The organism is Methanoregula sp., assembly GCF_049686655.1.
In the GTDB taxonomy this organism is placed as follows: domain Archaea; phylum Halobacteriota; class Methanomicrobia; order Methanomicrobiales; family Methanospirillaceae; genus Methanoregula.
In genome coordinates, this window is record NZ_JBAVIG010000060.1 from 1 (window position 1) to 41,362 (window position 41,362).

Annotated in this window: 48 protein-coding genes and 2 tRNA genes; 27 read left to right on the forward strand and 23 right to left on the reverse strand. The window is 57.7% G+C overall.

The annotated features are described in order from the left end of the window. Positions 1-215: 215 nt before the first annotated feature. Complete coding sequence (locus WBL42_RS07960) at positions 216-1,004, forward strand: MBL fold metallo-hydrolase (RefSeq protein ID WP_424720747.1); 789 nt, start codon at positions 216-218, stop codon at positions 1,002-1,004. Positions 1,005-1,164: 160 nt separating this feature from the next. Here the strand turns inward: WBL42_RS07960 and WBL42_RS07965 are convergent, their stop codons facing one another. Both WBL42_RS07965 and WBL42_RS07970 read right to left on the reverse strand, forming a co-directional pair. Then, a complete protein-coding gene (locus tag WBL42_RS07965) occupies positions 1,165-1,887 on the reverse strand; it encodes a 4Fe-4S double cluster binding domain-containing protein (protein ID WP_424720748.1) in 723 nt (240 codons plus the stop codon). A gap of 214 nt (positions 1,888-2,101) precedes the next feature. Beyond that, entirely contained in the window at positions 2,102-2,827 is a 726-nt protein-coding gene (locus WBL42_RS07970) for a DUF4013 domain-containing protein (protein ID WP_424720749.1), read from the reverse strand. Between the two features lie 184 nt (positions 2,828-3,011). Between WBL42_RS07970 and WBL42_RS07975 the strand changes: the two genes are divergently transcribed. Then, complete coding sequence (locus WBL42_RS07975) at positions 3,012-3,263, forward strand: ferredoxin (RefSeq protein ID WP_424720750.1); 252 nt, start codon at positions 3,012-3,014, stop codon at positions 3,261-3,263. Between the two features lie 318 nt (positions 3,264-3,581). Beyond that, entirely contained in the window at positions 3,582-4,301 is a 720-nt protein-coding gene (locus tag WBL42_RS07980) for a DUF169 domain-containing protein (RefSeq protein WP_424720751.1), read from the forward strand. 104 nt (positions 4,302-4,405) lie between these two features. Here the strand turns inward: WBL42_RS07980 and WBL42_RS07985 are convergent, their stop codons facing one another. Further along, the gene (locus WBL42_RS07985) at positions 4,406-4,810 is read right to left on the reverse strand and encodes a pyridoxamine 5'-phosphate oxidase family protein (protein WP_424720752.1); all 405 of its coding nucleotides are present in this window, start codon (positions 4,808-4,810) and stop codon (positions 4,406-4,408) included. Positions 4,811-5,086: 276 nt separating this feature from the next. Between WBL42_RS07985 and WBL42_RS07990 the strand changes: the two genes are divergently transcribed. From WBL42_RS07990 to WBL42_RS08005, 4 genes are all read left to right on the forward strand, one after another. After that, positions 5,087-7,747, forward strand: a complete 2,661-nt coding sequence (locus WBL42_RS07990) for an aminotransferase class V-fold PLP-dependent enzyme (RefSeq protein WP_424720791.1) — start codon at positions 5,087-5,089, stop codon at positions 7,745-7,747. 141 nt (positions 7,748-7,888) lie between these two features. Further along, positions 7,889-8,689: a hydroxyethylthiazole kinase gene (gene thiM / locus WBL42_RS07995; RefSeq protein WP_424720753.1), complete on the forward strand. Its 801-nt coding sequence runs from the start codon at positions 7,889-7,891 to the stop codon at positions 8,687-8,689. A 14-nt stretch (positions 8,690-8,703) separates the two neighbouring features. Next, entirely contained in the window at positions 8,704-9,360 is a 657-nt protein-coding gene (thiE, locus tag WBL42_RS08000; protein ID WP_424720754.1) for a thiamine phosphate synthase, read from the forward strand. Between the two features lie 122 nt (positions 9,361-9,482). After that, the gene (locus tag WBL42_RS08005) at positions 9,483-10,517 is read left to right on the forward strand and encodes a PAS domain-containing protein (protein WP_424720755.1); all 1,035 of its coding nucleotides are present in this window, start codon (positions 9,483-9,485) and stop codon (positions 10,515-10,517) included. A gap of 76 nt (positions 10,518-10,593) precedes the next feature. Here the strand turns inward: WBL42_RS08005 and WBL42_RS08010 are convergent. From WBL42_RS08010 to WBL42_RS08020, 3 genes are all read right to left on the reverse strand, one after another. Next, positions 10,594-10,665: transfer RNA gene (locus tag WBL42_RS08010), tRNA-Thr, on the reverse strand. A gap of 52 nt (positions 10,666-10,717) precedes the next feature. Beyond that, positions 10,718-11,206 (reverse strand): hypothetical protein, encoded by a 489-nt coding sequence (locus WBL42_RS08015; RefSeq protein WP_424720756.1) that lies wholly within the window; start codon positions 11,204-11,206, stop codon positions 10,718-10,720. Positions 11,207-11,268: 62 nt separating this feature from the next. Further along, positions 11,269-11,562: a DUF3467 domain-containing protein gene (locus WBL42_RS08020; RefSeq protein ID WP_424720757.1), complete on the reverse strand. Its 294-nt coding sequence runs from the start codon at positions 11,560-11,562 to the stop codon at positions 11,269-11,271. Positions 11,563-11,969: 407 nt separating this feature from the next. Between WBL42_RS08020 and WBL42_RS08025 the strand changes: the two genes are divergently transcribed. Both WBL42_RS08025 and WBL42_RS08030 read left to right on the forward strand, forming a co-directional pair. Continuing rightward, complete coding sequence (locus WBL42_RS08025; RefSeq protein WP_424720758.1) at positions 11,970-12,605, forward strand: CRISPR-associated protein Cas4; 636 nt, start codon at positions 11,970-11,972, stop codon at positions 12,603-12,605. Positions 12,606-13,077: 472 nt separating this feature from the next. After that, entirely contained in the window at positions 13,078-13,446 is a 369-nt protein-coding gene (locus WBL42_RS08030; protein ID WP_424720759.1) for a hypothetical protein, read from the forward strand. A gap of 41 nt (positions 13,447-13,487) precedes the next feature. Here the strand turns inward: WBL42_RS08030 and WBL42_RS08035 are convergent, their stop codons facing one another. The 4 genes from WBL42_RS08035 to WBL42_RS08050 all read right to left on the reverse strand — a co-directional run bounded on the left by WBL42_RS08035 (position 13,488) and on the right by WBL42_RS08050 (position 15,756). Further along, the gene (locus WBL42_RS08035; protein ID WP_424720760.1) at positions 13,488-14,411 is read right to left on the reverse strand and encodes a DNA polymerase subunit beta; all 924 of its coding nucleotides are present in this window, start codon (positions 14,409-14,411) and stop codon (positions 13,488-13,490) included. A 10-nt stretch (positions 14,412-14,421) separates the two neighbouring features. Continuing rightward, a complete protein-coding gene (locus WBL42_RS08040; RefSeq protein ID WP_424720761.1) occupies positions 14,422-14,994 on the reverse strand; it encodes an L-threonylcarbamoyladenylate synthase in 573 nt (190 codons plus the stop codon). After that, positions 14,994-15,677: a DUF5612 domain-containing protein gene (locus WBL42_RS08045; RefSeq protein WP_424028172.1), complete on the reverse strand. Its 684-nt coding sequence runs from the start codon at positions 15,675-15,677 to the stop codon at positions 14,994-14,996. The genes WBL42_RS08040 and WBL42_RS08045 overlap by 1 nt, the downstream gene beginning before the upstream one ends. Before the next feature lie 8 nt (positions 15,678-15,685). Continuing rightward, positions 15,686-15,756: transfer RNA gene (locus WBL42_RS08050), tRNA-Gly, on the reverse strand. Positions 15,757-15,963: 207 nt separating this feature from the next. Here WBL42_RS08050 and WBL42_RS08055 point away from each other — a divergent pair. Then, positions 15,964-16,914 carry a hypothetical protein gene (locus WBL42_RS08055; RefSeq protein ID WP_424720762.1) on the forward strand — a complete coding sequence of 317 codons (951 nt, stop codon included), beginning with the start codon at positions 15,964-15,966 and terminating at the stop codon, positions 16,912-16,914. Positions 16,915-17,236: 322 nt separating this feature from the next. Here the strand turns inward: WBL42_RS08055 and WBL42_RS08060 are convergent, their stop codons facing one another. Next, entirely contained in the window at positions 17,237-17,467 is a 231-nt protein-coding gene (locus WBL42_RS08060) for a hypothetical protein (RefSeq protein ID WP_424720763.1), read from the reverse strand. 247 nt (positions 17,468-17,714) lie between these two features. On the opposite strand from WBL42_RS08060, the gene WBL42_RS08065 reads away from it, so the two are divergent. From WBL42_RS08065 to WBL42_RS08075, 3 genes are read left to right on the forward strand one after another with little or no spacing between them, the layout of a single operon-like run. Beyond that, positions 17,715-18,500, forward strand: a complete 786-nt coding sequence (locus WBL42_RS08065) for an FHA domain-containing protein (RefSeq protein ID WP_424720764.1) — start codon at positions 17,715-17,717, stop codon at positions 18,498-18,500. A 29-nt stretch (positions 18,501-18,529) separates the two neighbouring features. Further along, positions 18,530-20,683 (forward strand): protein kinase domain-containing protein, encoded by a 2,154-nt coding sequence (locus tag WBL42_RS08070; protein ID WP_424720765.1) that lies wholly within the window; start codon positions 18,530-18,532, stop codon positions 20,681-20,683. Next, complete coding sequence (locus WBL42_RS08075) at positions 20,664-20,933, forward strand: hypothetical protein (RefSeq protein WP_424720766.1); 270 nt, start codon at positions 20,664-20,666, stop codon at positions 20,931-20,933. Before WBL42_RS08070 ends, WBL42_RS08075 begins: the two co-directional genes overlap by 20 nt. Before the next feature lie 66 nt (positions 20,934-20,999). Here WBL42_RS08075 and WBL42_RS08080 read toward each other — a convergent pair whose 3' ends face one another. The 4 genes from WBL42_RS08080 to WBL42_RS08095 form a co-directional block, all read right to left on the reverse strand. Continuing rightward, on the reverse strand, positions 21,000-22,187 hold the full coding sequence (locus tag WBL42_RS08080) for a deoxyguanosinetriphosphate triphosphohydrolase family protein (protein WP_424720767.1): 1,188 nt from the start codon (positions 22,185-22,187) through the stop codon (positions 21,000-21,002). Between the two features lie 164 nt (positions 22,188-22,351). After that, a complete protein-coding gene (locus WBL42_RS08085; RefSeq protein ID WP_424720768.1) occupies positions 22,352-22,834 on the reverse strand; it encodes a YbhB/YbcL family Raf kinase inhibitor-like protein in 483 nt (160 codons plus the stop codon). 54 nt (positions 22,835-22,888) lie between these two features. Then, on the reverse strand, positions 22,889-23,341 hold the full coding sequence (locus tag WBL42_RS08090; protein WP_424720769.1) for a YbhB/YbcL family Raf kinase inhibitor-like protein: 453 nt from the start codon (positions 23,339-23,341) through the stop codon (positions 22,889-22,891). A 63-nt stretch (positions 23,342-23,404) separates the two neighbouring features. After that, entirely contained in the window at positions 23,405-23,863 is a 459-nt protein-coding gene (locus WBL42_RS08095) for a YbhB/YbcL family Raf kinase inhibitor-like protein (RefSeq protein WP_424720770.1), read from the reverse strand. A gap of 122 nt (positions 23,864-23,985) precedes the next feature. On the opposite strand from WBL42_RS08095, the gene WBL42_RS08100 reads away from it, so the two are divergent. The 3 genes from WBL42_RS08100 to WBL42_RS08110 all read left to right on the forward strand — a co-directional run bounded on the left by WBL42_RS08100 (position 23,986) and on the right by WBL42_RS08110 (position 25,806). Next, complete coding sequence (locus WBL42_RS08100; protein WP_424720771.1) at positions 23,986-24,882, forward strand: Mrp/NBP35 family ATP-binding protein; 897 nt, start codon at positions 23,986-23,988, stop codon at positions 24,880-24,882. Continuing rightward, a complete protein-coding gene (locus tag WBL42_RS08105) occupies positions 24,883-25,194 on the forward strand; it encodes a hypothetical protein (protein ID WP_424720772.1) in 312 nt (103 codons plus the stop codon). Between the two features lie 156 nt (positions 25,195-25,350). Continuing rightward, positions 25,351-25,806: a hypothetical protein gene (locus tag WBL42_RS08110; RefSeq protein WP_424720773.1), complete on the forward strand. Its 456-nt coding sequence runs from the start codon at positions 25,351-25,353 to the stop codon at positions 25,804-25,806. Positions 25,807-25,967: 161 nt separating this feature from the next. On the opposite strand, the gene WBL42_RS08115 is transcribed toward WBL42_RS08110, so the two are convergent. From WBL42_RS08115 to WBL42_RS08140, 6 genes are all read right to left on the reverse strand, one after another. Further along, on the reverse strand, positions 25,968-27,299 hold the full coding sequence (locus tag WBL42_RS08115) for a YcdB/YcdC domain-containing protein (protein ID WP_424720774.1): 1,332 nt from the start codon (positions 27,297-27,299) through the stop codon (positions 25,968-25,970). A gap of 329 nt (positions 27,300-27,628) precedes the next feature. After that, positions 27,629-27,904: an acylphosphatase gene (locus WBL42_RS08120; protein ID WP_424720775.1), complete on the reverse strand. Its 276-nt coding sequence runs from the start codon at positions 27,902-27,904 to the stop codon at positions 27,629-27,631. A 78-nt stretch (positions 27,905-27,982) separates the two neighbouring features. Further along, positions 27,983-28,693: a sugar phosphate isomerase/epimerase family protein gene (locus WBL42_RS08125; protein ID WP_424720776.1), complete on the reverse strand. Its 711-nt coding sequence runs from the start codon at positions 28,691-28,693 to the stop codon at positions 27,983-27,985. A 681-nt stretch (positions 28,694-29,374) separates the two neighbouring features. Beyond that, on the reverse strand, positions 29,375-30,811 hold the full coding sequence (proS, locus tag WBL42_RS08130) for a proline--tRNA ligase (protein ID WP_424720777.1): 1,437 nt from the start codon (positions 30,809-30,811) through the stop codon (positions 29,375-29,377). Between the two features lie 14 nt (positions 30,812-30,825). Next, a complete protein-coding gene (locus WBL42_RS08135) occupies positions 30,826-31,392 on the reverse strand; it encodes a stage II sporulation protein M (protein ID WP_424720778.1) in 567 nt (188 codons plus the stop codon). Next, entirely contained in the window at positions 31,385-32,233 is an 849-nt protein-coding gene (locus WBL42_RS08140; protein WP_424720779.1) for a DUF63 family protein, read from the reverse strand. The genes WBL42_RS08135 and WBL42_RS08140 overlap by 8 nt, the downstream gene beginning before the upstream one ends. 11 nt (positions 32,234-32,244) lie before the next feature. On the opposite strand from WBL42_RS08140, the gene WBL42_RS08145 reads away from it, so the two are divergent. Beyond that, positions 32,245-33,324, forward strand: a complete 1,080-nt coding sequence (locus WBL42_RS08145; RefSeq protein WP_424720792.1) for an NAD(P)-dependent glycerol-1-phosphate dehydrogenase — start codon at positions 32,245-32,247, stop codon at positions 33,322-33,324. 5 nt (positions 33,325-33,329) lie between these two features. Further along, on the forward strand, positions 33,330-33,776 hold the full coding sequence (locus WBL42_RS08150; RefSeq protein ID WP_424720780.1) for a UPF0179 family protein: 447 nt from the start codon (positions 33,330-33,332) through the stop codon (positions 33,774-33,776). A gap of 16 nt (positions 33,777-33,792) precedes the next feature. On the opposite strand, the gene WBL42_RS08155 is transcribed toward WBL42_RS08150, so the two are convergent. Then, complete coding sequence (locus WBL42_RS08155) at positions 33,793-34,701, reverse strand: ADP-ribosylglycohydrolase family protein (protein WP_424720781.1); 909 nt, start codon at positions 34,699-34,701, stop codon at positions 33,793-33,795. A 54-nt stretch (positions 34,702-34,755) separates the two neighbouring features. Here WBL42_RS08155 and WBL42_RS08160 point away from each other — a divergent pair, with 54 nt between their 5' ends. From WBL42_RS08160 to WBL42_RS08200, 9 genes are read left to right on the forward strand one after another with little or no spacing between them, the layout of a single operon-like run. Then, positions 34,756-35,022: a UPF0058 family protein gene (locus tag WBL42_RS08160; protein ID WP_424720782.1), complete on the forward strand. Its 267-nt coding sequence runs from the start codon at positions 34,756-34,758 to the stop codon at positions 35,020-35,022. 6 nt (positions 35,023-35,028) lie between these two features. Then, positions 35,029-36,606, forward strand: coding sequence for a tRNA uridine(34) 5-carboxymethylaminomethyl modification radical SAM/GNAT enzyme Elp3 (locus tag WBL42_RS08165; RefSeq protein ID WP_424720783.1), 1,578 nt, complete (start codon positions 35,029-35,031; stop codon positions 36,604-36,606). Next, on the forward strand, positions 36,603-37,745 hold the full coding sequence (priS, locus tag WBL42_RS08170) for a DNA primase catalytic subunit PriS (RefSeq protein ID WP_424720784.1): 1,143 nt from the start codon (positions 36,603-36,605) through the stop codon (positions 37,743-37,745). Before WBL42_RS08165 ends, priS begins: the two co-directional genes overlap by 4 nt. A 20-nt stretch (positions 37,746-37,765) precedes the next feature. Further along, the gene (locus WBL42_RS08175; RefSeq protein WP_424720785.1) at positions 37,766-38,479 is read left to right on the forward strand and encodes a hypothetical protein; all 714 of its coding nucleotides are present in this window, start codon (positions 37,766-37,768) and stop codon (positions 38,477-38,479) included. 38 nt (positions 38,480-38,517) lie between these two features. Beyond that, positions 38,518-38,796, forward strand: a complete 279-nt coding sequence (locus WBL42_RS08180) for a 50S ribosomal protein L44e (protein WP_292547521.1) — start codon at positions 38,518-38,520, stop codon at positions 38,794-38,796. A 6-nt stretch (positions 38,797-38,802) separates the two neighbouring features. Further along, a complete protein-coding gene (locus WBL42_RS08185) occupies positions 38,803-38,991 on the forward strand; it encodes a 30S ribosomal protein S27e (protein WP_424720786.1) in 189 nt (62 codons plus the stop codon). Positions 38,992-38,997: 6 nt separating this feature from the next. After that, entirely contained in the window at positions 38,998-39,789 is a 792-nt protein-coding gene (locus tag WBL42_RS08190) for a translation initiation factor IF-2 subunit alpha (protein WP_424720787.1), read from the forward strand. Next, a complete protein-coding gene (locus WBL42_RS08195; RefSeq protein ID WP_424720788.1) occupies positions 39,786-39,941 on the forward strand; it encodes an RNA-protein complex protein Nop10 in 156 nt (51 codons plus the stop codon). Before WBL42_RS08190 ends, WBL42_RS08195 begins: the two co-directional genes overlap by 4 nt. Continuing rightward, on the forward strand, positions 39,934-40,689 hold the full coding sequence (locus WBL42_RS08200; RefSeq protein WP_424720789.1) for a proteasome assembly chaperone family protein: 756 nt from the start codon (positions 39,934-39,936) through the stop codon (positions 40,687-40,689). The genes WBL42_RS08195 and WBL42_RS08200 overlap by 8 nt, the downstream gene beginning before the upstream one ends. Positions 40,690-40,786: 97 nt before the next feature. Here the strand turns inward: WBL42_RS08200 and WBL42_RS08205 are convergent, their stop codons facing one another. Further along, entirely contained in the window at positions 40,787-41,206 is a 420-nt protein-coding gene (locus WBL42_RS08205) for a hypothetical protein (RefSeq protein WP_424720790.1), read from the reverse strand. Positions 41,207-41,362: the final 156 nt, after the last annotated feature.

The following is a 41,362-nucleotide window of genomic DNA, read 5'->3' on the forward strand; positions in this document are numbered from 1 at the left end:
GCGTTCGATATCTACAAAGACCATCGCCCCGGTCCTTGCCGAATACGAGGCACTCAGGCCGAAACCATAAGGTCCTGCGGCTTTAGGACCATTCTTTTTTTTATCGCGATTGCCGGTTGCCGGGGATCTCACAGGAACCGCCAGGCATCCCCAACAAAAACCACAGTGTCAGGTGGTCAAACACTCTAATACGAGCAGCACGAATAGTACAGGCAATGCGCTGCACGGTGCTTGCGAGCGGGAGCAAAGGGAACAGCGTGGTAATAGCCGGGAGCAGCGGGGCCCTCCTCATCGATGCCGGCCTGAGTACAAAGGAGCTCCTCCTGCGCATGGATGCTGCCGGGATCGATCCCGGGACGATCGACGCAGTACTGGTCACCCACGAACATGGCGACCATGTTCGGGGTCTCGATGTCCTCCTCCGCCGGCTCAATAGACCGGTCTATGCCACCGGGGGTACGCTTGCAGACTTCCTCAATCACCGGAGGACGTCTGACAAGCCAATCGTTCACCACACATGCCGGTGCGGTGAGAGGTTCTCCACAGGTGGTTTCCTCATCGAGCCGTTTGCCACCTCCCACGATGCTGCGGAGCCGTGCGGTTATATCGTCAGCGAGGACAGCTGCCGGATCGGGTACTGCACCGACACCGGGATCATGACCCCCGCCATGCTTGGGCTGCTCAGGAACTGCGACGGTATCATACTCGAGAGCAACCACTGTCCCGATATGCTCGCAAAAGGCCCTTACCCGGAGTCCCTGAAACGCCGGATCCGATCGAAGCACGGGCACCTCTCCAATCCCGCGGCTGCAGCCTGCCTGCAGGCATTCGGGAGAGATGTCCCGCAGGTTATCCTCGCACACTTAAGCGAGATCAATAATACACCGGAGAAGGCGCTGGGGACCGCCCGCGAGGGGCTTGGGCTCTTCTTCGAAGAGAGCAGGGTGACCGTTGCCACCCAGTGCGGGTCCACCCCCGGTTCACCGCAAGAGATACGGCTCTGAAGAGTCACTGCCGGAACTTGTTTTTAAAAAGTATTGGGGATATCCTGGCCGGATGTACCCCAATTCCTGCGATTTTGCCGGAGAATGGTACCGGGTAACTCCTTACCGGGTGTGGATTGTGGGCATGTACCCAGCTCTGTTCCCGGAGCCGGCTGACGTTTTAGTCCTTCCTGCCCTGTATTCTCCGGCCGTACGGGCAGATATAGAGGCACATGCCGCAGGCAGCGGGTTTCCCGTCCTTCTCCAGAGCCTTGAAGTACCGGTCGCAGCCAGCCGCATCGAACCTGGCTTCCCGGGGTTCATTCTCCGCAAACAGCTTCCCCGTGAATGCATGGACCGGGCAGGCATCGACGCAGGCTGTGCATTTCCCACACCGGGGCTCCACGGGGGTCCCGGTCGGGGTAAGGGGAGCATCGGTCAGGACTGCAATCCACCGGACCCTGGGCCCGTGGTCCGGGGTGATCAGGAGACAGCTGCGGCCGATCCAGCCGAGGCCCGCCATGTGCGCCGCCAGTTTGTGGGAGAAGATACCCGCGATCTTCTCGTTGCTTGCCCGTTTTGAGGCCGGTACCGGGAAGGCCCGGTAACCTGCCCGCTGGATCGTATTTGCCACCTGCAGGGCCATCTGGTCGAGTGCTCCGTTCACCACATCGTATGCATGGTGCCGGTACAAGCCCGCATTGGGTGCAGTCTCCCGGTCCGGGATGAGGTCGACAAGGGTATCCAGCAGGCCGATCCCGAGGACAACGGCCCTTGGATATCCAGCAACCTGTTTTCCGCCCTGCCATTCGATGAAATCCCGTGCAGTGTCAAGATCTGCGACCCCGCAGTAATCCGCACCAAGGGTTTTTGCCAGGATTTTGATCCGGTTGTCAAGGTACATAGGTATTCTCACAGGAGTATATATCGCAGGAGATTGTCAGTCTGGTGGTCGGAATCTTCAGATATCCGGGTATTCCCGGAAGATATGTCAGCATTTAATGCCGGTAGTGGTGAACAGGAAATAAAAATTCCTGACCAAATTCCTGACCATGTACCGGAACGGGCTTCATCCTTGGCCGGACTTCCCCCACTTACGGGGAATTTAAAAAAAAGTGTTATTCTGCCGCCTGTGCCGTACTGTCATAGAGCCGCGTCCAGTACCGGGCCTGGAATACGACAAAGACAGGGGAGATGAGGAGGATCACAAGGATCGCAATGATGATGATCCCGAAGATAGCCGCAAGACTGAACCCGGTAAGGAGGCCGGCCATGATCCCGATGAGGACAAAGATACATACCAGTGCCATGATCGGGACCGCAACAAGGACAGCGACGATGATCAGCCCGAGGATATAGCCGAGCCATCCGATCTTCCCGATATGATCGACGATCGCCCGGAAGTTGAACGCCTCGGCAAAACGGTTGCTCCGGGCAAACCGGATCGACGCGACCGGCAGGAGAATCCCAACCACAATCTCAAAAAGATACATGAGCAGGAGAAGGCCCATATTCGGCGTCCAGCTCGTGAACACCGCCGAATGGAGATTCCCGGAGAGGACAGCTTCGACAAGCGATCCATACGTGACCGTCCAGATCACCAGGATTGGGATCGACCAGATGAGCCCCACGATCATCAGTTTCAGGCCGTCAATACACAGCCTTCCCCACCGGTCAATCTCCGGGGCAGGGGTCTCCCCCCGGTAAATCCGCATGAGGTAACCGTTCATCGGGATAGCGATGAGGATTGTCGCGAGGATCAGCCTCATCCAGCTGCTCTTCTTCTCAAAGACACCCTGTCGCGCATATGCCAGGGCATCGCGTACAATTTCCGTATAATCCATGGTTTATCAGGTTCCGTTCCGGATGCACCATTGCCGGGTATCCGGGTTCAATTATACTATGGCGATCGCGGGCAATAATGTTATTTCGTAGTGCAGGTCCTGCCCGGGGGGGCCTCGCGGGAATCCTCCGGCAGGGTTCGGCATTGCATGGTACCAGGCGCATGTTTATGGCATCCGGTTGACCATGCAGCTGTATGGGAAGTGTTTCTCCATGAACGTCTCCATCAACCGGGCATTGTGCGTTTCCTGCGGCTCCTGCTGGGATTCCTGCCCCGGCCTCTTCGAGCAGGACCCCGACGACTCCTTCAGCCGGATCACCGAACACTACCGCGTTGGCGGGAATACTGCCGAAGGGGCTCCCCCGGAAGACCTGGAAGGGTGTGCCCGGGATGCGGCGGACCTCTGCCCGGTCCAGATCATCACCGTCATTGACTGATGCGTTGCGGGGCTGCCAGCCGGGCGGACAGTATGTCCTTGCGGTCCCCATCCCGGAATTCTTTCATACCGGCCCGTGGATTGTTATCATATCTCCTAAAAACCGCCATGATCGGGATCTCTCCGGTTCCCGGGCATTGCTCCCTGTGATACAACAAGGCGATCCGGTTGAACAGCGGTACCGGAATTTTCAGTTAAATGCCCAGCACAGCCTTGCCCTTCACGATCGGGAACAAATAAGGGTCTTTTCACTAGGTTTAAGTGATCTGCGTGATATGGTGTTATCAGTGGACAAAAAAATTCCGTTGAGGTGACTGGTATGGCTGCATCTGTAAAAATTCCGATCAACTACGCCGAGGCGGCGGATACGCTCAAGAAACTCCTGAAACTGTCAGGATCCCCGGTTGCGTTCCGGTTCGCTACGAAGAAGGAGGAGATCCCGGCAGGCATGGAGAAACTCGACAAGACGATCCGGCACTGCTCCATGATCGGCCTTGCACGGAACGAAGGGAAGATCTTCTATGCCCTTGCTGAGAACCACGAGTGCAATGGCGGCGCCTGGTCCCTTGGGCTAAAGGAGATCACCGAGACGCTGAAGAACGGTGACTTTTACTATAAACTGGGCAAGTTCGGGAGTTCTGCTGCCTGCAAACGGACGATCGACCGCGTTCCCCACCTGGACCCGGGCGATACCTATGCTACAATGTATGCACCGCTTGAGAAGACCCCGTTCGACCCGCAGGTGGTCATCATCGTGGCGAGCCCATGGGCTATGCTCAAGCTCACGCAGAGCACGGTCTTCCGGGTAGGAGGGAGGATCAATGCGGAATTTGCCGGTATCCAGTCTGTCTGTGCCGATGCCTGTGCCCAGGCCTACCTTTCCGGCCGCGTAAACTTCTCGCTGGGCTGCGACGGCTCCCGGAAGTTCTCCGGCATCGCAGACGGGGAACTTGTCGTTGGGATCCCCGCCGAGATCCTGCCGGAGATTACCGAAGCCCTCAGGATAGTGACTGCGGCCCCGGGATCGAAACAGAACTGAAGATATACCCTCTTTTTAAAATCGTATCACGTCTGATATCATGACTATACTCCCGCCGCCCCGACACCCATGATGCTGTGGAAAGCAGCCAGGTAAAAAAAAGATCAGATGAGTTTTGAACCGGCAGTCGGGCCGGGCTTGCACTCGAAGACTTCGGTGATCTTCACGATCACGAGGGATCGTGCCGGAAGAGCCGGGTTCTTCTTGTTGATCTTTGCTTTCATCTCCTCGTATTCAGCCCCGCTGTTCTTGATGGATGCAACCCCCTTGATCTGGAAGCACCCCTTGATCTCAGGGCCCCAGACATAGATTGCGATCTTCGGGTTAGTCCTCAGGTTCGTCATTGTCTTGTTCATGAAGTTGTCAGTAAACCAGATCGTCTCATCGTCCACGAGGTCTGCAATACCAACAGGGATCACGTTCGGGGTCCCGTCTTTTGAGGCGGTGGCTACGGGGAATACCTTCATTTTGGAAAATGCCTCTTTCATCTCGGCTGTCAGTTTTACCATGGTCAGATCACCATCTTCGCATCGGGATTATATCCCCATAAACTTTGCTGTCAGGTATCCTAAAAAATCACCTGTACAGGTGCAAAAGCCGGCATTGTCCTTTGATGCGGTTACCCTCTGCCCGGGTACTGCGTCCGTGGACCGTTTGTTTCCACAATAACGCGTATAACCTGTCATGATCTCCGCATGGCTGGTTCCCCGCCTGCACCGGAAACAGGCGGCAGTCTGCCCTTCATCGCTTCTCTTATCTCCTGAACCGTTCCATCTGTGTGTGTGATGCGCGAGCCGCCGGTCAAGAAGGTACTGTACTGGTGCGAAGAGTGCAACGTGCCGCTGATCGCGAAGAGCTGTGCGTGCGGACGCGAGGGAAAGCGGATCGAGCTCCTCCAGCCCTACGACCTGCGGCCTGCTCTTTCCGCAGATCACAGGCTCATCAGCAGGCTCGTGCGGGAACGGTACGGTGATATCCCTCTTGCAAAGATCCTCCTCCTCAACAAGACCGGCGGCGTGGACCGGGCCGACCTCGTGATCATGCACGGTGAACGGCTCGGATGGCTCACGTTCGATCCGGTCAATCGCAGGTTCAATCTCGATATTACCCCGGAAGCCCTCCCGTTCCTGGTTGCCCATGCAACAAAAGGGATCGTCGACCTCGATACCCATACCGATATCCGGCAGGAACAGGGCCGGATAGGTGGGAAGAGGATCCCCCTTAAAATCCCTGTTCCCGACGGGACGGTGATCGTGAAATACAAGGCACGGTACGGGACGGGCACAGTGAAAGACGGGTCGATCAAGGTGAAGGAACTGGTCGCAGTCACCCCCCGCAGCCTGCCGGACCCCGGCTGGGACGTGGCGATCGACCGGAACCGGTACCACCTCAAGAACCTTGAACGGAACGCGATCCGGACGATCAAGCACCATATGGGGGACCGGCCCACTGCAAACGTCTCGTTTTCGGGCGGCAAGGACAGTACAGCTGTGCTCCATCTCGCCCGGAAGGCCGGGGTGACCCGGGCGTTCTTCATCGACACCGGCCTCGAGTTCCCCGAGACCATTGCGTTCGTGAAGTCGCAGGGTGTGGAGATCGCGGGGAAGGCCGGCGACTTCTGGCAGGCCGTGGAGAAGGCTGGTCCCCCGGGTAAGGATAACCGCTGGTGCTGCAAATTCCAGAAACTCCGGCCGCTCAAGCTCTACCTTGCTGAGGTGGGCCCCTGCGTCACGATCCAGGGCAACCGCTGGTATGAATCGTGGAACCGGGCGGGCCTCGAAGAGACGAGCCAGAACCCAGACAATCCCCTCCAGCTCAATGTCTCGCCGATCCGGAACTGGCGGGCGCTCGAGGTCTTCCTCTACCTCTGGTGGCAGAAGGCGGCGATGAACCCGCTCTACGAGGAGGGCATCGAGCGCATCGGCTGCTATCTCTGCCCGGCTATGCTGGAGAGCGAATACGAGCAGATCCGCACCAGCCACCCGGAGTATGCAAAGCGGTGGGACGACTTTGTGGAGTCGTGGGCGGCAAGGAAAGGGCTGCCGGAAGCCTACTGCCGCTGGGGTCTCTGGCGGTGGCGGGCGATCCCGAAAAAGATGCAGGAACTCTGCCGGGCGCACGGCATTGCGGTCAACGAGGATCTATCTATCAGGGCAGATCCAAAACTTGTACGGGAAGTTAGGGTGGGGAGCATGGTTGATAAACCTCAGGAAAAAATACAGGAAGCAGGAATACGGGGAGCGGGCATGAAAGAACCGGCACGGGATATGTACGATCTGCAGGCAGTCCGCAGGGACTTCCCCCTCCTTGCGGAGGTCGGCTACCTCGACAATGCCGCGACCAGCCTCTCCCCGGAACCTGTCATCCAGTCGTACGTGGAATTCGAACGGAACTACCGGGCAAATGTCGGGCGGGGCGTCCACCGCCTTACCCAGATCGCGTCCCAGCGCTACTGGCACGCACACGAGAAAGTGGCGGGCTTCATCGGGGCAAAAGAGGGTGTCACCGTCTTCACCAAAAACGCCACGGAATCGATCAACATGGTGGCACAGGGATTCCCGTGGAAGACCGGCGACCGCGTCCTGACAACCATTCTCGAACACCACTCCAATCTCCTCCCCTGGTATCACCTTGGCCGGAACGGGGTCGGGGTTGATGTCGTGGGAATCCGGGACGATTATTCCTTCGATCTCTCCGCGTTCGAAGCGGCGATCACCGGGACTACGCGCCTTGTTGCCATCACCCATGCCTCCAATGTCCTTGGCGTGATCACGCCCGTTGAGGAGATCGCGAAGATTTGCCATGATCACGGCGCGCTCCTGCTGGCAGATATGGCCCAGACCGTTCCCCATATGCCGGTCGATGTCCTCCAGCTCGGCTGTGACTTCTGTGCCTTCTCCGGCCACAAGATGCTTGGCCCGACCGGTACCGGTGTGCTCTGGATGAAGGAGCCGGTGATCGAGCCGCTCCTGCTGGGAGGTGGGGTTGTGGAATCGGTGAAGGGACAGGAGTTCACCCTGTCCGAAGGCTACCAGCGGTACGAGGCCGGCACCGGGAATATTGCCGGCGGCATCGGCCTTGGCGTAGCAGCCGATTACCTGACCGGCCTCGGCATGGAGCGGGTACACCGGCACGAACAGGCACTCACTACCCGGATCATTGATGGTCTCCGGAATGTGCCCCGGGTCAGGCTGTATGTCCCGGAGAAGCCCGGGCAGCGCGTCGGGGTTGTCTCGTTCACGGTTGACGAGCTGCATCCCCACGAGGTGGCGCAGCGGCTCGACGAGATGGCCGATATTATGGTACGGTCGGGTCACCACTGCTGCATTCCCCTGATGGAGCGGCTTGGCCTGCCGGACGGGACGGTCCGGGTCAGCCTCGGCCCCTATAACTCGGCCGAAGACGTAGATCTCTTCCTTGCAACGATCGAAGAGATCACGCGCTGATCTGGCGCGTTTCTCACTTTTTCCCGGATCCCCTGCCGGGTATCCCTGGGGTTGTCCGGGCAGTTTATCACGGTTTAATAGGTAAGGATTTCCATCATTGATCATGCACCCCAAGAGGCTCGTGGTTCAGTGTGATCTTCTATGAAGAAACAACAGTTGTCAGACCTGTTCTCCCTCGTGCGGGAGAAACGCCCGCTTGTCCACCACATCACGAATTATGTGACGGTCAATGACTGCGCCAATATCACCCTCTGTGCCGGTGGGGCACCGGTGATGGCTGATGCAGCTGAAGAAGTTGAGGAGATGGCCGCGGTTGCCAGTGCACTTGTCCTTAATATCGGGACCCTCAACAAGGTTCAGGTCGGGTCCATGGTACTTGCCGGCCGCATGGCGAACGACCGGAAGATCCCGGTAATTCTTGACCCTGTAGGAGCGGGTGCCACGCAGTACCGGACAACAACTGTCCGGCGGTTACTGGATGAGCTCGACATCACTATCCTCAAGGGCAATACCGGTGAGATCGGTGTGCTTGCCGGGGCTGAGGGGAAAGTGCGGGGCGTTGATTCGCACGGGCTTTCCGGCGACCCGCAGGTAATTGCACGGGATTTTGCAAAGGACGCAGGGCTCACGGTAGTCGTAAGCGGGGCAACAGATATCGTGACCGACGGCAGGCATACGCTCCTCGTGGACAACGGCCACCCGATGATGGGCAGCATATCCGGCACCGGATGCATGGCAGCATCCGTGACCGGCACATTTGCCGCCGAATCAAAGAATACCGTCCTTGCATCAGCAGCCGCGCTTGCCGCATTCGGTATTGCCGGCGAGAGGGCGGCAGCCTGCGCCCGGGGTCCCTTCAGTTTCAAGACAGCCCTCTTTGATGAACTCGCAGCACTCACACCGGTTGATCTCGCTGCAGCAGCCCGGATCCGGACGGTATAATCAACTCACCGGCCATGAAATACGACCTGTACGTTGTAACGGACGAGACCCTCTCCTGCGGGAGATCTCACGCGGAGATCGCCCGTCTGGCCGTAGCCGGCGGTGCGGATATGGTCCAGCTCCGGGACAAAGTCCGTTCCTGCAGCGATCTGGTCCGGATCGGGCGTGAGATACGGGCCATCACCCGGGCCGCCGGTGCCGGGTTCATCGTGAACGACCGGCTTGATGTGGCCCTTTCCTGTTGTGCAGACGGGGTTCACCTTGGGCAGGGGGACATGTCATGCGGGGTTGCCCGCCAGATTGCCCCCCCGGGCTTCGTCATCGGGGTCTCGGTGGGATCCGTTGCGGTGGCCCGGGATGCTGAACGTGACGGCGCCGATTATGTTGCCGTCAGCCCGGTCTTTTCCACGGGCTCCAAGTACGATGCCGGCCCCGGTCATGGGCTCTCCCTGATCAGGGAGATCCGGGCCTCGGTCAGTATCCCCGTCATCGCTATCGGGGGAATCGGGTTGGAAAATGCCGGTGAAGTCATCGATGCAGGGGCAGATGGTATTGCCGTGATCTCGGCGGTGATCGCCAGTCCCGATATTACCAGAGCAGCCCGGCAGATGGCGGACATCATAGCGGAAAGGAAAGCCATAGGGAATAATCGAAGAACCCCGGTTCCCTGAAGCCGGCCCCGTTTCAGCTCCGGTTTCATGTTCTCCGGCACCGAAGGAACGTATGAGAAGATATAATAAATTCCCACAACCATGTTCAACCAATAATTCCTGAGTACTGGGATGAGTAGTTCATGAAGACAATTTCGCCGCAACACACGCTCTGGCTTTCGATTACCGCGCTGCTCACCATTGGCATCATCCTCATCTCGATCTTCTCCTTAAAAAACGGCTATTTCGGCATTTTCCCCTATTTCTATATCCTGCCCATCCTTCTTCTCGCGTATTTTTACCCCAGGTATGCGGTCTATTTCACCGTCTTCCTTGGATGGATCTTCCTCGGGCTCGTCGGGCTTTACGGGCCTTCAGATATCCAGCTCTATGCGTCCAGCATAGCGTTCTTCTACATCTTTGTCTCGCTCGGAGTCGTTATCTCCGCCTTCTCCAGCCAGCTGATGCAGGAGCGGAAATACCGCGAGATCTTTGAGAATTCACAGGCCGGGATGCTCACGTTTGATCTGGACACCCAGCAGGTCCGGGAGATCAATGCCCAGTCGGCCACCATCCTCGGGTATTCCCCTGCAGATCTCAAAAGCCGGATGTTCTCATCATTCTGGTTCGATGACGATCAGGAAACCCGGTTCATGAAGAAGATCCGCCAGGATGAAGCCATTGCCGACATGGAGATTGCCCTGCGTAAAAAGGACAGGACCATTATCTGGGCACTTGTCACCGCAGCCCTTACCAAGGAGGGTATGATCATCTGTTCGATCGTGGATATCACGGAACAGAAGCGGATCAAGGACGAGTTGATCGAATCCGAGCTTCGGTACAGGACGCTCTTCGATGGGGCAAGCGATGCGATCATCCTGCACGATATCGACGGGAAGATCTTCGAGACCAACGTAATTGCCAGCAGGTACCTCGGGTACACGAAGAAGGAGTTCATGAACATGGGCCTCCGGGACCTGGCGGTCCGCCCGGAGACCATTTTTCCCTCTGACACCGTCAGGCAGTTCATGGCCCGGGGTCACATGCTCTTCGAATCGGAACTGAAGAAGAAGGACGGCGGCACGATACCGGTCGAGATCAGCAGCCGGATCACGGAATATTTCGGCATGTCTGCCGTGATGAGCACGGTGAGGGATACCTCGGAACGGAAGAACTGAGGCGCAGGTCCGGTATACGGCCGGGTGTATCGTTGCCTGAGTCGGCCGCTCCCGGGTGCACGAGTGTTAAAAAAAAAGCCGCCGGAGGGAATTGAACCCTCGACCTGCTGATTACGAATCAGCCGCTATGCCGCTAAGCCACGGCGGCGTAATACCCCACAATATCGGCTTGTGCGTTTATAAAAGTAATGAAAGGTCGGCTATACCTCTGTCATCAGGAGGATCTGCTGCGACCCGTCAGTAAATGTACCGGTCACGAGAATGTCATCGAGGCCGTCGGTTCCCATGTTAGGGAACGGGTACTTCTGGTTCAGGGTGGGTTTTTGGTAGGTCTGGCGGATTGCCGGGCCACTCGATTTTCGGATCAGGATCCCCAGCGTGTCAAGCTTTGCATCATCCCGTCCGCCCATATAAATAACATTCACCGTGTTGCCGACCTGGAACCCCCGGACGCTGACGGCTTTTGCCGGCAGCAGCGTCACGTTCCCGTCAGCCGACCTGATAAAGGAATGGCCGAGCAGGGGTTCGGGGTTATTGTTCGCAACCTGCGGGAACATTGAGATATACATCGCTGTGGCAATGTTCGGCTTCGAAGCACTGCCAAGGATTATGGAGACCGGGATGGCAATTACCAGTACAAGCAGGAGAATCGTCAAGCCGAGCAGGAGTTTCTGGAGTATCGGGGACACAGGGACCACAGGTACCGGGTTCGGGCGGTTGTCACTTTTACGGAAATGAACGATAATTGTGCCTATGAATATCCGGAGAGCGAGGTCACGGTTTTGTTTTCCGTGTTCTCCTTTGGGGCGATCGTCCCGAACTTGGACTCGTAGTCCGCGACTGTCTTGGTCAGCACGGTAAGGAGGTTCTTTGCGTGCGACGGGGTTATCGAGACGATTGCCTTGGCCCGGGCCTGATTCACCTGCGGGAGCTGGTGGAGGAACATGAAGGTAAACTCGTCGTCCTTGTAGGCGATCTGGATCATGTTGCTGTACACCGGGTCGAGTGTGGGCGGGATATTGACCGATATTTCCTGCGATGTCATGGTGATCAGGTATATGCCTTTCCGGAATGAAAACGTTGGCACGGTATCACAGGGGTGCGGGACACGTCAGGCACATTCCCTGATAAGATAAGGAATCATCCGCAGAGTGGAGGGGATCGTACCTGTCCCCCAGCTCCTGTGCATTGCGATGCCTGAGGGAATTACCTGCCCGGGAGTAATCGCATCCGGGTGTTGCCACAGCGGCGGGAGTGAAACCCCCGGGAGCGCTGATATTTGTAAGGAATGCGGCAAGGAGGAAAATCCGATACACATCAATCCAGCCGGTTGAAACCTGCCCCCCCCAAAAAATACCAGCGATTCAATAGCTTTAACCCGATTGGTTTCCCACCATTGGATGAGGAATCATCCTGTCGGCGAACGGGAAACATGCCACGATCTCGGACCTGGTGCGGGTCCACGCCTGCCCGGTCCGGTACTATTACGAACGGAACGATCCATTCTCCGAGTCGGACCGGTACGCGGTCTGCAAGCAGTTGTCATACCATCTTGGCACCCCGCTTGAAGCGGGGGCGATCTGGGAGGAAGTCATCGCCGTCCACTCAACAATCGATCCCGATATGCAGGACTTCCTGGATCTCTGCATCACTGCCTGCAACAAATCCGCATGGAGACCTGCAGTCCAGACCGACGTGACTGTGGCATCGCAGAAACACGGAATGGCAGGGATGATCGACCGCATTGATGACAGCGGCGCATTCTCCATTGTGCGGGCGTCGGGTGCGATGCCTATGGGTACCTATGCAGCCGACCGGCTGCGAGTTGCTGCCATCGCATTCTGCCTTGAGGAGATGACCGGGAAGCAGGTTGAGGGTGGTTTCGTGGAATATATCCCGGATGGCGTCTCCCGGTACCATGCGGTCCAGCCCCGGGACCGCAGGCAGGTGATCACGACCCTGCACAAGCTCAGGGAGATCAACCGGGGTGCGATGCCGCAGCACCCGCTTAACGCGCCGTGCAACCGGTGCAAATACAAGGAAAAATGCAAGAGCAGTGTCGGGCGGAGACTGAGCGACCTGCTGTGACGGAGCAGTTCCCCCTCCCAAACGAAACCCGGGTACGAATCGCAGGGTGAGTCGCAGGGATAGGCCCCCTCAGTGCCCGGCACAGGTGAACCTGTCAATAGCGATGCAGACTGTCATGTGCAAACCCGGGCCGGAATGAAGGGGGTCATGGGGAGCACTTCGTTTTCTGGCCTGACCCCCATGGGACCACGAACTTTTCATCAGTGATTTACGGGGACCACGGGTTCTGACCCTGCATCCCGGAATGAGGGGTCACACCCCAAAAGTGTATGACCCCCCGGGGAGGGGTCAGAGGGGTCGCCTACGAACCTTGCCTTACCCCCCGACTTCCGGATCACCGGGTCCGCAGGGAATAGAGAAGGCAATCATGGAATGAGGAGTGCCGCCCGATCACTTTCGCCATGCCCCTGCCCCTCCCTTTTATGCCGGTTTTAAGAAACGATCCGGATCGCATACAAAAGGAAGTGAGCACATGACGGTACTACGCATCGAGACCGGGACCCCGGAAGGTGACGCGCTGGGATTCTCAGAAGACCTCTTCTCCGGCTGGCTGGAGATGGAAGCCGGTAACAGGCTCACACTTCACTATATTATTTCCCGGCACCGTGACGAGGGGAACACGCAGGCCCTGATCCGGCACTGGCTGGACGAAGGGTATGATGTCAGCGTAGTAATGCCCCGGCCCGTGATGCAGCATATCCTCAGGAAATTCGGGTTTGTTACGTCGCACCGGTATTTCCCGGACCAGTACGAGGGCCTCGTTGAAGTCTGGTACCGGCCCTGCGTACAGAGACCGGCCTACGTACACGAGCAGTGGGCGGCGTATGCCGGCACCGGATAAGAACCCGGACCAGTACCACGGGGAATCCGCGGGTTCCTTTTTTACTGCTCCAGCAGGGTCCGCGAGATGATATATTCCCCGTGGGCCTCGCGGGTGGTGCCAACAATAAGCCACCGTTCATTACCCTGCTGCTCGCAGACCCCGCAGGCCTCGATCGTCTCGCCTGCGAGCGCCTGCCCGCTGTACGTGTGGGTGAAGGCGAGCACCCGGCTCACCGATTCGTGATCCACCTCGTATACTGCCGGGTTGTCGAATGCATGCGAGGCATCCTTCACCTTCGCCTCGATCGTCATCTTCCCGAGCACGGTACCCTGCCCTGACGGAACGCTTCCAATCCCCCCGTAGGAGCGGGTATACAGGATATCGAAATACGTGCCCTCAATCTGGCCCCGGTTCCATTTCCGCTGCTCGTGGAGCACAAACTCATCAAACGCGATCTCAGGTTTTCGCTTCTCGTAGACCTTCCGCCACATTGCATCCGAGAGCCCCTCGACCTTCCCGTCCCGGATCCCCTGCCGGACCAGCGCCTGTGCAGTGAACCAGTGCTTCCCGTACACAACCATGTCAATATCGGAGCTCCCGTTTGACAATTCACAGAGCAGCGAACCGGTGCACCCCACGGTTCCCACTGGCAGGGAGAAGAGGCGGACCAGCTTCTCTACCCGGGGATGGGCAGCGGCGATCCGGCCGATCTCAAGCTCGGGTTTGAGCACCCGCTTCACATCCCCATGCGGGATGCGGTGGAGGAGTCCGGCGTACTGTGGTTTTTTCCTTGCGATCAGGGCGTATGCCTCGTCAAAATCGTACTTGGTGTAACGCCGGCCAAAGGGGTTCACCCGCTCTCCGTCAGGTTCAGGGACATAGCGGAGCACGCAGGCAATCCGGTCGTCGTTGTCGTACGCCGAGACCGCATAGAGCCAGCCATCGGCGTCCTCGATGAAATCGCGCAGGCGGACGGGGAGCATTGAGGTAACCTCAGAGCGTCAGTAAGAACTTCGCTACCCGGTCGATATCGGCTCCCGCCCTGAGGACCTGTTTCCTTGTCAGGTCAACCACGGTGCTCGGGGTGCCGGGGAGTTTGCCCCCGTCAATAAGCAGTTCACGGGGGACCGTGCATTCATCGGGGATATGCGGTTCCTTTCCCCCGTGGAGGTTTGCACTCGTCGCGGTGATCGGGGAATCAAACTGCCGGATCAGCTCGAGCGCGAGCGGATGGGAGGGCATACGGATGCCGATAAGGCCGGTCCCGCCTGTCAGGATCGCCGGGACACTTTTACGGGAGGGGAGGATTACCGTTACTGGCCCGGGAAGGAATGTGCAGATAAACGGCTCCATCCACGGCTCGGTCCGGGCGACTGCGTGGAGCATATCCGCATCGGAGACCGCAATCGAGATCGGCATCCCGACAGGGCGTTTCTTCGCCTCGTAAACCTTCAGGATCGCCTCGTCGGAGAATGCATCGGCGCCCAGGCCGTATACCGTCTCGGTAGGATAGACAACGATGCCATCGTGCATCAGGATCGAGACCGCTTTTGCAATGATATCCATTAAAATTCCTGCCCGCGGACGCGGTTGATATCGAACACAGCCTTGCTGCTGACATGCATCACTGCAAACACGCCTGCCTGGATCGGGTCGGTGACCACGAGGTCCGCATGCTGCGGCACGGTGCCCGCCATCTTCAGTGCGATCACCGGGATACCTGCCTCCCGCACCCGGTCCACCGCTTTCGAAATGTCGCCGCCCATGATCGAGCCGGCAAGTACGAGGATCGAGGCCCGGGGCAACCGTGAGACTGCATCCACGGCAAGGGCGAGCGTCCGTTCCCCTACGAGCGGGATCGTGTCCACCGAGATCCTCTCCCCCCGGATGTTGTGCCGGTCCGCCTCGTTCACGGCACCGAGCGCCACCTGAGCCACCTGCGCCCCGCCGCCCATGATGATCACCCGCGAGCCGAAAATGTGCCCGAACGGCTGGTAGGACCTGACATCTTTTACGGAGGGGATATCGTTAAGTTCTGCGATAAGCGAGTCATGGTCTCCTGCATCGTCGCAGTCATATTCAAAATAGAGTTCGGCCATGCCGCAATAGGGCCCGGAATCGAAGACTTCCTGGCTGATCATGACGATATTGGCATCGTGCCGGGCAACTACCGTTGCTATGTCCCGCAGGACTCCCCTGCGGTTCTCAGCGATGATCCGGATTGCCGAGCGTTCAGGTACAGATTCCATATGCCAGATGCGATAACCGGGGATCGAACCCGGGTTAGAAGCTTGGGAAGCTCCTGTCCTACCGCTAGACTATTATCGCACAGCACTCGATTGCTGCTTTCTAATAAGTACGCGATTTTAGCATAAATATATCCCGTTTCCCGCGTCCAGTTTCGATATTTTTAAGATTGCAGGACAAAGTACGTATACAATAAGATTCCTTTCATTCCTGCATATGAGCGTACTGTCCCTCCAGGGATCTGCCGCCTGCATGAAAACCCTCCAAAGAACCGTACAGGAAATATCCATGACGAAAAGAACCCCCACTCTTTGTTTTCTGATAGTACTCTGCCTCCTGGCACTTGTGGTGCCGATCACTGCCCAGGCTCCCGGTGACCAGCCGATAAACGTGATCTACCAGAACTCTTTTGCCACCGATCCCCAGTGGATCACCAATAACCCTTCCCTCGACTACTGGGACCCCGGCCTCGAGATGTATCATTTCTCGATTGAACCCAGTAACGGCGGTTATGCCTATGTCCCTATCAATAACTATGACAAGGGGTCGTTCACGTTTGAATACGATGTCCTCCTCAACCGTGTCGACCCGGGTGCCACGTTCCGGATTGGTTTCTCCGGTTCTGAAATGGATCCGGCAACGGGACCTAACGTACTGACGGAATTCACCAACGCGAAGTATGGCCAGATCATGTGGCTGCACCTGGTGACACCCGGCAATATGATGGTGGAGGTCAACAGCCAGAATGATGATACGCTCTCAAGCGGCCCGGCTGCCTACAGCGGCCCCACGGTAAAATACGAACTCAACAAAACCTATCATGTCATGGTCAATTACGATGCCGACCAGAAGGTCCTCTCCATGAAAGTCAACGAAAAGATATCGGGGGACCAGATCTGGAGTTATTACGTAAATACCGGTGAAGCCCTCCGCGGCATGAACCGGATCTATATCGGCTCGATCGGGGATTATGGCCCGCTGGACATCTATGCGAGCGGGTATATTGACAATGTCCGGCTCACTTCCCCCGGAAACGTGACTCCAGTCCCGACCACCGCGACTGTAATGGAAGCTGTGCCGGTCCCGACCGGAACGATTACTCCGAAAACCACTGCCACGGTGCCAACCCCTTACCCTGTGACCAGCCCTACCCAGTCTCCCCTGTCGGTGATCCCGGTTATGTCAGCGCTGGGAATTGCCGGTGTATGCTGCGGGCGTCTTCTGCAGAAAAAGGACTGATCCGCGATAACTGAAATCCCCGGATAATACGAAATACAACCAGAAAATACAGGAATTCTCTTTTTTTATAACGGGTATACAAAAAAGATGGTATGGCTGGATGTATGATTCCCGGAGGTTTGGCAACCCCCGGATCTCTGGAGTGAGAGACTTTTCCCTGTCAGGCCGGTATGGACGGCCTTTTGGGGCATGGTCTTTGCGTGGGTGCATATTCCCGGGTTCATTTGGAGAGTAGACCGGGGACGTGCATGAATGGTCATCGTTCGTACGGGTGCGTGGCTTGCATGAGGACTCTCACCGGTTACAGCACGGGCAGTCAGTGTCATAGTGAGGAGGATTGTCCGGCACTGGTCCCTGCGGGCAACGGGGCGTGTGCAAAGACCCCGCTGCTTTCAGCACTGCCGGGATATGTGCCGGGGACCTGGGTGAAAACAATGCCCGGGGGGCATGTCACGCAGGATGCACCTGGCATGGCAGCATTGGACGGGGATATGATCATGGCGACTGATACCATGATCAGTGAAATGCCGATCAGAATCTTGCCCGTGTTCATCGGTGGAGGTCCTCGCTTTTCTTGCATGGGTCGGTGACACGCCGATTTTGTGTGTTCGTGCATCACCTGATAGTAATGTCGTACGCACCTGCTGATAAATACCCCAAATCGCCCGGGTACCAGGGTCTAACCCCGTGGTTCAATGGCGGAACCGGGCGGATGGGTATATAGGGAGGTAATATAAACCGCCATGCCCTTATCTTCCGGTGACTAACGGGTTATACAAAAGGAACCCGGGTGGAGCGCTATGAATCCTGCAGATAAGTCTCCCACGATTATTGTTCACGAAGATTCCGATTCCTTGGAGGAACTCTCGGAATACCTGGACGTGCTATCAAGCAGCGCACGCCTCAGGATCCTCAAATTCCTCGAGAAAAAACCCCGTGATGCCCGGGGGATCTCAAAGGAGATCGAGACCAGTTACGAAAATACCAAGAAACATCTGGACAAACTCCTGAGCATAGGCGTCATCAAAAAAGAGGCGGGTCTTGGTGCCCCTACATCGAAGGGAATTCATCCCGTCTGGGAATATTCCCTTGTTCCCGGCGGCCTCGAAGCGATCATACGGAACCTGGGGCTCTTCTCCAATACGCGGGTGCAGGTAGTCGGGAGCGAGATCTCGCGACGGCTTGACGAGGTGAAAGGTACCTTGTCCCGGGAAGTACTGGGCAATGTCCCTGCCGCAATTGCACTTGGGGGTCCGGATGACGGTAAGATCTTCCTTTTGAAAAACGATGTCGTCAATATCGGCCGGACCGATCCGGAGAACGTCAGGACCTTCAGCCCGGAATCCGACGTGGTGCTCTCTGACGGTTACACGGCGGTCACAAGGGTATCCCGGCCGCACGGGAAATTTGTCCGGGAAAAAGGCAGCTGGTACATCGAGGACTGCGGGAGCACCGGCGGCACCCAGCTGAACAACCGGAAGCTTGAGAAAAATATCAGGACCGCGGTTCAGGATGGGGACCTCATCGAGCTGGCAAAGGGAATATCCGGCGTAAAACTTCTCGTCATCCTTCCTGTATCTCCCTGATCATAACGTTCCGGTACCAGAGTACGAGCATGAATTCCCCGATTCCCGCGCTGTTATGGAACCCCCGGGACGTACGCGTCCCGTACCGTCTGAACCCGGTGTGGCAGATTACCTGCCTTCTTGTGCTCTTTGTGCTTATCAGTACCGCCTTTTGTTATCCCGCCTCTGCGGCAGACCATATCGTCGCCCCCACCGGTGCCGAGTTTACCAGCATCAAGGATGCTGTCGACTGGTCCAGCGGAGGCGACACGATCCGTGTCGAGAGCGGGACCTACGCGGAGAACATCATACTTGATAAAAAAATTACCCTTATCGGTGTCGATACCGGCAATGGTGTGCCGGTCATCCAGCCCGGGAAGAAAGGAGATGACATCGGGATCATTGCTGACGGGTGTACGGTTGAAGGTTTCACCATAGAAAACGGTGCCTCGAGCGGGATCCGCATCACGTCCAGCAGCAATACCGTGCAGCGCAATACCCTCCAGGCCAACGGCGTTGGCATCGCACTTGTTTCTTCGGGAAAAAATACTATACAGGACAATGCAATCACCGGCAACAACAAGGCCGGTATCACCCTTGAATCGGCCAGCGGTAACCAGATCCAGGAAAACTCGGTCCAGCAGAATACGATTGGGATCACGCTTGATGAGACCTCGATCTCCAACACCATCGCGCAGAATACATTTTACAATACCCAGAACGTGATCTCCAGGAGTCCGAGTTCTGTCTGGAGCACCCCGTCCGCATACAGCTACACATATCTCGGGCAGAAGCAGCAGAGCCGGATGGGCAACTACTGGAATGATTACCCGGGCCGGGACAAGAACGGGGACGGTATAGGGGACTCGCCCTATATCATCAGCCTCGTGGTCTTCCGGACGACCGGCGAGGGTACCAGCCAGAATATCGTGGATGCGTTCCCGCTGATGGATCCCCTTGCCTATTATTCCGGGATCAGCCCGGGATCCGCGCTGCCGGCCACCGGTCTCTCTTCGACACCTTCGGCAGGGATGCAAACCCCAGCTCCCGGGAATACCCCCTCCAGCGGGACACCCGGGCAATCCGGCACGATCTCTCCTTCGCAATCCCCCCCCTCTCCGGTCCCTGCACGAAATGGTCTCCCGGTTATCCCGCTCATTGTCGTCTTTGCCGGCCTGGTCATTGCAGGTATCGGCGGTGCAATCTATCTTACCCGGAGGGATGCAGAGAAGCGCCTGGCAGCCCCGCTCCCCGTAGTCACACAGGCCGCATCTGTTCTCCGGACTGCGGTGGAGCGTACCCGGGCCCTGATGACCACCACCACTCCTGCTACCCGGACGGTCTATGCGGAAGAGACCCGGGCCAGTCCCCAGCCGTCGGCAACTGACCAGAAGAACTACTTTCCCAAGGAACTGGAGAACAAGTATACCGAGATCAGGTTTGTTGGCAGGGGAGGTATTGCATGGGTCTTCTCGGCAAGGCGCAAGGCGGATGGGATCACCGTAGCCGTCAAGATCCCGATCAGTTTCGATGAAGTTACCGGCAAATGCTTCCTCAACGAGATTGCTGCCTGGGAGACCTTACGCCATCCCAACATCGTTGAAGTATCCGCGGTCAATATCCTCCCCGTCCCCTATGTAGAGATGGAATTCGTGCCGGGCTCCCTTGAGGCACTTGACAAACCCCTGCCGGTCTGGAAAGCGGTCCACCTGATCACGGGTGTGACCGATGGTCTGCGCTATGCCCACGAGCACGGGTTCATCCACCGGGACATCAAGCCCCACAACATCCTGCTCACGGCAGACGTGGTTCCGAAGATCACGGACTGGGGCATGAGCAAGGTCCTTGCCGCAGAAGTGAAAAAATCGAGCGTAGCCGGCTTCTCCCTCTCGTATGCAGCACCCGAACAGGTCTCGCCTTCGGAATTCGGCAGGACCGACGAGCGGACAGATATCTACCAGCTGGGTGTGGTTTTCTACGAGCTGGTCACCGGGTCCATCCCCTTCGGCGGGGAGAGCATCGTGGAAGTGGGGAATGCCATCCTCCGGGATCAGCCGATCCCTCCCTCCGAGTACAATCCCGATGCAGAGGCAGTCGAGAAGATCATCCTGAAATGCCTGGAGAAGAACCCGCAGGACCGCTACCAGTCTGCAGCAGAGCTCCACGATGCCCTGCACGGGTACCTTGACGAGGACGACGAATGATCTCCTTCGACAGGAAGCCCGGTGCGGCATCCGGTTGCGATCACGGGGTGTGAACACCATCCCTCACGAAAAGAAGAGCTATGAACCCGCGACCTGCGGGCACTGTGGCGGTGAGGGGTGCATCTATTGCAATAAGACCGGCACGGTTCTTGTCACCGCACCGAAACGTGCGTGCCGGCACTGCGAGGGTGTGGGCTGCATCTACTGCGGGTTCACCGGCTGGGCAGAGCCCAAAGGCAAGTACGACTGACCGGACGGTTGCAGATATCTGTCAGTACTACGATTCGGTAGGGAAGTGCCCCGTTTAACCTCTTCTTCAGCGGAAGCGTCCTTCAACCCGCCTCGGGATCACGCATTCCTCGTAACGCTTTGCGAAGTACCTGTCGGTCATGCCGGCAAGGAAATCCCTTGCCAGTTCCGCATGCGTGGCAGTGTCCAGGTACCCCCGGCTGATCCAGCCGGTGCCAAGGAAATCCGTAAAGATCCTGGCATGCCGGTCTTCTGTTTCCAGGTCACGGAGGCAGGTCTCAAAGAGGGTGGCGTACATCCGCTCGATCTTTCCCCGTTCCGAGGTGAGGAACGGATGATCGTAGATCGTATCCCGGGAAAACCGACGCAGGGAGATCATGGCTTTTTCAACCGTATGGCTGTAGGAGATGAACCCGTCTTCCTCGGTATCGCTGTTCTCCAGCATGTCGTAGATCAGGGTATTGATGATCTCCCGGTTGGTCTCGCCAAGAACGGATCCGGCATCTTCAGGGATCCGCACACCCTTGCCGATTAACCCGACTTCGCGGGCGTCCTGCAGGTCCCTGCCGATATAGGCAATAGTATCGGCAAACTTCACCACGCAGCCCTCAAGGGTCATCGCGGACCGGGACCGTCTCCCGTCGGCATTGTCCTGCACTTTTTTGTCAAACGCGGCCCAGCTGCTGCAGGGCTCTGCCGTGACCCGCAGGTCATCCGCTTCACCGTTGTGGCAGAGAATACCGTCGAGTACCTGCATAGTCAGGTCACAGTCTTCGATATGGTCGAGGAACCGGACGCTCTGGACATTGTGAAAGAATTTCCCGATACCGTACCGCTCGCAGAGGGCCGACAGGCAGCTCTCCCCGAAATGGCCGTATGGGATATGCCCGATATCGTGCCCGAGGGCGATCGCCTCGATCAGGTCTTCGTTGAGCCGGAGGGACCTCCCGATCGTCCGGGCGATCTTAGAAACCAGCTGGACATGGATCACCCGGTGGGTGATATGATCGTTCTCCACGAGATAGAAGACCTGCGTCTTGTCTATGTACCGTGTATAGGCCCGGGTATGGATGATACGGTCTGCGTCCCGGGAGTAGGGCGTGCGGATATCCTCAGGTGTCCGGTTGTGCCTGCGGACCGCGTCCTCGCTCGTTGTGGCAAGCGGTGACAGGAGTTCCTCGCGCTTGCCGTTCATTGCCCTGCTCGCGGCCACCTTCGCCGTGTCAGGAACTCCTGTCCGTGCCGGTCCCTGCATCAAAGGTCATTTCAGTGTTCGATCTTCTTAAGGATGACGACTGCGCAATCCTTGCTCCGGGAATCCGCGGATAAAAATGGTATGTCAACGGGTAACCACTTCGTGTTCTTTATCCTGCCACACGGCCCCGGCGGTACGGGGCCGGTAAAAAAGGGATGAACTGCTTACCGGCCATAGGTGACATAGGTCTCGCCGTACTGGACCACGTGGCCCTGCATGGCTGCGGCGAGTTCGTCTTTTGTCGCACCGGCAGGAAGCGCAAGCTCGGTATCCAGCCCGTACAGTTTGAAGAAGTACCGGTGGGTCTGGCCATGCGGGGGACAGGGCCCGTTGTACCCGATCTTCCCGAAACTGTTCTTTCCCTGCACCGCTCTTAACGGGAACGTGACTGTGGGCGTCTTCTGAATGTTCTCCGGGATAAGCCTGACCAGCTCGATGTTCCAGGCAATCCAGTGGATAAATCCTCCACCGCCTCTGGCATCCGGGTCATTGACGATGATCGCAAGGCACTTTGCTATCCCGGTGTTCACACCCCCGACAGTTATCTCGGGCGACCGGTCTTCGCCATCACAGGTATAGTCGCTTGGCAGGATCTTAACGGAAATTTTTACTTTGAGTTCTTCCATGGTAGCAACCTCCAGTGCCATGAAGCACTGGCCGGGGCATAAACGTGGCGGTAGTGGCAGCCTGAACATGCGTAGTCAGCGTGTGGCAACGCATTCCGTTTCTCCGTACTGGACGATGTGGTCGTGTATCGCTCCCTGGAGTTCGTGTTTCTTCGCCCCGCCGGGGAGCTCGATGAAGTCATCAAGGGCATACACCCGGAAGAGGTACCGGTGCATCCGGCCCGGCTCCGGGCAGGGGGCAGTATAACCGATAATGCCGGCGTCATTTGTGCCCTGGAGAGCGGAGACCGGTGCTGTTATGATCTTCCCGTGGGGGATGCCGGCCGGGATTATTTCCCGCGGAGGGAGGTTCCAGATCAGCCATGTGCAATAGGAGAGGTGGTTCTTCATCGAGGGGTTGAAGACCATGATTGCAATGGCTTTGGCATCAAGTCCCCTGATGATGATCTCCGGGGAGGTGTTCTCTCCCCCGCAGATCATCTCTGACGGGAACTCCAGGAAATCGATGCTGACAGTAAGATCACTCATGACCAGTCATCTCTGCAGGAGGGATAAGTATCCATATAAGCAATAAAGCTGGCGGCCGGCAGGTCACCGGGTGGCAATCGCCACGGTCTCCCCGAACTGGAGGACGTGCCCTTTCATGGCAGTGACGAGTGCGTGCTTATCGGAACCGCCGGGAAGGTCCAGCATGGTATCCAGTACATAGACCTTGAACTGGTACCGGATCATCTCCCCCGGGGGAGGGCAGGGACCGGTATACCCCGTAGTGCCGCAATCGGTGATTCCCTGAATGGCAGGCACGGGTCCGGAAACCACAGGTCCTGCAGGGAGTCCCTCCGGGATCACCGGCACGGGAGGAATGTTCCAGCAGATCCACGGGGTGAACGAACAGCAGGACTTCTCGAACGGGTTGAAAACCATGACTGCGACGGATGCAGCCTCGCTGCTGATCCCCTTCAGCCGGATGCGGGGCGAGATATTGCCGCCGTCACAGGTGTTCGTGGGAGGAAATGTGAGGAAGTCAAGCGTTACGATCAGCCGTTCCATATCATTCACTTCAGTCCTTCCCGTTAATAAGGTTCACCGGCGCAGGGTGTACCGATCTTCCATCTTTATTGTCTTTCGCGAACAACTGATACGATCAGGTACCGATTACAACGAGGTTCATCATGGCAAAGAAGAACAACCAGAAGACAGAGGCGGATGAGGAGTGCAGGAAAGAGTGCTCCAGCTGCCCGACTGCAAGTACCTGCTCGTCGGCAAAGACCGGGGCAGCCCCCGGCCTTCCCCCCAAGGCAGAGATCGATGTGAAGCACGTCATCATGGTCCTGTCCGGCAAGGGAGGGGTGGGCAAATCGACCGTATCGGTCAACCTTGCCTATGCCCTCTCGAACCACGGCAAGAAGGTCGGCCTTCTCGACCTCGATATGCACGGCCCCAACATCCCCAAGATGCTGGGGATCGAGGAGCACAAATTGTCGATGTCGGGCGACAAGATCGAGCCCGTCCACGTCACCGGAAAGCTCTCCGTTATCTCGATGGCCTTCCTCATCCCGGACACGAGCACCCCGATCATCTGGCGTGGCCCGATGAAGATGGCAGCAATCCAGCAGTTCCTTGCAGAAGTAAACTGGGGCCCGCTCGACTACCTTGTTGTCGACCTGCCGCCGGGCACCGGTGACGAGGCCCTCACGATTGCCCAGCTCGCGCCCAATGTCCGTGGTGCCGTGATCGTAACTACCCCGCAGGACGTCGCTACTCTCGATGCCCGGAAATCGGCAAAGTTTGTCGAGAAACTCGGTCTCCCGGTGATCGGAATCATCGAGAACATGAGCGGCATGCTCTGCCCCCACTGCGGTGTGGAGATTGACCTGTTCGGCAAAGGCGGAGGAAAGAAGATTGCCGAAGAGCTCAGTGTCCCGTTCCTCGGTGAGATCCCGCTCGATATCGAGATGCGCAAGGCGGGAGACGAGGGCCGGCCATTTATTATCCGCCGCGGTGACAGCCCCACGTGGAAGAGCGTGGACAAGGTCATGGAAGAGCTTATACGGGTTGTCGAGGGATAGATGACGGACTACCTGCGGATTCTGACCGGTAAAGAGAAGCCCATCCCGATCTACAAGGGGATTGTTGCATGCCTTGAGAACCCGCTTGCATTTCCTGACCTGCTTGAGCCGGTCTACCGCGAAGCGATGAACCTGGATGATGAGACGCTCGACCGGTTCCGGTTCTCCCTTATGCGTGTCCAGCTCTATGCCGATGTCCACCGGAACGAGGATCTTGAGACGGCGATGCATATCAAGTACGTTGCGCAGGTCCTGGAGAAGGTGGTCTTCGGGTCTCTTGTGATGGAACCGACCGAGCCCTCTGCTGACTGATCTCCATCCGACCACTATCCTTTTATTGCGACCTGGTATGCACTGGTGATATCTATATGTGCAGGCCCCGTCAAATACTAGAACAGCTATACCACTCAACGATCAGCAACCCCAGTACTGATGAATACCCAATAGCACATTCACTAAGGAGAAATAATGACATCACGCATGCAGTCCCCTCACACCACCTGTCCGGGATGCCAGGAAGAAGTTTTTCTCGATGAGCTTGTCGGCGGAAAATGCCCGCTGTGCGGCTGCTCGCTCGAGGACTTCGACGAGGCGTTCGGGGAGTATGACGGGATACTCGACAGGTCCGACCTCTCGTGGCTGATCTTCAACTACTTCGTCTTCAAGAAATTCGTGGACCTGGGCGTGCCACCCCACCAGATCATGGAGTTTGTTTCCACATACGAGCAGAACGCGGAGAAACCCCCGGAAGACTGGGACCGGACCGGCTTTGTCCTCGAGATCCCGATGAAGCCCTGGGACCGGGTTCTCCCCAAGCACTGCACTAAATGCGATAAGTGGTTCGTCCGCGGTGGCAGGAAACAGATCCGGGGCGACATGCGGAAGACAGCACTCACGGTCGAATTCGTCTGCGACCGGTGCTGAAGTTTTTATTTTCTTTTACATTTTTATTAACTATCACGCAAGGGTGTGCTTCAGTCAAAATGGTACATTCCCGGCCGAAGAGTACCTCTTTTCAAGGCCAAATCGTTGCACCTTCCGATTGCAGAGTAGTCAGGTAAAAGAATAATTTTTAAAAGGATATTCTAGTGCCGGTACTCCAGCTCCGTGACATTGCCGGTCTGAATATCGACCCAGCCGATACCCTGTGGCAGCGACGGGTCGGCCCGGATCGTTGCATCATCGAACAGGACTTTCCATGCAAGCGGTACACTTCCGGGCTGCTGGGTGACGCCGGGGGTATGCTGGTTGTTCCATCGGATATCGGCGGAGATGATCCGGACACTTTCAACCGAGTCCGGGTACCTGTTCTTTGCTGCCTGCATCATGGCAAACGTGGCATCGCGTTTCCCGACTGCCTGTTCGAGAGTTTGTGAGAAGGCGAAATCCTGCGTTGTCCACGTCTTGTCATAGGAAAGCACGTTCCCGGTCACGGAATCCACCGCAATCACGATCCTGTCTGTATCGACCGGGAAGTCCTGGAAGATCCGCTCGTAGGTAAGGACGTACTCTCCTGCTGACGGGTCAGTGGCGTTGCCCCAGTCCTCATACCGCTCTGCTGTCATATTGAGGGGAAGTGGCCCGCCGTTGTGGTCGCTGATGTACTGGTCGGCAATTGCTTTTGCCCGGTCCTGGTCGATCGAAGGGCCTGCCGGTCGCCCGGTATGCGGAATCGTGAGGATGAGTGTTATAGCCTCGCCGGTGGTAGCATCGATGCCCCCCCGGGCGATTTCGGTGTTCCCGGTGAGGAAGATGAACTGCCATTCGCCACCCCTGACCGGATCGTTGGCGAACCAGACCTTTACCTGCTCCGGGTTGAGCCCGGGGAATTCTGAGAGGGCCTGGACCTTTGCCTTTGTGGCCGTGATAGTGGCATTTTCCTGCCCGGGCATGTAAGGCTCTCCTGTCGTTCCGTCAATGAATATAACGAAATCCCCTCCCCCGGGGGGATTTACCGGGGCAAGGATAAACCCGAAAAGTGTGCGGTTGGATCCGGATGAATAATTTACGCTCATGATGACAGATTCTCCGGCCGGGTAATATACCCGGAGCGAATTTACTGCATCGTCGAGGGAGATCATGCCCCCCGAGGCCTGCACGGGGACTCCCGGGCCGACCGGATAGGTGTAGGTCTCTGCCGGTGTGACATTCGACGCCGGTAATCCGGCGTGACCCGCGGGAACCGTGGTTGGCGGGATGGTAGTTACGGGCGCCGTCACAAGCGGGTGGGCCGTTGTCGGTGTTTTCAGGCCGGGGAAGATACCGGATAACAGGACCATTGCAATAGCCGCAATCACGACAATGGCCCCGGCGAGGAGGAGTTTTCTTTTGAGCCTGCGGCTCTGGTTCTCCCGTACTTTCTTCCTGTACCGCTCGGGTAAATAGGGCTGGTTGAAATCCCCGGAGTCATCGCTCACTGGTGCCGCCTCATTACACTAGTAGTTATTCCGGCAGGAGATAAAAAAGGGCGGGCCTCCATGGCACAATCCGGCTTCCCTGCAACCGCTGTGCCGGAATTGTTGCCAGTTCCGGTCTGCCGGAACAAAAACCACGACACCTGTCACCGTAGGGGATGCGATGACCGGATGGCTGCACTCCGCCCGGTTATCCTCGTCTGCATAAGAAGTCCCCGATAGGGATACGGGTGCGGGGGTCAACAGGTTTATGGTCGGGAAGAATGCGGAGGGAGGCAGCGGATCGGTTGTCCGCAGGATGGTTTTATGTGGAACTCCCGTCTCCTGCCGGTCTACCATTCCACCCGGAAGCCATGGAACTCCCCTGTGGCCTGGCCCGGCGTGACTGCGATCTTCTCGACCTGGATCACCGGATTGTCCCGTGCATGGGTGAGCCGGATAAAATCTGCAAGCGAGGCCGGGGAGCTCTCGGCTACCATCTGCACCGTGCCGTCCGGCATATTCTTCACGTACCCGTGGACCCCGGTCTCATGGGCGCATTCTTCTACAAAATGGCGGTATCCCACTCCCTGCACCCTTCCCCGGGCAACGGCCGTGATCCTCTCCATACGGTACTATTGAGGAAACGGTCCGCCATAAATCTTGGCAAACGACCAGGAAACGTATCGCAGGAACCCGGATGCCCATCACAGGGTTTCGAGCGCCTTCATACTCTTCAGGACGCCGTCAAAGGATCTCACTTCGATGACCGCAGTCGCTTGCTCCCGCCGCTGTGCGGCCATTACCGGGGCAAAATCGATATCGCCCTCCCCGACAGGGCTGTGGGTATCCCGTTTCCCGTTATTGTCATGGATGTGCATGTGGCAAAACCCCGTTTCAAGAAATCCTGGCAGGCACTGGTTGAGGTTCGCATGCCCGACATCAAGGGTGAACGCTGTCCCGTCAATGATCGCAAGGTCTTCAGGAGTCCTTAAGTTGAAGAAGTTCATGTCCCCCATGTTCTCAAACGAGAAGGTGATCGAGAGCTCGCGGGCAGCACGGGTCAGCTCGGCAAGGGATTTCCGGAACTGGCGATCAGCTTGTTCCCGCTCCTGTTCCCAGGCAAAATAGCCCGGGTGAAGGACTACTGCAGCCCCGATCTCCGCAGCTACGGTAAAGCAGTCGGTCATCACCTCGACGCTTGCCCTGCGGACGGGCTCGAAGATGCAGGCGATGTTCATGCCATGGTAGGGGGCATGGAGGACGAAGTCTGCGGAATAGCTATCGAACAGATCGGTATCAGTAATAAAATGGGGGCCCTCGTCCACCACCTCGATGAGGCCGGTGAGAGTAGAGAGCCGGTCCAGTGCGGCAGGCAGGGGCTCCTCAAGGAGGCAGTAGGTCGAGATGCCCAGCATGCTTTAGCGGTGGCGTGGGACGGGATAAAAAGGTTGGGATTGGGGGGGGGGTCAATAGCTGTGCTGTTAAATGACATCGTGTCCGTTTCCAATTAAAATAACAACTCGCAATCATAACAAATTAGTACAATAAAGGGAAAGACGATGAAACAAATCACCAACGATAACCGTGAATGGTTTCAGGAGTGGGCAAGCGAATACGACAACACTCTGGGAAAAGTAAAAAGACACCACAAATAGCAGACCCCCACCCCCCTTTGCGTTTCAAATCGTGTCGACCCCCCTCTGCATGGGGGTGGGGGGTTACCGGCATACCCCCCGCCATTGCCCGGGAATTTCCCTGTTTACTCAAAAGTGAGAACCCTGCGAACCCCTCAGCTCCGTCTGCGGCTCCATGCGAAACTCTGGCCGGAAAGGGTGCGTTACTCACACATGGGGGGAGGGGGTATCCGGCATACCCCCCACCGTTTGGATTTTAAATCGATCATACCCCCCACCTAGGGTCAGGGGAGTATGCCGGATACCCCCCTTGCCGGGCCGGAAATGTTCCGGCCGGGGGGTTGCCGGAATCTGTACGGATCGCGGAGTTACGTCGGGTGATTCCGCTGAAAAGGTGGTTGGGGCTGCCACTGAGGGGGAGGGGGGTTGGCAGGAGACCCCCCACCAATTATTTAAAAAAAATCAGTACGTCCTTCCCACGAGCGTTGCCTTGCCGGGCTTCCCGCAGATGATGCAGCACCCGTCCGTGCAGGTAACGTACGGTGACCGCACATCGGTACCGAGGATGGACGAGTTCGCCTTCTCTTCGATCGCATCCCCGCACCCCCGCACCCGGCACCAGTGGACGACCGCGACCTTGCCGTCATTGAGTGCTGCATTGAGGGCATCCATAGTGTCAACCGAACAGAGGTGCGATTTCGTGTGCTCCTCGGCCTTTGCCCGGATCGCATCGGTGATCTCGCCGAGCACCCGGGTCACGCCGTCCGTAACGGTTGCGAGCTCGATCTGGCTCTTCCCGCCCGTCCGCTTCACGGTCATCACTTTGCCGCCGTCCAGGTCCCTCGGCCCGAGTTCGAGACGGAGCGGCACGCCCCGGAGTTCCCACCAATAGTACTTCGCGCCGGGCCGCATGTCCCGGGTATCCATCTTCACCCGAAACCCTGCCGCCTTGAGATCCGCCTCAAGCTTCTGCGCTGCGGCAAGCACATCGTCGTGCCGTTTCCCGATCGTGATCGGGACAATAACTGCCTGCACCGGTGCAACGGCTGGCGGGAGGATCAGCCCCTTGTCGTCGCCGTGCATGCTGATGAGGGCCGCGATGCACCGCTCCGAGATCCCGTAGCAGGTCTGGTTCGCGAGCTGCTGCTCCCCGTTCTTGTCCTCGTACTTGATCGAGAATGTCTTCGAGAAGTGGGTGCCGAGGTGGTGGACCGTCCCGATCTGGAGGGTCCGGCCGTTCGGCATGATCGCGTCCACTGCGATCGTATAATCCGCGCCCGGGAACTTGTCCCAATCCGGGCGCTTCGAGATGGTGATCGGGATGCAGAGCTCGTCATAAAACTCTTTTGTCAGGCCGAGCTCGTACTCCACCTGTGCCTCCGCCTCGTCCCACGTGGCGTGGACGGTGTGTGACTCCATGAACGACGTGATCTCGCGGAGCCGGATAAGGGGCCTTGTTTGCTTGGTCTCGTACCGGAACGTGTTGACGATCTGGTAGTATTTCATCGGCAGGTCGGCATGCGAGCGGAGCCAGAGCGCGTACATCGGGTAGATCGCCGTCTCGCTCGTGGGCCTGAGCGCGAGCTTGACATCGAGTGGTGTCGTGCCTCCGTGGGTCACCCAGTAGACCTCGTCCTCGAAACCCTTGATGTGCTCGGCCTCCTTCATGAACTCCTGCTCGGGGATCAGGAGGGGGAAAAGCGTCTCCTGGTGGTCGCGGTCGAGGAGTTCGCGGAGCCCGTTGTACACGAACTTGCGAATCGCAAACCCGTACGGGTACCAGACATAGAGCCCCTTGACCGGGTAGCGGACGTCCATGATCCCGGCCCGCCAGAGAAGATCGTTAAACCATCCTGAAAAGTCCTGCTTCGGCGGCAGGGCGCCCGCATCGTCGTCCATTTCAATAAAACCCTCTAAGTTACCAGATGTATGACTGCCGGCGTAATAAAAGCCTCGACGCACGCGGCGATAGCAACGAGCGGCAGGACCCGGATGATAAAGATCCGGGCATAACGGGACGCGTCCGCGGCTGCATCATGCCCGCCATACCATTCCGCGATCAGGGACTGTGCGAGCAGGATACCAAGCGCTCCTGATATAATGAATGCCGGTATCTCGAAGATACCGTGCGGGAGGATCGCTGCGGCGACAAAGAGCGCCGAATGGTCCTTGTGGACGATCTCCATGACGGCCCCGATCACGATCCCGTTGAGGCTCATGATGAAGATCGTCAGGATGCCAAACGAGGCCCCTCCAAGGAAAAGCATGATACAAGCCTCGAGATTATTGGCAAAGAGCTTGACGCACATATCGGCAGGGTTGTCAACTGACATCTGGCCTGCCACCTCTTTCTCGAAGAGTTTCATGAGGTCCTGCCCTATCGACGGGTTCTGCGCCGTGCCTACCCAGCCGACGGTAACCGTTGTACAAAAAAGAAGGAGCGTGATGATGAGTGCATCGGTGAGTACGGAATCAGACATAGAGGACCATCCGGACCATGTCCCGGACGCCCGGGGCAAACCCGACTACGATCATCGCGAGCAGCACGAGGTGCCAGAAGGCCGGGTTCGCCTCTTTCCGGAACATCTGCATGAAGTAGATTGCCGGGAAGAGGACGACCAGTTTGAGCGGGAACATGATGAACGCGGTGTGGGCCCAGTCGATGAGGAAGGAACCGACCACGTGCTGCTCGATGTAGTGGACAGCCGGGTGGAAGTCGATGCCGTAACTCGTGGCGCTTGCGTCCAGCAGCTGGCCGAAGAGGAGCATTATGTACAGCGGGTCGCTGACGTACTCCCACTTGAGGATATATCTGATGAACCCCCAGACGATTGCCGTAGCAGTGGCTGCCATGCCAAGAATGATGGCGAGGATTGAGAGGTCGACCCCATGGTGAGGGATGCTCCAGGCGATGAGGACAAGCGCGACACAGAATGTCGAAAAGATGCCGGCACCTGCGTAGACCTTCAGGTAATCGTCGACAAATCCCTGCCGCTCCAGGTACCTGGAGAAGAGGAGGATACCAAACGTATAGGCGAAGATGACAAAGTAGATGAACGGCGTGACGATCGCAAACTGGATGTCGGACTGGATCACGTGGGTGTCCTGGACCACCCTGAGGACACCCCCGAAGATCACGTAGGGGATGGTAGCGAGCACGAACCGGCCGTCAACCTTGAAGTCCGAGTTGTTGAACCAGCGGTAGATCAGGTAGAGCGCAACTATGAGGATGAGGGCGTACGTGATTGTCTCGACAGCATTGTAAGGCTGTTCGTATCGTATGGGATCGATGTAGTATTTGTAGAGGAAATCACTAATCATCCATGAGTACAATGAGCGCAGATGCAATAAAATTACTCAGGGACAAGGTCTTTGACAAGTCCAAGTGGATGCAGCTGCCCCGTGATGTGGTGATCGGGCATGACGTGTTCGGCCAGATCCCCGCGGTATGCGATGACCTGAGCCTTGGCCCCTCCGCGCTCCTGATCTCGGGAAGAGGCACGATGGACCTTGCCGGCTGCAGGGTGCTGGAGATCCTCTCCCCTTCCCGCACGGTTACACCGTTCCTTGCCGAGGAGATCACCATACCCGTCATCAAGGATGCCGAGAAGGCAGCGGACGGCATGGATTTCATCCTCGGTGTTGGCGGTGGCCGGGTGATCGATACCGCAAAGATTGTAGCATACAACCTTGACATCCAGTTCATCTCCGTCCCGACCGCAGCTTCCCATGACGGCATCGCCTCCGCCCGCGCCTCGGTCGCGATGGACGAGGGGCACTCGTCGCTCGAGGCCCAGCCCCCGATTGCGATCATAGCGGATACGGGGATCATCGCTTCAGCCCCCCACCGGCTCCTCGCCGCTGGGTGTGCGGACGTGATCTCGAATTACACTGCGATCCTCGACTGGGAGCTCGCCCACCGGGTGAAAGGCGAGGCGATGAGCGAGTACGCGATCGCGCTCTCTAGGATGACTGCGGAGATCCTGGTGAAGAACGCCCACCTGATCAAGCCCCACCAGGAGCAGTCTGCCTGGTTTGTGACTAAGGCGCTCGTATCGAGCGGGGTTGCGATGAGCATTGCCGGTTCGTCCCGTCCGGCAAGCGGCGGGGAGCACAAGTTCTCCCATGCCCTGGACCGGCTCGCCCCGGGGAAAACCCTCCACGGCGAGAGCTGCGGGATCGGGACGATCATCTCCATGTACCTCCATGGGGGAGACTGGCGCAGCATCCGCTCGTCTTTAAAGAGTATCGGGGCGCCCGTGACGCCGGCTGACGTGGGCATTGACGATGCGGTTGCAGTCGAGGCGCTCCTGATGGCAAAGACTATCCGTCCTGAGCGCTTTACCATATTCGATATGGGGCTCACACGTGAATCCGCAGAGAACCTCGTGCAGATGCTCTACCGGGAGTGAACCAGATGACCGACTCTAAATCGAAGGTAACGCTTGTGGGGACCGTGCTCGCCCGCCAGGGGGTCGAGTTCATCTACGAGGGCGAGGCCCCCGGGTGCGACAACTGCAAGGTGAAGAAGGCCTGCAACAACCTCCAGAAAGGGCACAAGTACCGGATCGTAACCGTCAGGACCACCCATCACGAATGCCCGGTCCACCTCAACGGTGCGACTGCAGTCGAGGTGGCGGAGGCCCCGATCACGATCCTGATCAGCCCGGAGATGGCGATCGTCAATTCGAAGATCAAGCCTGATTTCTCCTGCAACAAGGGGGACTGCAGGAGTTTTGCGCTCTGCCGTCCCGAGGGAGTCGTCGAAGGCGAGAAGTACACTGTCGTTGATGTGCTTGGGAACGCATCGGATATCTGCGACAAGGGCCGGGCGCTGAAGCTGGTGGAGATTAAGCCGGCGTAGTTCAATCTTCTTTTAATTAATCGTTTAAATGTCCCCCGGCTCTATCCGCTCTCTTCTCCCAAACCCGCTCCGCCAGCTCCACCAGCCCATCGTACCCCTCAACCTCACGACTCCACCTTACAGGGATTGCGTCCACTCCCCAGTATGCCCCGGCAAGGGCACCGGTACAGGCACCGACCGTATCCGTATCCCCGCCGAGGTTGATCGCCAAAAGTAAAGCATGTTCGAGTGACCGCGACTCCATGAAGCAGGAGAGGGCCGCATGCGAGCACTCCACCGCATCAAGACCGGGTACTATAGTATACTGCCGGTAATTGCCGAGCACGGTGCGTACTTCAGGATCAGTACAAAGGGACCGTGCGTGCCGGAATGCCGCTGGCCGGGAGATCCCCCGGCACAGGTCGCTCACCATCACGTTCAGGAACGCAGAGCAGTGGCCCCCGACCGGGTCAAAATGGGTCAGCCGCGAACAGGTTAAACTGACATCATAAACTTCCGGGGCCGAATAAAAGATCCCGAGGGGGAACCCCCGCATCACGCTGCCGTTGGACCGGCTGCTGCCACGGCGTTTGTGGACAAGCAGTGCAGCCTGGTGCGGCAGGGTCCCGGATTCCACCAGATCAAAGAATGCTGAGGATGTGGGACCGAACCATGCGGGACGCAGTCTGTACCCGGCAATCAGTCGCATTACAAGGTCATCCGGGTCAAAACCCCTGTAATCTGCAAGCGATTCCGCGACCGCGATGGCCTGCAGGGTATCGTCCGTGACCTTCCCTTTTTTCCGGAAATGACGCCCGCCGGAACGCATTTCTGCCACCCACGCTTCAGGTTGTGGAGATCCTTCAAAAGGCGCACCCAATGCGTCGCCAATTGCGAGCGCAACCAGCGATCCAACGTGCCGCAGGCTTCCTGATATAAATCTCACCAGTAAGGTATATGTGCACCACAAAATAAGGATTCATTTGGAAAAGGTGATAGTGTGCAAAAGGAAGAGTTGCTGCATCTACATATGTTGATGATCCACATCAAGAAATATTACGAGGGAGTCACCAACGAGGAAATCCAGACCGAACGGTACAACTCTCTTGAGATCTCTCCTGTCCACATCCACAAGGACAAGAAGGCCCACAAGGACGCTCTCCTCACGCTCGGGGATGAGATCGTCACTCATATCCACCACCGCAGCATGCCCGTGGTGAACTACTCTTCTGAGACTGCATCGGTCAAAGTTGCAGCCGAACATTAACTGTTTATGGATGAGGCCATTGCGCTGCGGGAGATGATCTCCCGCATCCTCACCCTGCCCCCCGGTGACGATGCGATTGTTGCCGCCAAGATCGCGGTCTGCCGGAAGTACTCCCTGCCAGCGGTGCCCAAGAACTCCGCCATCCTCGCGGCTGCGCTGCCGGAGGAACGGGAGACCCTCCGGAAGATCCTGATGGTCAAGCCTACCCGCACGCTCTCCGGGGTGGCACCGGTCGCCGTGATGACATCGCCTTTTGCCTGTCCGCACGGCAAGTGCCTCCCATGCCCGGGCGGACCGGACCACCCCTTCCACTCCCCGCAGAGCTATACCGGGGAAGAGCCGGCGGCGAAGCGTGCGAGGGAGCATGAGTATGATCCGTTCCGGCAGGTGCATGCCCGGCTCGAACAGTTCGAGATCCTCGGGCACCGGGTGGACAAGGTGGAGCTGATCGTGATGGGTGGGACGATGACCGCCCGGCCGGTGGATTACCAGGAATCGTTTGTCTCTCGCTGTATCGAAGCGATGAATACGTACCCCGGGGGCTCTCCCGCCACAGAGGCCCGCGACGTGGCGACCGTGGAGGCGGAGAACGAGCAGTCCGCGATCCGGAACGTTGCGATCACGTTCGAGACCCGTCCGGACTGGTGCCGGCGGGAGCACATCGACCGGATGCTTGAACTCGGGGTGACCAAGGTAGAGCTCGGGGTCCAGCACACAGACGACGCAGTACTGGCCTTCAACCGTCGCGGGTGCACCGTCGCCGATACAGTCGAGGCCAACACCCTCCTCCGCGATGCCGGGCTCAAGGTGGGGTTCCACATGATGCCGAACCTGCCCTCCTCGACAATAGAGGCGGACCGGGCGATGTTCGATACGATCTTCACTGATCCCCGCTTCAGACCGGACTTCCTCAAGATCTACCCCACGCTTGTCACGCCCGGTTCAGAAATCGAGGACCTCTGGCAGCGGGGCCTCTACTCCCCCTACGGCGAAGAAGAGCTCGTGGACCTGATCGCGTATGCCAAGTCGGTGATCCCCGAGTTCACCCGGCTCCAGCGGATACAACGCGATATCCCGGCAAAACTGATCGTGGCCGGCTCCCGGCATTCCAACTTCCGGCAGCTGGCACAGGCACGGCTCACTGCACTTGGCAAGCGGTGCCGGTGCATCCGCTGCCGGGAGATCGGCCGGCTCCCGTCAGTTGTGGAGGCAGATGTGCGGGTACTTGAGTACGAGGCCTGCGGTGGCCAGGAGCACTTCATCTCGGCGGTATCCGGGGATTCCCTGATCGGTTTTGCCCGGCTCCGGTTCCCCTTTCAGGTGTACCGTCCCGAGCTCGACTGTGCAGCAATCCTCCGGGAGCTGCATGTCTATGGCAGCCTCGTATCGGTCGGGAAGGATGCCGGGGACGAAGAATGGCAGCACCGGAACTTCGGCCGGCTCCTCCTTGCCAGGGCCGAGGAGATCGCAACCGATGGCGGGTACACCAGACTCGCGATCATGAGCGGCATCGGTGTCCGGCCCTATTACCGCAGGCAGGGCTATGAACGCAGCGGTCCATACATGGTTAAGGTGCTGCAATGAACCCGGCCACTACCGAATTCCTCCGCCAGCGGTTTACCGAGTACTACCGGAAGGCAGTCCTCCTGACGCCTTCATCCCTCGTGCAGCGCGAGTGGGGTTTTGTCCTCTTCAACCCGGGCGGCACGGAGATGCGGATGCGCAGGCACATCGGCTTCTCCGGCAGGGAGGAACTCGGGGACTATATCCGGAACCTGATCCCCCAGCACGCCTATTACTCGACTGCATACTACGAGAAGCCGGACGCCGGGACCATGGCAGACAAGGGCTGGTGCGGGGCGGACCTGATCTTCGATCTTGATGCAGACCATATCGTGCGGGGCCCGTACGACCAGATGCTCGCCCGGGTCAAGGTAGAGACCGGTAAGCTTCTCGCGATGCTGACCGACGAGTTCGGCGTGGACCCGAAAGTTATCGAGCTGGTCTTCTCCGGGGGCCGTGGCTATCACGTCCACGTCAAGGACATCGCGTTCCGTGGCTGGGGGAGTGCCGAGCGAAGAGAACTGATCGACTATGTCTGCGGGATCGGGATCGACCCGGGGGCCCTGCTCTCCGGGAAGATCACGACCGCGCCGGGCTGGCCGAACCGGTACCGCGGGGCCCTGCAGGAGTTCCTCGGCTGGATCGGGGAGATGCCGCATGACGAGGCGATGAAGTTTCTCACCTCCCATCCGGGTATCGGCGACAAGATGGCCGAGCGGCTGCTGAACGAACGCGGGACTCTCGAAAAGCACCTTGCCTCCCGCCCATCCGAGCTCGTGGTGAAAGGAAAACTCCGTGACGAGGCCCTCCGTATTCTTGTCGAGAAGGAGGATGGGGAGTTCCGGAAGCGCCTGCTTGAGAGGGCTGCGCTCGCCGACGAACCGGTCACTACCGATACCAAGCGACTGATACGGATGCCGACATCCCTCCATGGCGGGAGCGGGATGCGGGTACAACCGCTTGAGCTCCGTGAGTTCCACGACTTCGATCCCCTCACCGATGCGGTGGTCTTCGGGAGCCGGGATGTCAGGGTAGACCAGAAGTTCCCGCTGAAGATGCCGATGCTCGGAAGTACTTATGAGCTCAAAAAGGGCATCTCTACAGTACCGGAAGCGGTGGCAGTCTTTCTCTGCTGCCGCGGCATGGCGGAAATCACTTAAGTATCACTTAGGGGCGAACAATGCATCTTGACGATCTGCGCAGTATCCTCCTCTCGGAACGGGAGACCGGGCGGCTCACGGCCGTTGCACCCGATATCTTCGAGAAGGGCCATGCGGAACTCGCAGCGATCACCAAAAAAGTGTATGCGTTCGAGGATCCATTCTCGGACGATGCCCGCTCCCTGATCGATGAGACCCTCTCGATCCGCGAGACCCTCCAGGACCTGTTTGCAATCCGGTCGCGCAAGATCCTTGCCCTTACCATCATGCATGCGGAGGGAAACTATTACGACCGCGAGGAGGTCAAGCGGATGATCCCCGCAGAACACGAGATGTTCGATGCAGCAACAGCCAGCATCGAGAAGTGCCAGGGAATCCTGCTCTACAACAAGCCCCGCAGCACTATCCACGCGCCTCTGATCACCGCGCCTTCCGTGGTTGCGTCTGAAGCCGGGGAGGTTGAAGAAACTGGAGAACCCCTGCCGGACCTGATGGAAGACGGGGGTCAGGAGCTGCCGTTGGCAGCGGGCTCTGTCGCACAGGCGGCGGGGATGCCTTCGATCCTCGCCCATCCGTGCACCCTTGTCCGGGTGCTGGACGATATGGAATCGTTCATGGGAGTGGATGGGAGGATTTATACCCTCTCAAAGGGAGATATAGTGACGCTTCCGGAGCGGAACGCTGCGGTACTGAGCGAACGCAACATAGTCTTAAATATCCAGATTTGCAAATAATATAGGTATTCTTAATCGGGATTATCGGTGAAATTTTCATGAAGATGCCAGCGAAATTCACAACTTACTGCCCCTTTTGCAGGAACCATCAGGTGCACGAGGTTGAAAAGGTAAAGAAAGGCAAGACCACCGGCCTCCACTGGATCGACCGCCAGAAGGCCCGGAGAGGTCGCGTAGGTAACATGGGCAAGTTCTCAAAGGTGCCCGGCGGCGACAAGCCGACCAAGAAGATCAACGTCCGGTACCGCTGTGTCACCTGCGGAAAGGCGCACCTGCGCAAGGGCTACCGTGTCGCGAAGTTCGAACTGACGGAGTGAAGCGAAATGGTACAACAGATTCGGGAAAACCGGAGTAAATTTTTCAAGGTAAAGTGCCCTGACTGCGACAACGAGCAGGTCATCTTCGAGAAGGCCAGCACGGTCGTCAAGTGTGTCGTATGCGGCCGCGATCTTGCCACCCCCGCGGGCGGCCGGGCAACCCTCAAGGCAGAGATCGTCCAGGAGCTCAAGTAACCACTTATGACGGACAGAGAGTGGCCACAGGAATCAGAACTGGTCGTCTGCACGGTAGAGAACGTCAAGGACTTTGTCGCCTTCGTCTCGCTCGATGAATACGGTGGCCGCCAGGGGCTCATCCCCATCTCTGAAATTGCAACGGGCTGGATCAAGTACATCCGCGACCATATCCGGGAAGGCCAGAAGATCGTCTGCAAGGTCCTCAACGTAGACAGGACCCGCGGACACATCGACCTTTCTCTCAAAGATGTCAATGAGCACCAGCGCCGCGAGAAGATCCGCGAGTGGAAGAACGAGTCCAAGGCCCAGAAGTGGCTGGGATTCGTTGCGGAACAGTCGGGTGAACCCCTCGCTGCGATCGAGGATGTAATCTACAAGAAGTACGGGGCTTTCTACCCGGTCTTCGAGGATATCGTGATCGATCCCGAGACCTCGCTCAAGAAACTGGGCTTCTCAAAGAAGGTCACGGAGATCCTCCAGCGCGTTGCGCAGGAGAGCGTGAAGGTGCCTCACGTGGAAGTGACCGGCCACCTTATCCTCACCTCCACCAGGCCCGATGGCATTGAAGTGATAAGGAAAGCGCTCGAGAAGGCGAGCGCGTCGAAAAGCCAGGGTGCAGAGATCGAGCTCCTCTACCTCGGCGCTCCCACGTACCGCATCAAAGTGACCGCTCCCGATTACAAGGCAGCCGAGAAGGCGATCGAGAAGTCGGCGAATGCTGCGATCGCGGTCCTGGAAAAGTCAGGCGGCGAAGGCAAGCTCGTCAAGAAACCGAAATCCGGGAAAAGTGCATGACCGGGCGCATCCGGCACTGCTCTGCAGACAATATCTATACTCTTTCTCCTACCTGTCCCGTGTGCGGGCAGCCGACGGCAGTAGCACATCCTGCACGGTTCTCTCCTGAAGACAAGTACGGTAAATACCGCAGGCTGGCACAGCATGATTGAAGAGATTACCGTAACGTACACGGACAGTTTCAAGGATAAACGGCCTGTCGATCCCATCCTCATTGAAGGACTCCCCGGTATCGGCCAGGTGGGAAAACTGGTTGCCGAGTACATGATCCACATGCTCGGGGCCGAGAAGATCGGGGAGATCCATTCGATCTACCTTCCGCCCCAGGTGATCATCGATGAGAACGGTCTCGCCCGGCTGGCACGGAACGAGCTCTTTCTCTACCAGACCGAAGGCCGGGACATTGTCTTCTTGGTTGGCGACCACCAGAGCACCTCGAACGAGGGGCACTACCTCCTCGCCGACTGCTACTGTGAGATTGCACAGGAGCTGCACGTCTCGCGGATCTACACCCTCGGGGGTTTTGGTGTCGGCCACCTCGTGAATGGACCCCGTGTGCTCGGGGCGGTGAACCGGGCGGAACTCCGGGAGGAGATGGAGGCGGCTGGCGTAACGTTCAACCGGGACGAACCGGGCGGCGGGATCGTGGGTGCCGCCGGCCTGATGCTGGGCCTCTCGGCACAGCGGGGCATCGATGCGGTCTGCCTGATGGGCGAGACGAGCGGGTACCTCGTCGACCCGATGAGTGCGGCAAATGTTCTTGCCGTGCTCTCGAAGCTGACCGGTGTCCCGGTCGATTCCACGAAACTCAATGACCGGGCGGCCGAGATGGAGAAGGCGATCGAGAACCTGGTCGAAGGCGACAAGGGGAACGAAGAAGAGCTGAGTTATATCGGGTGAACCCGGGGCCGGGAGCGGTCGGCTATTGGATGTGCCGGATATTCCGGGCTTTTTTAAATAACACACTGTTGACTGTGTAAAATCTAAAAAATATATACTACAAAATCAATCTTGGGGCTATAATCAGAAATATCAATATCATTGCCCACGCAAATAGGACGAATATCATAAAATATTGCATTAAAATGAATGATCGAATATACCAAGAATCTGTTTTTCGCCATTTTTTGATTTCATCGAAATCTTTGAAAAAAATATTATTGTTTGGTTTTAACTTGAGAACTTCTATGATAGAATCTATCTCTTTTCGAGCGCCGTAAATATGCATTGATAAAACAAAGGATCCTGAAAGACCTATCAATGAGATTATTACTTTCAAAGCGTAATTGTCGATGCTACCGAAAGCAAGTAACAATGCACCTATACCGACAATTCCAATTCCAAATTCTGACCATGTAGCTTCATCTTGGCGAAGGAAATAGCCCCACAATTCCTTATCATCGAGTCCCGTGCACATATTTTTCAATTATCAAATGTTTTATTTATAATATCGTAATGATTGCTGTGACTTATTCTATATGAGCCTAGGGACGGCAATTCCCGGCGGTTCCCACACTCTGTCTTGTGATGCTTCCCACCCCCTTCGCGGGGGTCGCTCGGCCGCCTCGTCGGG

Excerpts from the sequence above, each read along its gene's own strand:
- WBL42_RS07960 (WP_424720747.1), top strand. The coding sequence starts at position 216 with ATGCGCTGCACGGTGCTTGCGAGCGGGAGCAAAGGGAACAGCGTGGTA.
- WBL42_RS07965 (WP_424720748.1), bottom strand. The coding sequence starts at position 1,887 with ATGTACCTTGACAACCGGATCAAAATCCTGGCAAAAACCCTTGGTGCG.
- WBL42_RS07970 (WP_424720749.1), bottom strand. The coding sequence starts at position 2,827 with ATGGATTATACGGAAATTGTACGCGATGCCCTGGCATATGCGCGACAG.
- WBL42_RS07975 (WP_424720750.1), top strand. The coding sequence starts at position 3,012 with ATGCAGCTGTATGGGAAGTGTTTCTCCATGAACGTCTCCATCAACCGG.
- WBL42_RS07980 (WP_424720751.1), top strand. The coding sequence starts at position 3,582 with ATGGCTGCATCTGTAAAAATTCCGATCAACTACGCCGAGGCGGCGGAT.
- WBL42_RS07985 (WP_424720752.1), bottom strand. The coding sequence starts at position 4,810 with ATGGTAAAACTGACAGCCGAGATGAAAGAGGCATTTTCCAAAATGAAG.
- WBL42_RS07990 (WP_424720791.1), top strand. The coding sequence starts at position 5,087 with ATGCGCGAGCCGCCGGTCAAGAAGGTACTGTACTGGTGCGAAGAGTGC.
- thiM (WP_424720753.1), top strand. The coding sequence starts at position 7,889 with ATGAAGAAACAACAGTTGTCAGACCTGTTCTCCCTCGTGCGGGAGAAA.
- thiE (WP_424720754.1), top strand. The coding sequence starts at position 8,704 with ATGAAATACGACCTGTACGTTGTAACGGACGAGACCCTCTCCTGCGGG.
- WBL42_RS08005 (WP_424720755.1), top strand. The coding sequence starts at position 9,483 with ATGAAGACAATTTCGCCGCAACACACGCTCTGGCTTTCGATTACCGCG.
- WBL42_RS08020 (WP_424720757.1), bottom strand. The coding sequence starts at position 11,562 with ATGACATCGCAGGAAATATCGGTCAATATCCCGCCCACACTCGACCCG.
- WBL42_RS08030 (WP_424720759.1), top strand. The coding sequence starts at position 13,078 with ATGACGGTACTACGCATCGAGACCGGGACCCCGGAAGGTGACGCGCTG.
- WBL42_RS08035 (WP_424720760.1), bottom strand. The coding sequence starts at position 14,411 with ATGCTCCCCGTCCGCCTGCGCGATTTCATCGAGGACGCCGATGGCTGG.
- WBL42_RS08040 (WP_424720761.1), bottom strand. The coding sequence starts at position 14,994 with ATGGATATCATTGCAAAAGCGGTCTCGATCCTGATGCACGATGGCATC.
- WBL42_RS08045 (WP_424028172.1), bottom strand. The coding sequence starts at position 15,677 with ATGGAATCTGTACCTGAACGCTCGGCAATCCGGATCATCGCTGAGAAC.
- WBL42_RS08055 (WP_424720762.1), top strand. The coding sequence starts at position 15,964 with ATGACGAAAAGAACCCCCACTCTTTGTTTTCTGATAGTACTCTGCCTC.
- WBL42_RS08060 (WP_424720763.1), bottom strand. The coding sequence starts at position 17,467 with ATGAACACGGGCAAGATTCTGATCGGCATTTCACTGATCATGGTATCA.
- WBL42_RS08065 (WP_424720764.1), top strand. The coding sequence starts at position 17,715 with ATGAATCCTGCAGATAAGTCTCCCACGATTATTGTTCACGAAGATTCC.
- WBL42_RS08070 (WP_424720765.1), top strand. The coding sequence starts at position 18,530 with ATGAATTCCCCGATTCCCGCGCTGTTATGGAACCCCCGGGACGTACGC.
- WBL42_RS08080 (WP_424720767.1), bottom strand. The coding sequence starts at position 22,187 with ATGCAGGGACCGGCACGGACAGGAGTTCCTGACACGGCGAAGGTGGCC.
- WBL42_RS08085 (WP_424720768.1), bottom strand. The coding sequence starts at position 22,834 with ATGGCACTGGAGGTTGCTACCATGGAAGAACTCAAAGTAAAAATTTCC.
- WBL42_RS08090 (WP_424720769.1), bottom strand. The coding sequence starts at position 23,341 with ATGAGTGATCTTACTGTCAGCATCGATTTCCTGGAGTTCCCGTCAGAG.
- WBL42_RS08095 (WP_424720770.1), bottom strand. The coding sequence starts at position 23,863 with ATGGAACGGCTGATCGTAACGCTTGACTTCCTCACATTTCCTCCCACG.
- WBL42_RS08100 (WP_424720771.1), top strand. The coding sequence starts at position 23,986 with ATGGCAAAGAAGAACAACCAGAAGACAGAGGCGGATGAGGAGTGCAGG.
- WBL42_RS08105 (WP_424720772.1), top strand. The coding sequence starts at position 24,883 with ATGACGGACTACCTGCGGATTCTGACCGGTAAAGAGAAGCCCATCCCG.
- WBL42_RS08110 (WP_424720773.1), top strand. The coding sequence starts at position 25,351 with ATGACATCACGCATGCAGTCCCCTCACACCACCTGTCCGGGATGCCAG.
- WBL42_RS08120 (WP_424720775.1), bottom strand. The coding sequence starts at position 27,904 with ATGGAGAGGATCACGGCCGTTGCCCGGGGAAGGGTGCAGGGAGTGGGA.
- WBL42_RS08125 (WP_424720776.1), bottom strand. The coding sequence starts at position 28,693 with ATGCTGGGCATCTCGACCTACTGCCTCCTTGAGGAGCCCCTGCCTGCC.
- proS (WP_424720777.1), bottom strand. The coding sequence starts at position 30,811 with ATGGACGACGATGCGGGCGCCCTGCCGCCGAAGCAGGACTTTTCAGGA.
- WBL42_RS08135 (WP_424720778.1), bottom strand. The coding sequence starts at position 31,392 with ATGTCTGATTCCGTACTCACCGATGCACTCATCATCACGCTCCTTCTT.
- WBL42_RS08140 (WP_424720779.1), bottom strand. The coding sequence starts at position 32,233 with ATGATTAGTGATTTCCTCTACAAATACTACATCGATCCCATACGATAC.
- WBL42_RS08145 (WP_424720792.1), top strand. The coding sequence starts at position 32,245 with ATGAGCGCAGATGCAATAAAATTACTCAGGGACAAGGTCTTTGACAAG.
- WBL42_RS08150 (WP_424720780.1), top strand. The coding sequence starts at position 33,330 with ATGACCGACTCTAAATCGAAGGTAACGCTTGTGGGGACCGTGCTCGCC.
- WBL42_RS08165 (WP_424720783.1), top strand. The coding sequence starts at position 35,029 with ATGGATGAGGCCATTGCGCTGCGGGAGATGATCTCCCGCATCCTCACC.
- priS (WP_424720784.1), top strand. The coding sequence starts at position 36,603 with ATGAACCCGGCCACTACCGAATTCCTCCGCCAGCGGTTTACCGAGTAC.
- WBL42_RS08175 (WP_424720785.1), top strand. The coding sequence starts at position 37,766 with ATGCATCTTGACGATCTGCGCAGTATCCTCCTCTCGGAACGGGAGACC.
- WBL42_RS08180 (WP_292547521.1), top strand. The coding sequence starts at position 38,518 with ATGAAGATGCCAGCGAAATTCACAACTTACTGCCCCTTTTGCAGGAAC.
- WBL42_RS08185 (WP_424720786.1), top strand. The coding sequence starts at position 38,803 with ATGGTACAACAGATTCGGGAAAACCGGAGTAAATTTTTCAAGGTAAAG.
- WBL42_RS08190 (WP_424720787.1), top strand. The coding sequence starts at position 38,998 with ATGACGGACAGAGAGTGGCCACAGGAATCAGAACTGGTCGTCTGCACG.
- WBL42_RS08195 (WP_424720788.1), top strand. The coding sequence starts at position 39,786 with ATGACCGGGCGCATCCGGCACTGCTCTGCAGACAATATCTATACTCTT.
- WBL42_RS08200 (WP_424720789.1), top strand. The coding sequence starts at position 39,934 with ATGATTGAAGAGATTACCGTAACGTACACGGACAGTTTCAAGGATAAA.
- WBL42_RS08205 (WP_424720790.1), bottom strand. The coding sequence starts at position 41,206 with ATGTGCACGGGACTCGATGATAAGGAATTGTGGGGCTATTTCCTTCGC.